50 protein-coding genes (1 of these 50 running past the window's edge) are annotated in these 57,671 nt (G+C 64.4%); 26 read left to right on the top strand and 24 right to left on the bottom strand.

The annotated features are described in order from the left end of the window. Both NEK97_RS08395 and NEK97_RS08390 read left to right on the top strand, forming a co-directional pair. Positions 1-187 carry the end of a GNAT family N-acetyltransferase gene (locus NEK97_RS08395; RefSeq protein ID WP_257369344.1) on the top strand. The gene continues 380 nt to the left of window position 1, outside the view, so only the last 187 of its 567 coding nucleotides appear in the window; its start codon lies off the left edge, out of view; its stop codon occupies positions 185-187. Positions 188-636: 449 nt separating this feature from the next. After that, positions 637-1,410, top strand: a complete 774-nt coding sequence (locus NEK97_RS08390) for a sugar phosphate isomerase/epimerase (RefSeq protein WP_257369343.1) — start codon at positions 637-639, stop codon at positions 1,408-1,410. A 90-nt stretch (positions 1,411-1,500) separates the two neighbouring features. Here NEK97_RS08390 and NEK97_RS08385 read toward each other — a convergent pair whose 3' ends face one another. Continuing rightward, entirely contained in the window at positions 1,501-2,538 is a 1,038-nt protein-coding gene (locus tag NEK97_RS08385) for a LacI family DNA-binding transcriptional regulator (protein ID WP_257369342.1), read from the bottom strand. A gap of 199 nt (positions 2,539-2,737) precedes the next feature. Here NEK97_RS08385 and NEK97_RS08380 point away from each other — a divergent pair, with 199 nt between their 5' ends. The 3 genes from NEK97_RS08380 to NEK97_RS08370 are packed head-to-tail and all read left to right on the top strand — an operon-like array spanning position 2,738 to position 5,960. Continuing rightward, positions 2,738-3,907 carry a Gfo/Idh/MocA family protein gene (locus NEK97_RS08380; RefSeq protein ID WP_166842176.1) on the top strand — a complete coding sequence of 390 codons (1,170 nt, stop codon included), beginning with the start codon at positions 2,738-2,740 and terminating at the stop codon, positions 3,905-3,907. Next, positions 3,907-5,121, top strand: coding sequence for a dihydrodipicolinate synthase family protein (locus tag NEK97_RS08375; RefSeq protein ID WP_257369341.1), 1,215 nt, complete (start codon positions 3,907-3,909; stop codon positions 5,119-5,121). The genes NEK97_RS08380 and NEK97_RS08375 overlap by 1 nt, the downstream gene beginning before the upstream one ends. After that, entirely contained in the window at positions 5,118-5,960 is an 843-nt protein-coding gene (locus NEK97_RS08370; protein ID WP_257369339.1) for a sugar phosphate isomerase/epimerase, read from the top strand. Before NEK97_RS08375 ends, NEK97_RS08370 begins: the two co-directional genes overlap by 4 nt. Positions 5,961-6,033: 73 nt before the next feature. Here the strand turns inward: NEK97_RS08370 and NEK97_RS08365 are convergent, their stop codons facing one another. The 3 genes from NEK97_RS08365 to NEK97_RS08355 form a co-directional block, all read right to left on the bottom strand. Next, positions 6,034-6,285, bottom strand: coding sequence for a hypothetical protein (locus NEK97_RS08365; protein WP_257369718.1), 252 nt, complete (start codon positions 6,283-6,285; stop codon positions 6,034-6,036). After that, positions 6,257-7,336 (bottom strand): YihY/virulence factor BrkB family protein, encoded by a 1,080-nt coding sequence (locus NEK97_RS08360; protein WP_257369338.1) that lies wholly within the window; start codon positions 7,334-7,336, stop codon positions 6,257-6,259. The genes NEK97_RS08365 and NEK97_RS08360 overlap by 29 nt, the downstream gene beginning before the upstream one ends. 105 nt (positions 7,337-7,441) lie before the next feature. Next, positions 7,442-8,710, bottom strand: a complete 1,269-nt coding sequence (locus NEK97_RS08355; RefSeq protein ID WP_257369717.1) for an ROK family transcriptional regulator — start codon at positions 8,708-8,710, stop codon at positions 7,442-7,444. An 81-nt stretch (positions 8,711-8,791) separates the two neighbouring features. On the opposite strand from NEK97_RS08355, the gene xylA reads away from it, so the two are divergent. The 3 genes from xylA to NEK97_RS08340 all read left to right on the top strand — a co-directional run bounded on the left by xylA (position 8,792) and on the right by NEK97_RS08340 (position 12,548). Then, positions 8,792-9,979 (top strand): xylose isomerase, encoded by a 1,188-nt coding sequence (gene xylA / locus NEK97_RS08350; RefSeq protein WP_257369336.1) that lies wholly within the window; start codon positions 8,792-8,794, stop codon positions 9,977-9,979. Between the two features lie 82 nt (positions 9,980-10,061). Next, positions 10,062-11,492: a xylulokinase gene (gene xylB, locus NEK97_RS08345; protein ID WP_257369335.1), complete on the top strand. Its 1,431-nt coding sequence runs from the start codon at positions 10,062-10,064 to the stop codon at positions 11,490-11,492. A 69-nt stretch (positions 11,493-11,561) separates the two neighbouring features. Continuing rightward, on the top strand, positions 11,562-12,548 hold the full coding sequence (locus tag NEK97_RS08340) for a LacI family DNA-binding transcriptional regulator (protein ID WP_257369716.1): 987 nt from the start codon (positions 11,562-11,564) through the stop codon (positions 12,546-12,548). 24 nt (positions 12,549-12,572) lie between these two features. On the opposite strand, the gene NEK97_RS08335 is transcribed toward NEK97_RS08340, so the two are convergent. After that, positions 12,573-13,013 carry a hypothetical protein gene (locus NEK97_RS08335; protein ID WP_257369333.1) on the bottom strand — a complete coding sequence of 147 codons (441 nt, stop codon included), beginning with the start codon at positions 13,011-13,013 and terminating at the stop codon, positions 12,573-12,575. Between the two features lie 184 nt (positions 13,014-13,197). Between NEK97_RS08335 and araB the strand changes: the two genes are divergently transcribed. Genes araB through NEK97_RS08315 form a run of 4 tightly spaced genes read left to right on the top strand, consistent with a single transcriptional unit; the run spans position 13,198 to position 18,106 of the window. Next, the gene (araB, locus tag NEK97_RS08330; protein WP_257369332.1) at positions 13,198-14,940 is read left to right on the top strand and encodes a ribulokinase; all 1,743 of its coding nucleotides are present in this window, start codon (positions 13,198-13,200) and stop codon (positions 14,938-14,940) included. Beyond that, complete coding sequence (locus NEK97_RS08325) at positions 14,937-15,644, top strand: L-ribulose-5-phosphate 4-epimerase (RefSeq protein ID WP_257369331.1); 708 nt, start codon at positions 14,937-14,939, stop codon at positions 15,642-15,644. Before araB ends, NEK97_RS08325 begins: the two co-directional genes overlap by 4 nt. 48 nt (positions 15,645-15,692) lie before the next feature. After that, on the top strand, positions 15,693-17,213 hold the full coding sequence (araA, locus tag NEK97_RS08320) for an L-arabinose isomerase (protein ID WP_257369330.1): 1,521 nt from the start codon (positions 15,693-15,695) through the stop codon (positions 17,211-17,213). Further along, positions 17,210-18,106 (top strand): aldose 1-epimerase family protein, encoded by an 897-nt coding sequence (locus tag NEK97_RS08315; protein WP_257369329.1) that lies wholly within the window; start codon positions 17,210-17,212, stop codon positions 18,104-18,106. The genes araA and NEK97_RS08315 overlap by 4 nt, the downstream gene beginning before the upstream one ends. 20 nt (positions 18,107-18,126) lie before the next feature. On the opposite strand, the gene NEK97_RS08310 is transcribed toward NEK97_RS08315, so the two are convergent. After that, positions 18,127-19,143 carry a LacI family DNA-binding transcriptional regulator gene (locus NEK97_RS08310; protein WP_257369328.1) on the bottom strand — a complete coding sequence of 339 codons (1,017 nt, stop codon included), beginning with the start codon at positions 19,141-19,143 and terminating at the stop codon, positions 18,127-18,129. 124 nt (positions 19,144-19,267) lie between these two features. Here NEK97_RS08310 and NEK97_RS08305 point away from each other — a divergent pair, with 124 nt between their 5' ends. From NEK97_RS08305 to NEK97_RS08290, 4 genes are read left to right on the top strand one after another with little or no spacing between them, the layout of a single operon-like run. After that, positions 19,268-19,675, top strand: a complete 408-nt coding sequence (locus NEK97_RS08305) for an L-rhamnose mutarotase (protein WP_257369327.1) — start codon at positions 19,268-19,270, stop codon at positions 19,673-19,675. Next, a complete protein-coding gene (gene rhaI, locus NEK97_RS08300; RefSeq protein WP_257369326.1) occupies positions 19,672-20,838 on the top strand; it encodes an L-rhamnose isomerase in 1,167 nt (388 codons plus the stop codon). Before NEK97_RS08305 ends, rhaI begins: the two co-directional genes overlap by 4 nt. 4 nt (positions 20,839-20,842) lie before the next feature. Next, complete coding sequence (locus NEK97_RS08295; RefSeq protein WP_257369325.1) at positions 20,843-22,894, top strand: bifunctional aldolase/short-chain dehydrogenase; 2,052 nt, start codon at positions 20,843-20,845, stop codon at positions 22,892-22,894. A gap of 8 nt (positions 22,895-22,902) precedes the next feature. Next, positions 22,903-24,405, top strand: coding sequence for a rhamnulokinase family protein (locus NEK97_RS08290; RefSeq protein ID WP_257369324.1), 1,503 nt, complete (start codon positions 22,903-22,905; stop codon positions 24,403-24,405). Between the two features lie 9 nt (positions 24,406-24,414). On the opposite strand, the gene NEK97_RS08285 is transcribed toward NEK97_RS08290, so the two are convergent. After that, complete coding sequence (locus NEK97_RS08285) at positions 24,415-25,044, bottom strand: hypothetical protein (protein ID WP_257369323.1); 630 nt, start codon at positions 25,042-25,044, stop codon at positions 24,415-24,417. 128 nt (positions 25,045-25,172) lie between these two features. Between NEK97_RS08285 and panD the strand changes: the two genes are divergently transcribed. After that, the gene (gene panD, locus NEK97_RS08280) at positions 25,173-25,604 is read left to right on the top strand and encodes an aspartate 1-decarboxylase (protein ID WP_235517917.1); all 432 of its coding nucleotides are present in this window, start codon (positions 25,173-25,175) and stop codon (positions 25,602-25,604) included. 159 nt (positions 25,605-25,763) lie between these two features. Beyond that, entirely contained in the window at positions 25,764-26,690 is a 927-nt protein-coding gene (locus tag NEK97_RS08275) for an AEC family transporter (RefSeq protein ID WP_257369322.1), read from the top strand. A gap of 6 nt (positions 26,691-26,696) precedes the next feature. On the opposite strand, the gene NEK97_RS08270 is transcribed toward NEK97_RS08275, so the two are convergent. The 3 genes from NEK97_RS08270 to NEK97_RS08260 all read right to left on the bottom strand — a co-directional run bounded on the left by NEK97_RS08270 (position 26,697) and on the right by NEK97_RS08260 (position 32,320). Continuing rightward, positions 26,697-29,333 (bottom strand): trehalase-like domain-containing protein, encoded by a 2,637-nt coding sequence (locus NEK97_RS08270; RefSeq protein ID WP_257369321.1) that lies wholly within the window; start codon positions 29,331-29,333, stop codon positions 26,697-26,699. Positions 29,334-29,429: 96 nt separating this feature from the next. Further along, on the bottom strand, positions 29,430-30,791 hold the full coding sequence (locus NEK97_RS08265; RefSeq protein ID WP_257369320.1) for an aspartate aminotransferase family protein: 1,362 nt from the start codon (positions 30,789-30,791) through the stop codon (positions 29,430-29,432). Positions 30,792-30,832: 41 nt separating this feature from the next. Then, a complete protein-coding gene (locus tag NEK97_RS08260; protein WP_257369319.1) occupies positions 30,833-32,320 on the bottom strand; it encodes a CoA-acylating methylmalonate-semialdehyde dehydrogenase in 1,488 nt (495 codons plus the stop codon). Between the two features lie 103 nt (positions 32,321-32,423). Between NEK97_RS08260 and NEK97_RS08255 the strand changes: the two genes are divergently transcribed. After that, on the top strand, positions 32,424-34,094 hold the full coding sequence (locus NEK97_RS08255; protein ID WP_257369318.1) for a PucR family transcriptional regulator: 1,671 nt from the start codon (positions 32,424-32,426) through the stop codon (positions 34,092-34,094). A gap of 21 nt (positions 34,095-34,115) precedes the next feature. Here the strand turns inward: NEK97_RS08255 and NEK97_RS08250 are convergent, their stop codons facing one another. After that, entirely contained in the window at positions 34,116-35,105 is a 990-nt protein-coding gene (locus NEK97_RS08250) for an LLM class flavin-dependent oxidoreductase (protein ID WP_257369317.1), read from the bottom strand. A 281-nt stretch (positions 35,106-35,386) separates the two neighbouring features. On the opposite strand from NEK97_RS08250, the gene NEK97_RS08245 reads away from it, so the two are divergent. Beyond that, the gene (locus NEK97_RS08245) at positions 35,387-36,379 is read left to right on the top strand and encodes an ABC transporter substrate-binding protein (protein ID WP_257369316.1); all 993 of its coding nucleotides are present in this window, start codon (positions 35,387-35,389) and stop codon (positions 36,377-36,379) included. An 84-nt stretch (positions 36,380-36,463) separates the two neighbouring features. Here NEK97_RS08245 and NEK97_RS08240 read toward each other — a convergent pair whose 3' ends face one another. Further along, positions 36,464-37,393: a threonine/serine dehydratase gene (locus NEK97_RS08240; protein WP_257369315.1), complete on the bottom strand. Its 930-nt coding sequence runs from the start codon at positions 37,391-37,393 to the stop codon at positions 36,464-36,466. A gap of 85 nt (positions 37,394-37,478) precedes the next feature. Here NEK97_RS08240 and NEK97_RS08235 point away from each other — a divergent pair, with 85 nt between their 5' ends. Together NEK97_RS08235 and NEK97_RS08230 are read left to right on the top strand one after the other, a co-directional pair. Further along, positions 37,479-37,919: a GNAT family N-acetyltransferase gene (locus tag NEK97_RS08235; RefSeq protein WP_257369314.1), complete on the top strand. Its 441-nt coding sequence runs from the start codon at positions 37,479-37,481 to the stop codon at positions 37,917-37,919. Positions 37,920-37,991: 72 nt separating this feature from the next. Then, positions 37,992-39,188 carry a VCBS repeat-containing protein gene (locus NEK97_RS08230; protein ID WP_257369313.1) on the top strand — a complete coding sequence of 399 codons (1,197 nt, stop codon included), beginning with the start codon at positions 37,992-37,994 and terminating at the stop codon, positions 39,186-39,188. On the opposite strand, the gene NEK97_RS08225 is transcribed toward NEK97_RS08230, so the two are convergent. The 8 genes from NEK97_RS08225 to NEK97_RS08190 are packed head-to-tail and all read right to left on the bottom strand — an operon-like array spanning position 39,185 to position 46,647. Continuing rightward, complete coding sequence (locus tag NEK97_RS08225) at positions 39,185-39,346, bottom strand: hypothetical protein (protein ID WP_257369312.1); 162 nt, start codon at positions 39,344-39,346, stop codon at positions 39,185-39,187. The genes NEK97_RS08230 and NEK97_RS08225 overlap by 4 nt on opposite strands. After that, positions 39,343-40,689 (bottom strand): NtaA/DmoA family FMN-dependent monooxygenase, encoded by a 1,347-nt coding sequence (locus NEK97_RS08220; protein WP_257369311.1) that lies wholly within the window; start codon positions 40,687-40,689, stop codon positions 39,343-39,345. The genes NEK97_RS08225 and NEK97_RS08220 overlap by 4 nt, the downstream gene beginning before the upstream one ends. Before the next feature lie 9 nt (positions 40,690-40,698). Next, positions 40,699-41,760, bottom strand: coding sequence for an LLM class flavin-dependent oxidoreductase (locus tag NEK97_RS08215; RefSeq protein WP_257369310.1), 1,062 nt, complete (start codon positions 41,758-41,760; stop codon positions 40,699-40,701). Further along, the gene (locus NEK97_RS08210; protein ID WP_257369309.1) at positions 41,757-42,578 is read right to left on the bottom strand and encodes a DUF1684 domain-containing protein; all 822 of its coding nucleotides are present in this window, start codon (positions 42,576-42,578) and stop codon (positions 41,757-41,759) included. The genes NEK97_RS08215 and NEK97_RS08210 overlap by 4 nt, the downstream gene beginning before the upstream one ends. Continuing rightward, positions 42,562-43,728: an LLM class flavin-dependent oxidoreductase gene (locus tag NEK97_RS08205; RefSeq protein ID WP_257369308.1), complete on the bottom strand. Its 1,167-nt coding sequence runs from the start codon at positions 43,726-43,728 to the stop codon at positions 42,562-42,564. The genes NEK97_RS08210 and NEK97_RS08205 overlap by 17 nt, the downstream gene beginning before the upstream one ends. Then, entirely contained in the window at positions 43,725-44,744 is a 1,020-nt protein-coding gene (locus NEK97_RS08200; RefSeq protein ID WP_257369307.1) for an ABC transporter substrate-binding protein, read from the bottom strand. Before NEK97_RS08200 ends, NEK97_RS08205 begins: the two co-directional genes overlap by 4 nt. A gap of 8 nt (positions 44,745-44,752) precedes the next feature. Further along, entirely contained in the window at positions 44,753-45,685 is a 933-nt protein-coding gene (locus NEK97_RS08195; protein WP_257369306.1) for an amino acid ABC transporter ATP-binding protein, read from the bottom strand. Then, complete coding sequence (locus NEK97_RS08190) at positions 45,682-46,647, bottom strand: amino acid ABC transporter permease (protein WP_257369305.1); 966 nt, start codon at positions 46,645-46,647, stop codon at positions 45,682-45,684. The genes NEK97_RS08195 and NEK97_RS08190 overlap by 4 nt, the downstream gene beginning before the upstream one ends. A gap of 288 nt (positions 46,648-46,935) precedes the next feature. Here NEK97_RS08190 and NEK97_RS08185 point away from each other — a divergent pair, with 288 nt between their 5' ends. The 4 genes from NEK97_RS08185 (at position 46,936) to NEK97_RS08170 (ending at position 52,249) form a co-directional block, all read left to right on the top strand. After that, a complete protein-coding gene (locus NEK97_RS08185) occupies positions 46,936-48,849 on the top strand; it encodes an FAD/NAD(P)-binding domain-containing protein (RefSeq protein ID WP_257369304.1) in 1,914 nt (637 codons plus the stop codon). A gap of 45 nt (positions 48,850-48,894) precedes the next feature. Further along, positions 48,895-49,413 (top strand): GNAT family N-acetyltransferase, encoded by a 519-nt coding sequence (locus tag NEK97_RS08180; RefSeq protein WP_257369303.1) that lies wholly within the window; start codon positions 48,895-48,897, stop codon positions 49,411-49,413. 9 nt (positions 49,414-49,422) lie between these two features. Next, complete coding sequence (locus NEK97_RS08175; protein WP_257369302.1) at positions 49,423-51,117, top strand: DUF853 domain-containing protein; 1,695 nt, start codon at positions 49,423-49,425, stop codon at positions 51,115-51,117. Between the two features lie 151 nt (positions 51,118-51,268). Continuing rightward, a complete protein-coding gene (locus NEK97_RS08170) occupies positions 51,269-52,249 on the top strand; it encodes a hypothetical protein (RefSeq protein ID WP_257369715.1) in 981 nt (326 codons plus the stop codon). A gap of 17 nt (positions 52,250-52,266) precedes the next feature. Here NEK97_RS08170 and NEK97_RS08165 read toward each other — a convergent pair whose 3' ends face one another. From NEK97_RS08165 to NEK97_RS08150, 4 genes are all read right to left on the bottom strand, one after another. Then, positions 52,267-54,240, bottom strand: coding sequence for an NHL domain-containing thioredoxin family protein (locus NEK97_RS08165; RefSeq protein ID WP_257369301.1), 1,974 nt, complete (start codon positions 54,238-54,240; stop codon positions 52,267-52,269). Beyond that, a complete protein-coding gene (locus tag NEK97_RS08160; RefSeq protein WP_374111524.1) occupies positions 54,240-56,450 on the bottom strand; it encodes a cytochrome c oxidase assembly protein in 2,211 nt (736 codons plus the stop codon). The genes NEK97_RS08165 and NEK97_RS08160 overlap by 1 nt, the downstream gene beginning before the upstream one ends. Before the next feature lie 125 nt (positions 56,451-56,575). After that, positions 56,576-56,863, bottom strand: coding sequence for an HU family DNA-binding protein (locus NEK97_RS08155; protein WP_011776355.1), 288 nt, complete (start codon positions 56,861-56,863; stop codon positions 56,576-56,578). Positions 56,864-57,078: 215 nt separating this feature from the next. After that, positions 57,079-57,648 carry a GNAT family N-acetyltransferase gene (locus tag NEK97_RS08150; protein WP_257369300.1) on the bottom strand — a complete coding sequence of 190 codons (570 nt, stop codon included), beginning with the start codon at positions 57,646-57,648 and terminating at the stop codon, positions 57,079-57,081. Positions 57,649-57,671 lie beyond the last annotated feature (23 nt).

Below are 57,671 nucleotides of genomic sequence, written 5' to 3'. Positions count from 1 at the left end.
CGCCCTTCTGGAGGGTCGTGACCTCGGCATGGAACGAGTGCTCGTGACCTGCAAGCAGCCGAACGTGGCGTCGGCCCGCACCATCGAGGCGTGCGGCGGCGTTCTTGAAAGCGTCCGGCCACCGGAGAGTTTTGCCCCGGAGTTGGGAGTCACCGAGGCGATCCGGCGTTACTGGTTCCAGCTGTAGCGTGTGTGTGCGCGGCACGTCCGTAAACCGGACGTACGAGGTGCCAACGGGTGCGGCGTCCGGGCGTACCCAGCGCACGGGGCGGGAACGGGTGCGGCACGTCCGCGCACCCTCTCCGCGGCAACCTTTCCCGCCGTTCGCACCAGTAACCTCCGGCGCACGGGGCGCAAACGGGTGCGGTATCCGGGCGCACCGGGCGCACCGGGCGCGAACGGGCGCGGTATCCGGGCGTACCCAGCGCACGGGGCGGGAAAGGGCGCGGCATGCCCGCGCACCCTCTCCGCGGCAACCCCTCCCGCCGTTCGCACCAGTAACCTCCGGCGCACAGGGCGCAAACGGATGCGGCGCCCGGGCGTACCGGGCGCACGGGGCGCGAACGGGCGCGGCGCAAATGTTCAGCAGGCGATACGGCCTTACTGGGTAAGCGCATTCCCGGTATCCTGTGAAGCATGATCGACCTCACCACGTTGGCTGACCTCACGCCCGGCATCTGTTCCGTCACCCTCAGAGCGCACGGGATCGACGACGTTGTGCGGGCTTCCGCCGAGGCTGGCCTGGCTGGCATCGAATGGGGCACCGATGTGCACGTCAGTGACACGGAATCAGCCGCCCACGCCAAACGCGCGACGGAGGAAGCGGGGCTCAGGGTCTTGTCGCTTGGCTCGTACTACCGATGCGGTGCTTTCGGAGATTTCGGACGGGCCTTGGATCTAGCCACCGCACTGGGCGCCCCCAGGGTCCGGGTATGGGCCGGGGAACTCGGATCCGAGGGTGCCGGCCCGGAGCACTGGGACTCGGTGGTGACAGACACCCAGCGTATTGCCGACCTCGGGGCCGAGCACGGGATCGGCATCGCCTTCGAATACCACGGCAACACCCTCACCGACTTCCCCGGCACCACCCTCGAGTTGCTGGACCGCGTCAACCACGCCAACGTCGGCACCTACTGGCAACCCGCCGTCGGGCTTTCCGACCAGCAGGCACTCGACTCGCTCCACCAAATCCTGCCGCACGTGGTGGGCGTCCACTGCTTCTCCTGGGGGCCCGAAGCCGAACGGTTCCCCCTGCGGAACCGCAAGTTGCTATGGCAGACCGTCACCGACGTCCTGCGGGGCAACGGCAAAGATATGGACATCATGTTGGAATTCGTCGAGGACGACCTCCCGGAGAACGTCCTCAATGACGCCGCGTTTCTGCACACCATCACCCTGGGCGAGGACTAGCGCGAACGCCGCGTGCCCGGCGGAACCACACCGGAACGCCCGACGTCGGTAATCACCGCGAATGCCCGGGTCGCCCGCGCGGCGGCATGGTTATGCGGGATTCCGCGACGGGGCCTCAGTACTGCGGCGAAGCTTGACCACGCCGCTGACAGGTGGCGTATCCGGGTCTCCGGCAGCGAGCCGGCCAATGTCCTCAAGCGGCAGGTGGACCGTGGACAACGCCGGCCGGAAGTCGCGCAGGGTCTCGATATCGTCAAAGCCCGCAATGGTGGCATCGCGGGGAATCCACACCCCTTCCGGCCGCAGCGCCGCTGTGACTCCGATAGCCATGACGTCGTTGACCGCGAAGATGCAGAGCCGCTCTTCGGAAGACTTGATGCGTTCCGCGAGCGCCAGGCCGGCGTCGTATCCTCCGGCGCGGTTGAAGCCGGTGCGGATAACCTCGGCCGGTGCCCTGCCGGCGTCGGCGAGTCCGCGCTGGAATCCGCGGACCCTGTCGTCGGAGGTGTACAGGCCTTCAGGGCCTGCGATGATCAGGAACGGGCCCTCGTGGGAGGCAGCCAGTTCTGCGGCAAGGCCAGCCGCGAGTTCCTCGTTGGGGACCTTCACTACGTGGTAGCCCTCCGAGGCGGAAGCGCCGACGACAGGGTGCCCCACCACGCCCACATGTCCGCCGTTACGGCAGTACCGATCCAACTCAGCGGCGAGCTCGGCGTTGCCCTGCCGGTCCTCGGCCCGCACGGAGCGTGAACCGGCAATGACGATGGAGTCCGCGCGGCGGGCAGCGAAGGCTGCTACGGCCTCGCGCTCATCCGAGGGGGTACCGGAGGTGCTTGCCAGCAGCACCATGCGGTTCTGCTGCCGCGCGGCTTCCTGCACTCCGCGGGCTATTGCCGAGAAGTATGGATCGGCAATGTCGTGGACAACCAGGCCGATCAAACCTGAACTGGACTTCGCGAGCGCCTGGGCCTGCGCATTGGGGACATAGCCAAGTTTGTCGGCGGCCTCGCGGACGCGCTCCGCGATGTCCTCCGCGGGCTTGCGGGATGAGCCGTTGAGGACCCGGGAAGCTGTGGCCAGGGAAACTCCGGCTAAACGGGCAACTTCACTGAGTGTGCTGGCGGCCACGGGGCCCTCCTTGTCTGCAGGCGTCGGGACTGGCGCTAGGGAAATTATGTCAGGGCATACGCGAATTCGGGAAAGCGCTTGCCAAGCTGTCGCGCCATGGTGCATGATTCTTTGCAATGGGAATGCGCTTTCCCACACATGCAAAAGCAAGCACCGGCAACCGCAGAGCGACCGGCACACAAGGTACTGGAGAGAAAACATGGGTTTCGAAACAAAGACGATCCGCATCGCCATGAATGGCATCACCGGCCGCATGGGATACCGCCAGCACTTGCTGCGGTCCATCCTTCCCATCCGCGACGCCGGGGGTTTTACCCTTGAGGACGGCACCAAGGTCCAGGTCGAACCGATCCTCGTAGGCCGCAACGAAGCGAAGATCCGCGAACTCGCCGAGCTCCACAAGGTTTCCGAATGGACCACCGATCTGGATGCCGTCATCGCCGATCCCACCGTGGACATCATCTTCGACGCTTCCATGACCAGCCTCCGCGCCGCCACCCTGAAGAAGGCCATGCGCGCCGGCAAGCACATCTTCACCGAGAAGCCCACGGCCGAAACCCTCGAAGAGGCCATCGAGCTCGCACAGATCGGCAAGGAAGCCGGCGTCACCGCAGGCGTTGTGCACGACAAGCTGTACCTCCCCGGCCTGGTCAAGCTTCGCCGCCTGGTGGACGAAGGGTTCTTCGGCCGCATCCTCTCCATCCGTGGCGAGTTCGGCTACTGGGTCTTCGAAGGCGACGTGCAGGCTGCACAGCGCCCCTCCTGGAACTACCGCAAGGAAGACGGCGGCGGAATGACCACGGACATGTTCTGCCACTGGAACTACGTCCTTGAAGGCATCATCGGCAAGGTCAAGAGCGTCAACGCCAAGACAGCCACGCACATCCCCGCCCGTTGGGACGAGGCCGGCAAGGAATACAAGGCCACCGCAGACGACGCCTCCTACGGCATCTTCGAGCTCGAAACCCCGGGCGGCGACGACGTCATCGGCCAGATCAACTCTTCCTGGGCGGTCCGCGTCTACCGCGACGAACTGGTTGAGTTCCAGATCGACGGCACGCACGGTTCCGCCGTCGCCGGTTTGAACAAGTGCGTTGCACAGCAGCGCGCCCACACCCCCAAGCCAGTCTGGAACCCGGACCTGCCCGTCACCGAATCCTTCCGAAGCCAGTGGCAGGAAGTTCCCGCCAACGCCGAGCTGGACAACGGCTTCAAGCTGCAGTGGGAAGAATTCCTGCGCGACGTCGTCGCCGGCCGTGAGCACCGCTTCGGCCTGCTGTCCGCAGCCCGCGGCGTGCAGCTGGCCGAACTCGGCCTGCAGTCCTCGGCTGAACGCCGCACCATCGACATCCCGGAGATCACCCTCTAATGACGTCACTGATTCTTCCCACAGACGACGGCGGCACCCGCGAGTACCGCCTCCAGGCAGCCACATCGTGGGCCAAGCCGACCGCTCCCCTGACCGCCCGCCGCGCCTACGCCGCAGCGCACGTCACTCCCGAAGTGTCCGCAGACAACACCCCCGGCGCTCCTGCACAGCTCGACTGGGACGCCACCCTGGCGTACCGGCACGAGCTGTGGTCCTACGGCTTGGGCGTTGCTGACGCCATGGATACCGCCCAACGCGGCATGGGCCTGGACTGGGCAGCAACCCAGCAGCTCATCAAGCGCACAGGTGCCGAGGCCGCTTCGGTCGTGGCCGGCAACAATGCGGCGACGGCCGGCAAGTCCGTGCGGGACCTCGTTTCCTGCGGGGCGGGCACCGACCAGATGGACATTTCGGCGCTCCCTCCCGGGGCAGCGGGAATCCAGGCCGTCATCGACGCCTACCGTGAGCAGATCGCCGTCGTCAGCGAGGCCGGACCGAAAGTCATCCTCATGGCATCCCGCGCATTGGCCCAGGTGGCTACCAGCGCGGACGACTATCTGCACGTCTACTCCACGCTCCTGCAGGAAGTTGACCAGCCCGTCATCCTGCACTGGCTCGGCACCATGTTCGACCCCGCACTGGCCGGGTATTGGGGCTCCGATGACGTCTCCGTCGCCACCGAAACGTTCCTTAGCCTGATCCGCGAGCACTCGGACAAGGTTGACGGCGTCAAGGTTTCGCTGCTGGATGCTTCCCACGAGGTCGCCCTCCGCGCCAACCTGCCGGAAGGCGTCCGCCTCTACACCGGAGACGACTTCAACTACCCGGAACTGATCGACGGCGACGAGACGCACCACTCGGACGCCCTCCTGGGCATCTTCGCCGCCATCTACCCGGCCGCTTCGGTTGCGTTGCAGAAGTACGACGCCGGTCAGGGCGCCGAGGGCCGCGCCATCCTGGACTCCACCCGCGAGCTCGGGAAGCACATCTTCAGCGCCCCCACGTTCTACTACAAAACCGGGATCGCGTTCATGTCCTGGCTCAACGGAAAGCAGCCCGGTTTCCAGATGGTGGGCGGGCTCCACTCCGGCCGGTCGGTCCTGCACCTGGCCAAGACCTTCGAACTGGCGGACAAGGCAGGATTGTTGAAGGATCCGTCACTGGCAGCCTTCCGCATGTCGGACTACCTCCGGATCAACGGAGTAGGCGCATGAGCACCGATTTCTCGCGACTGTCCTTGAACAGCGCCACCACCAAGAAGTGGACACTTGCCGAGGCCGTCGACGGCTGTGCCCGCGCCGGCATTCCCGCGATTGGCCCTTGGCGTGACCGCGTGGCCGAGTCTGGCTTGGACAAAGCAGCCAAGCTCATCAAGGACGCCGGGCTCCGGGTTTCCTCGCTGTGCCGCGGCGGTTTCCTTACAGCGGCCGATGCCGAAGGACAGGCCGCCGCTCTGGCAGACAACTTCGACGCCGTCCGCGAAGCAGTAGCGCTCGACACCCAGGAGCTGTTCCTGGTGGTGGGTGGCCTCGCCCCCGGCGAAAAGGATGTGGTTGCGGCCCGTCAACGCGTGGCCGATCGCCTGGAAGAGCTGGTTCCCTTTGCTTCCGAGAACGGCGTCCGCTTGGTTCTTGAACCCCTGCACCCGATGTACGCCGCTGACCGCGCCCTGATCTCCACTTTGGGCCAGGCACTCGATCTCGCGGCGCCTTACGACGCAAGGGCTGTTGGCGTCGCCGTCGACACCTTCCACGTCTGGTGGGATCCGGAACTCAAGGCCCAGATTGAACGTGCTGGCCGGGAGAACCGCATCGCGTCCTACCAGGTGTGCGATTTCAACCTGCCGATCGCCGCTGACGCGCTGTTGTCCCGCGGCATGATGGGCGACGGCGTCATCGACTTCGCGACCATCGGTGCCTGGGTCAGGGACGCCGGATACAGGGGCGACATTGAGGTTGAAATCTTTAACCAGGAGATCTGGGATGCCGATGGGGACAGCGTCCTGGAAACCATGAAGCAGCGCTACGCGGAGCTCGTCCTCCCGTTCGCGTAACTACGTGATCCTCCCGCGGATGCCCTAAGCTCCGCGGGAGGATCGCTTCAAAGCCAGCGGGTCCCTGCCACGGTCACGGCAGGGGCCCGCTTCCTGCCAGCTCCAGCCGGGCCTTCGGCAGACCGATAAAGGTGACCGAACCGCCGTCGGGCCCTTGCAGTTCCAGGGTGATGTTCGAGGAGTCTCCCGTGGACTGCACCGAACGGACCCGGAATACCTCGCTCCGGATCTTCACGCTATCCCCGTGCTTGATCGCTTTGAGCTTGGTTGTGACGGCGTCGGCGGCAGGGTTCCGGCTACTTGTCTTTCCGCGGTTCCTGGCCATGATTTTCACGGATTTCCTCTCCGGTCCTGACAATTTCATCTTCCTTTTCCTGCATCTTGTCGCTCTTCTTGGTGTCGCGGGGCGGCAGCTGAATGCTCTCTTCAGCTTCAATGCCACCCTGCAGCTGGCGGCCACGCTCCATCTCGGCGTCGAATTCGGCGCCGAACAGCAAGGACATGTTCAGGATCCAGAGCCACAGCAACATGATGATCACACCCGCCAGGGCACCATAGGTCTTGTTGTAGTTGCTGAAGTTGGCAACGTAGAAGCCGAAACCCAGTGAGGCCAAGGCGAAAATCACCAGGGCGATGAGGGAGCCCATGCTCATCCAACGGAACTTAGGCTGCTTGACGTTGGGAGTGAAGTAGTAGAGCACTGCGATAATTGCGACGACAATGACGATGAGCACCGGCCATTTTGCGATGTTCCAGACCGTCAGGAACGTCTCGGATAATCCAATGGCACCACCGATCGCTTCCGCGACCGGCCCGCTGAGGACCAGCATGGCCGCGGCCAGCGCAGCACCCACCACCGCAACGACGGTAACTGCCAGCATCGTGCCGCGGAGCTTGATGAAGCCGCGCCCTTCGTCCACTTCGTAGACGCGGTTCATTGCGCGGCTAAAAGCGGAAACATAGCCGGAGGCCGACCATAGGGCCACCACGATCCCGAAGAAGAGGGCGAAGCCGGCCGCATTGGACTGGGTCAGCTCCTCGATGGGCTTTCGGAGGGTGTCAACGCCCGGTCCGGGAGCAAATTGCTGGACGATGTCCAGCAATGCCGACGTGGTCTTGCCTGCATCGCCAAATATGCCGAGAAGCGAAACCAAGGCAAGGAGGGCGGGGAAGAGCGCGAGCACACCGTAGTACGTCAAGCCTGCCGCAGCGTCCGGGCACTGGTCCTTAGTGAACTCCCGGAGGGTCCTCTTGGCGATGTACATCCAAGTGGGCTTGGCGAGGTCGTTGGGACTGTCCGGCTTGCGCGAGTCTTCCGGGGAAGGTGCGGTCCGCGCCTTCGCAGTGCTTGTGTGGGCTGAATCTTGTGTAGTCATGGGGCACTCGTCCGTGGGGGTAGGTTGCGCGAACAACTGACCCATCAATACTAAGCATGCTGATGATTCTTTAGGAAGAACCCACGCCGACTTTCAACCCGGAATCTATGCCAGCTTCGCCGCCAGCAGGAACTCGAAGGGCGACTCAATCACGGAGCGGATCACCTGGCCGGCAGCTCCCAGAAGGGTTCCGGAATGCTCCAGGCTGGACAAGGTCAGGTTCCTCGGATCCAAAAGCCCCGGCGCATGGCGCTCCAGACTGGCCAACAGGGCCGGGCGCAGCCACTCTCCCAGCGTGGCAAAATGTCCGCCGAGCACTACTGCTTCGATATCCATCAACCGGGCAGAGGAGGCAAGGGCGACGCCCAGGTACCGCCCGGCGTCGTCGACTGCCTTCCTGGCCTGCGGATCCCGCTGCCGAAGAGCCGCGAGCAGCAACTCAGCGCGCTCCTCCAACGCGCCGGGCGGAATGCCCGCCGCCTCGAATATCGCCTCTTGGCCAGCGAAGGTTTCCAGGCACCCCGCCCCGCCACACGAACAGGACGGTCCATCCGGGTTCACTACGATATGCCCCAACTCTCCCGCGGAGCCACCCGGCCCCGTGTACAGCTCGGACGCGATGATGACGCCGCCGCCTACACCCACTTCTCCGGATACGTAGAGAAAGTCAGCGGGGCCGCCGCCATACCAAAGTTCGCCCAGCGCTGCACTGTTGGCCTCATTGGACAACCGCACTCCAAGCGGGGCCCCCTCCAGGAGGGCCCGTGGATTCAACGGCTCATTTTCCCAATGCAGGTTGGGGGCGGACAGGACGACGCTTCGCTGCTCGTCCACCAGCCCGGGGACAGCCAGGCCGCCACCGAGGATGGCTATGCCTTCGGCGGCCGCAGCAGCCTTCGCCTCGGCCGCCAAGGCGCCGAGACGCTCCATCACCGTCGCCGGCCCCAAGCCCCGGTTGGGCGACTCAACACTTGAATGGAAGCGCAGGTTGCCACCGAGGTCCACCACGCCTACAGCCAGGTAATCCACGTTGATTTCCATGCCGATCACGCCGCGCCGGGAACTGAGCTCCAGGCCCTGGCCAGGCCTCCCCCGCTCGCCGTCGCGGTAGAGGCCCACCTCGGCGACCAGCCCCGACTCCACGAGATCGGCGACAAGGCTGGACACCGCAGCCTTGGTAAGTCCGGTTCCGGCGGCAAGCTGCGCGCGGCTGGGCTTGGCATCGCCCGTCTTGGCAATGGAGTCCAGCACGAGCGAAAGATTACGACGGCGGACATCACCTACGCGCCCCGGCGCGGTTGCGTCAATCACGGGTATGGGACCTCCCTGCGGATTCGAAAAACTTTTTGCCGGCTTCCATTGACCATAATCCATCATCCCCCATATAGTTCAGATTGAAAACTAATTGGAGGGCATGACTTTCCGTCCCTTCCCAGTGCTTTGCAAAGGAGCAAAATGACCCTGCAGCCCACCCCCCAGGACCGTTTCACCTTTGGCCTTTGGACCGTTGGCTGGACTGGCGCGGACCCATTCGGCGTCGCAACCCGCCCGGCCCTGGACCCGGTAGAAGCCGTGCACAAGCTCAGCGAGCTCGGCGCCTACGGCATCACTTTCCACGACAATGACCTGATCCCCTTCGATGCCACGGCCTCCGAACGCGAACTGATCCTGAAGAACTTCAAGGCCGCACTGGCCGAGACCGGCTTGAAGACACCCATGGTGACGACCAACCTCTTCAGCCACCCCGTCTTCAAGGACGGCGGCTTCACGTCGAACGACCGCTCCATCCGTCGCTTCGCCCTGAGCAAGATCCTCCGCAACATCGACCTCGCCGCCGAGCTTGGCGCCGAGACGTTCGTGATGTGGGGCGGCCGCGAAGGCAGCGAATATGACGGTTCGAAGGACCTTTCCGCCGCACTGGACCGCATGAAGGAAGGCGTTGACACAGCGGCCGGCTATATCAAGGAGAAGGGTTACGGCCTCCGGATCGCCCTGGAGCCCAAGCCGAACGAACCCCGTGGCGACATCTTCCTTCCCACTGTCGGCCACGGTCTGGCGTTCATCGCGCAGCTGGAACACGGTGACATCGTGGGCCTCAACCCCGAGACGGGCCACGAGCAGATGGCGGGCCTGAACTTCACCCACGGCATCGCACAGGCCCTGTGGGCCGGAAAGCTTTTCCACATCGACCTCAACGGCCAGCGTGGAATCAAGTACGACCAAGACCTTGTTTTCGGCCACGGCGACCTCACCAGCGCCTTCTTTACCGTGGACCTCCTGGAGAACGGCTTCCCGAACGGCGGACCGAAGTATGACGGCCCACGCCACTTCGACTACAAGCCGTCCCGCACTGACGGTTACGACGGCGTTTGGGAATCCGCAAAGTCCAACATGTCCATGTACCTCCTGCTCAAGGAGCGTGCGCTTGCGTTCCGCGCGGATCCCGAGGTCCAGGAAGCACTGGCCACCTCAGGCGTGTTCGAGCTGGGCGAGCCGACTCTTGGCGCCGGCGAGACCACCGCGGACCTGCTGGCTGATGCCAGCGCTTTCGAAACGTTCGACGCCGACCAGGCCGCGGAGCGCTCGTTCGCCTTCGTCCGCCTCAACCAGTTGGCCATCGAGCACCTCCTCGGCGCCCGCTAAGCCACTCCCGTCCACCACCATCCATGCCGGACGTGCCCCTGTTTTGAGGGCGCGTCCGGTATGTCCCCCAAAGGATTTACCCATGCCACTCGTAGCCGGGATAGACAGCTCCACCCAGTCCTGCAAGGTGATCATCCGGGACTCAGCCACAGGCGCCTTGGTGCGACAAGGCCGGGCTTCCCATCCGGAGGGAAGCGAGGTTCACCCTGAGCACTGGTGGACTGCGCTGCAGGAAGCGATCACGGACGCGGGCGGTTTCGATGATGTGGACGCCGTCTCCATCGGTGGGCAGCAGCATGGCATGGTGTGCCTGGACGAATCCGGAGAGGTTGTTCGCCCGGCCCTGCTGTGGAACGACACACGTTCAGCACCGGATGCCGAGGATCTCATCCGCGAGGCCGGTGATGGCGATTCAGTGGCCGGTGCCGCCCAGTGGGCAAGCAGCACGGGAACCGTGCCGGTCGCTTCATTGACGGCCACCAAGCTGCGCTGGTTGGCCCGCAATGAGCCAGAAAACGCCGCCCGTACGGCCGCGGTGTGCCTTCCCCATGATTGGCTGTCTTGGCGCTTGGCAGGTAACGGTCCCGGAACAGGGCCTGCGTCGCTGGAGCTCCTCCGCACCGACAGGTCCGATGCCTCCGGCACCGGCTACTTTTCGGCCACCACCGGCGAGTATCTTCCCGAAGTACTTCGAAGCACGCTGGGGCACGTGCCGGTGCTGCCTACCGTCGTGGGGCCTTTGGAAGTGGCAGGCAAGACTCGGGACGGTGTTTTGATCGGGCCGGGTGCCGGCGATAACGCTGCCGCGGGCCTGGGTGTCAATGCCGGAGTCGGCGATGTGGTCATATCCATTGGGACATCAGGGACAGTATTCGCCGTCTCGGATGTTTCCTCACGCGACGCCAGCGGGCTGGTGGCTGGTTTCGCTGATGCCACCGGGAATTACCTTCCGCTGGCGTGCACGCTCAACGCCACACGGATTTTTGACTCCACCGCCGCTTTGCTGGGAGTAACGCTCCAGGAACTGGGGGAGCTGGCGTTGACCGCGCCGGAGGGATCCGGTGGACTGACCATGGTGCCGTATTTCGAGGGCGAGCGGACACCCAACCTGCCGAACGCCACCGGCTCGCTCCACGGACTTACCCTCTCCAACTACACCCCTGCCAACCTGGCCCGGGCCGCAGTCGAGGGCGTGGTGTGCTCACTCGCCGATGGCCTGGCCGCCCTCCAGGCCCAGGGTGTCGAAGCCCAGCGCATCATCCTGGTGGGCGGGGGCGCACAATCAGAAGCCGTCCAGCAAGTGGCCGCCGCTGCATTCGATGTTCCGGTGTTCGTGCCAAAGCCGGGTGAGTACGTTGCGGACGGTGCGGCGCGACAGGCAGCGGGTGTCCTGGCGGGCACGTTGCCTGACTGGCCGGTGGAAGGCGTGAACGTGAGCGCACGGAACGGCGACGCGCCCGCTGCCATTCTTAAGAGGTACCGGCATTACGCCGCAAGGGCGGCCATCGGCTGATCATCGTGGCCAGTGCTCTATCGTGACAGGGTGAGCTCTGAACGAACTGCACCAACCCGCCCGCCGGTCATGGAAGACGTCGCCCGCGTTGCCGGGGTGTCCCATCAGACCGTTTCACGGGTGCTCAACAACCACCCCAACGTGAGTTCCAAGACCCGCGAGCGCGTCGAACAGGCCATCACCGATCTGGGTTACCGCCGCAACGTAGCCGCCCGCAGCCTGGTGACGCGGCGCTCCCAAACCATTGGAGTGCTCGGCAGTGAGCTGGCGCAGTACGGACCATCCCACACACTGCTGGGCGTTCAGCAGGCTGCGAGGGATGCCGGCTATTTCGTCAGCGTTGCAGGCCTGCGCGAGGTCACCCCGGAAACCATCAAGGACGCCATCGCGCACTTCATGGACCAGGGCGTGGACGGCATTGTGGTGACGGTGCCACACCCTGGAACTTTCGACGTCCTGCGGGACATTACAGCCCAGGTTCCGCTGGTAGCCGTCGGGTCGGTGGGCGACGAGAACCTCAGCGGCGCCACAGTCGACCAACGGCAGGGCGCCCGGTTGGCCGTCCAACACCTTCTGGACCTTGGCCACACGCAGATCGGCCACTTGTCCGGGCCCGCCGATTGGATCGACGCGGCGGCACGCATCGACGGCTGGCGGGACACTTTGGCTGAAGCGGGGCTTGAGCCAGCCACACTGATCGAGGGCGATTGGAGTGCTGAATGCGGTTATCGCGAAGGCCTGAAGATCGCGGCGGAGCGCTCAATGACGGCTCTTTTTGTTGCCAACGACCAGATGGCCCTGGGGGTCCTGCGGGCCTTCAATGAGACCGGCGTCCAGGTTCCCGCCGACATCAGTGTGGTGGGCTTCGATGACCAGCCGGAATCCGCGTACTTCATTCCGCCACTGACCACCGTTGCGCAGGACTTCGAAGAGTTGGGCCAGCGCTGCATCGATCTGCTGCTCGAGCACTTGGACAAGGGCGCATCGCAGGCGCCGGCGACGGTCACGCCTCGCCTGGTTGTCCGCTCCACCACCGCCCAGGCCCGAACCGCCTAGCCCGGACCCTGCCGAGGGGCAGGCTTAGGGGTTGGCCACGGCCCCCACCAAAACATTGGCGTGAACCTTGCGCCAGCCCTCTGATTCGAGGGCCTTGGTGTCGAACCCGGTTGTTACCAGCTTTACGGTGGGCTGTCCCATGTGGCTGGTGGTTACGATTTCCCGTTCACCGGTAATCCCATCGGAACAAGCCAGCATCCATTGGTCCGGCTTGTCGACGGGGTAGGCAGCGATGCAGGCCGTCGTGCGCTCGGGGCTTTCTGCTGCGAAGTACTTAACCCGGTTGTCCTCGGCCAAAAGCCGGAAGTCTGAAGGCAAGTCAGGCTTTTCGCTCCGAATACCGGCGGGTAGTGCATCTTTTGCCTCGGCGGGCCGTTGTACGGCCGCAATCCCGGAGTAGCCGGAGCACCCGGCAAGCAACCCGGCGAGCAGCAGGAGCGCCACAGCGGCGGCAGCGGACTTCATCTCGCGGTACCTCAATGTTCCCCCAAACAGTTTGTCTTGCCAGCCTACCCGTGGGCGGACTTGGACACAGCGGCGAACCGCTCTTGACATCAAAGTTGTGAGCGCTAACAATTGCATCAGACCTTCTTCACTTTTCCACCCCGAACCCCGGCAATGAGGCCCTGGCCAGCCGGATGGAGACCTCATGAATACCTCAGAAAATTCCCCGCTCGATGAGCAATTCGTCATCGGCGTGGACTACGGCACCCTGTCCGGCCGCGCCGTCGTCATTCGTGTCTCGGACGGCGCCGAGCTCGGCAGCGGCGTGTTCGAATACCCGCATGCCGTGGTCACGGAAAAGCTTCCCGTCAGCGGCCAGCGCTTGCCCGCCGACTGGGCGCTCCAGGTCCCCAACGACTACCGCGACGTCCTGCGCAATGCTGTACCGGCCGCCGTCGCCGATGCCGGCATCGACCCGAAGAACGTGGTGGGCATCGCCACTGACTTCACCGCCTGCACCATGGTTCCGACGACGGCGGACGGCACGCCGCTGAACGAACTGGAACGCTTCGCTGACCGACCCCACGCATTCGTGAAGCTGTGGCGCCACCACGCCGCCCAGCCCCAAGCGGACCGCATCAACCAGCTTGCTGAAAAGCGCGGCGAATCCTGGCTCCCCCGCTACGGCGGCCTGATCTCCTCCGAGTGGGAATTCGCCAAGGGTTTGCAGCTCCTGGAAGAGGACCCCGAAGTCTACGGCGCCATGGACCACTGGGTTGAGGCCGCCGACTGGATCGTCTGGCAGCTGTGCGGAAGCTACGTCCGGAACGCCTGCACCGCTGGATACAAGGGCATCTACCAGGATGGAAAGTACCCGTCGGAAGATTTCCTGGCAGCGCTTAATCCTGACTTCAAGGACTTCGTCAGCAGCAAACTCGAGCACACCATCGGCCGTTTGGGCGAGGCCGCCGGACAGCTCACGGAAGAAGCCGCCGCATGGACGGGGCTTCCGGCAGGGATTGCCGTAGCCGTGGGAAACGTTGACGCGCACGTGAGCGCACCGGCAGCCAATGCCGTGGAGCCTGGGCAGCTTGTTGCCATCATGGGTACTTCCACGTGCCATGTCATGAACGGCGACGTCCTGCGCGAGGTCCCGGGCATGTGTGGCGTCGTTGACGGCGGAATCGTTGACGGCCTGTGGGGTTACGAGGCAGGCCAGTCCGGAGTGGGCGACATCTTCGGTTGGTTCACCAAGAACGGTGTTCCTCCCGAATACCACCAGGCCGCCGCGGCCGAAGGCAAAAACATCCACGAGTACCTGACCGGACTCGCGGAGAAGCAGGCCATTGGCGAGCATGGCCTCATCGCCTTGGACTGGCACTCGGGCAACCGTTCGGTGCTGGTTGACCACGAACTTTCAGGCATTGTGGTGGGCCAAACCCTGGCCACCAAGCCTGAGGACACTTACCGGGCCCTGCTGGAGGCCACGGCGTTCGGCACCCGCACCATCGTGGATGCCTTCCGCGATTCCGGCGTCCCGGTCAAGGAGTTCATCGTTGCCGGCGGCCTGCTGAAGAACACCTTCCTCATGCAGGTCTACGCGGATATCACCGGCTTGCAACTCTCCACGATCGGCTCTGAGCAAGGACCCGCGCTCGGCTCGGCGATCCACGCTGCAGTCGCTGCCGGGAAGTACAAGGACATCCGCGAGGCCGCCGCATCCATGGCCGCAGCTCCGGGCGCGGTGTACACGCCCATTCCTGAAAACGTTGCCGCGTACGACGTCCTCTTCCAGGAATACAGGACACTGCACGACTACTTCGGCCGCGGAACCAACAATGTCATGCACCGACTCAAGGCGATCCAGCGCGAGGCGCAGGGCGCCGCGACGGTGACCGAACCGGCGTCGAACCCTTCCACTGACGAAGCTGAGCGGGTGTCCGCATGAGCGCGCTCCTGGACACCATCGCGAGGGTCCGCAAGGAAGTCTGCGAACTCCATGCAGAACTCACCAGGTATGAACTGGTGGTGTGGACCGCCGGGAACGTCTCGGGCCGCATCCCGGGCCACGACCTGATGGTCATCAAGCCCTCCGGGGTTTCCTATGATGACCTCACGCCGGAGCTCATGGTGGTCACCGACCTGTACGGCACACCGATCCGGGGCATGAACACCGGCAGCGCGGGCACCGTTGACTGGGGAAATCCGGATCTTTCGCCGTCCTCGGACACAGCCGCGCACGCCTACGTCTACCGGCACATGCCCGAGGTTGGGGGCGTGGTGCACACGCATTCCACCTACGCCACGGCGTGGGCTGCCCGCGGTGAGGAAATCCCTTGCGTCCTGACCATGATGGGCGACGAATTCGGTGGCCCCATCCCGGTAGGGCCGTTCGCACTGATCGGAGACGATTCGATCGGCCAAGGCATTGTCGAGACGCTCAAAAACTCCAATTCACCAGCGGTGCTGATGCAGAACCACGGGCCGTTCACCATCGGCAAGGACGCCCGGTCCGCGGTCAAGGCCGCTGTCATGTGCGAGGAAGTGGCCCGGACCGTACACATATCCCGGCAGCTGGGAGAACCCCTTCCCATTGACCGGGCCAAGATCGAATCGCTGTACGACCGCTACCAAAACGTTTACGGCCGCTAAGCCCTCAGCAGCCAGCCCGGACAAGAACACAACCCCAGGAGCACCCCCATGGCAAAGGCCAACAACACGTCACTTGAGCAGTACGAGGTCTGGTTCCTCACCGGCAGCCAGCACCTCTACGGCGAGGACGTCCTCAAGCAGGTCGCAGCGCAGTCGCAGGAGATTGCCAACGCCCTCAACGCCAGCAACGACGTCCCGGTCAAACTCGTCTGGAAGCCGGTCCTCACCGACTCGGACGCCATCCGCCGCACCGCACTGGAAGCGAACTCCAACGATTCCGTGATCGGCGTGACCGCATGGATGCACACGTTCAGCCCCGCCAAGATGTGGATCCAGGGCCTGGACGCACTGCGCAAGCCCTTGCTGCACCTGCACACCCAGGCCAACCGGGACCTGCCGTGGGCTGACATCGACTTCGACTTCATGAACCTCAACCAGGCAGCTCACGGCGACCGCGAGTTCGGGTACATCCAGTCCCGCCTGGGCGTGCCGCGGAAGACCGTCGTCGGGCATGTCAGCAACCCCGAGGTAGCCCGCCAGGTGGGTGCCTGGCAGCGCGCCTCCGCCGGGTGGGCCGCCGTCCGCACGCTGAAGCTCACCCGCTTCGGTGACAACATGCGCAACGTCGCAGTCACCGAAGGCGATAAGACCGAGGCCGAGCTGCGCTTCGGCGTCTCGGTGAACACCTGGTCCGTGAATGAGCTCGCCGAGGCTGTCCACGGCGCCGCGGAATCCGACGTCGACGCTTTGGTCGCGGAGTACGAACGCCTTTACGAGGTGGTTGACGAACTCAAGGCAGGGGGCGACCGCCACGAGTCGCTGCGCTACAGTGCACGCATCGAGCTGGGACTGCGCAGCTTCCTGGAAGCCAACGGCTCTGCGGCCTTCACCACGTCCTTCGAGGACCTGGGCGAACTGCGCCAGCTCCCCGGCATGGCCGTCCAGCGTCTTATGGCCGATGGCTACGGGTTCGGTGCCGAGGGTGACTGGAAGACCGCCATCCTGGTCCGCGCGGCCAAGGTCATGGGTGGGGATCTGCCCGGCGGCGCATCGCTGATGGAGGACTACACGTATCACTTGGAGCCCGGCAGCGAGAAGATCCTGGGCGCGCACATGTTGGAGGTTTGCCCGTCGCTGACCGCCAAGAAGCCGCGCGTTGAGATCCACCCGCTGGGTATTGGCGGCAAGGAAGATCCCGTCCGCATGGTCTTCGACACCGACGCCGGCCCCGGCGTGGTGGTGGCCCTGTCCGACATGCGCGATCGCTTCCGCTTGGTGGCGAACGTGGTGGACGTCGTCGACCTTGACCAGCCGCTGCCCAACCTCCCGGTGGCCCGCGCGCTGTGGGAACCCAAGCCCAACTTCGCTACCTCGGCCGCCGCGTGGCTCACCGCCGGCGCGGCGCACCACACGGTATTGTCCACGCAGGTGGGCCTGGAGGTATTCGAGGACTTCGCCGAAATCGCCAAGACCGAACTCCTGACCATCGACCAGGACACCACCATCAAACAGTTCAAGAAGGAACTCGCCTGGAACGCCGCCTATTACAAGTTGGCCGGCGGCCTGTGAGCACTGAATTCACGCTAAGCGCGGGCGGTTACACGGCTGTTGTGACCGCCCGCGCGGCTGCGCTCCGCGTCCTGCAGTTCCACGGCCGGGACCTGGTGGTCCAGTTTCCCCAGGGTGGACCCATCCCGGACTATCGCGGCATCATCGCTGCACCGTGGCCCAACAGGATCGCGGATGGCAGGTACAGCTTTGACGGCGTCACGCACCAGTTGCCGGTCAACGAACCGGAGCGCGGCACGGCTTTGCACGGCCTCGCCTTCCCGCTCGACTGGACAATTAAGGAGTCCGACGCCGGTTCGGTCACCTTGACGTGCACGGTAGGTCCGACCGCGGGTTACCCGTTCGCCCTGGAACTTTCGGCCCGGTACGTGCTGGACGATTCCGGGCTGCACGCTTCCGTAACGGCTGTGAATGCCGCGGACGTGGCAGCACCCTACGGAGTCTGCCCGCACCCATACCTTGTGGCCGGTTCGTCGCCGCTGGATGAGTGGGTCCTGGATTTCGCCGCGGACTCGCTCCTGGAGGTCACGCCGGACAGGCTGCTGCCGCTTTCATTGGCACCCGTGGCAGGTCATGAGTTCGATTTCCGCGCTCCGCGCGCCATCGGCAGCACCGAGATCGATCACGCCTTTACGGGCATAACGTTCGACGGCGGGCTGGCGCGGTTGTCCGTGCGGGACCCGGCGGGCACCGGCGTCGGAATGTCATGGGACGAAAGCTGCCCATGGCTGCAGATCCACACAGCCGACAAGCCCGCACCCATCCCCAACCGGATCGGCCTGGCAGTGGAACCCATGACGTGCCCGCCCGACGCTTTCAACAGCGGGACAGACCTGATCCGGCTTGAGCCCGGGGCTGAACACACAGCAGCGTGGAGCATCTACGCGCTGTAGGCATCCAACCAGGCCGGGCGCTAGCTTCCTAAGCCCGCGGTGCTTTGGCGGACCACCAGCTCGGGCGTGAACACCACGGCCCGATGCTTGGTTCCGCCGCTCTCCTGTTCTTCCGCGAGCAGCTCGATCGCCGTGCGGCCGAGCGCTTCCGTGGGCTGGCGGATCGAGGACAGCGGCACTACAGCGGAGATGGCGAAATCGATGTCGTCATAGCCGATCAAAGCAATGTCCTCCGGAATCCGGACTGTCCGCAGCATGGTCAGGGACTGCATGACGCCCAGGGCCAGGAGATCGTTCGAGCAGAAGACAGCTTCCGGGCGCTTTTCCGGAGAACGTTCCACCAGGCTGTTGCCCACTTTGCGGCCTGTCAGGACGGTCTGCCCCTCGGAGTCGAGCACCTCGATGCTGGCTCCGGAAACTTCGGCGACGGCGCGCTGCGCGCCCTTGAGTCGGCTGGCCACCTGGCGGATGGTCGGCGTTCCGACAAAGGCCAAACGACGGCGGCCAATGTCCAGCAGATGCTTGGCGGCCAAATATCCGCCTTCCTGGTCATCAACGGATACTGAGCTGCACCGCCCGGTGTCGGCCAGTTCATCCACCAGGACGGTAGGCACTCCGCGTTCGCGAAGCGTATCGATCCGCTGGCCCACATCGCCGACGGGCGAGATCAGCAGGCCCTGGACCCGTTGTTCCTGGAACAAGTCCATGTAGTGCGCTTCGCGGGAAGCGTCCTGGCCGCTGTCCCCCACCAGCACCACGCTTCCCAGGGCCGTAGCTGCGTCCTCAGCCGCACGGGCCACGGAGGAGAAGAAGGGGTTTCCGACATCGAGCACAATCAGGCCGATGGTCCGGCTTTGTCCTGCCCGGAGTTGGCGGGCGGCGTCGTTGCGTACGAAACCCAGCTCAGCGATGGATTTGAGGACCCGCTCCTTGGTCCGCTGGGAAACGCGGTCCGGATAATTCAGCACGTTGGAAACAGTTCCCACGGCTACCTGTGCATGGGTGGCAACGTCTTTGATGCTGGCTGTCGTGGACATGCTTTCCGATCTCCGTGGGCCGAAGTCAAAGTGCTGGAAACGCCTTGACACCCTCCCGTTTCCGAGGGTAATTTGAATCGTAACAAATGAAACGATTCAAAGACGAGTAACCCGGAGATCCCATATGAGGGTTTGTTTCCGCTCCTCCGTTCAGCCGGAGCTGATGGACGAGTACAAGGAGCGCCACGCGGCTGTTTGGCCGGAGATGCTGTCAGCGCTGAAGAGTGCGGGCTGGAACAACTACTCCCTGTTCCTCGCCCCTGATGGCCAGCTGATCGGCTACCTGGAATGCGAAGACTACCGGGCAGCGCAGGCACGCATGGCCCTGACCGACGTCAACGCCCGTTGGCAGGCCGAGATGGCGACCCTCTTCGCAGGCAGCGACCTCCCACCCGACCAGGGCTTCGAAATCATCGAGGAAGTTTTCAACCTGGACGATCAACTGGCCGCTGCGGGGATCGTCACAGACCCCGCCGGCACCGCACACAAAGACACAGACCCAGCCCACGAACACCCAAAGGAACAAGCATGAACACCACAGAATCGGCCCTTGGCCGCCTCGGGGAACTGGCCATTGAAGTGCCGTCCTGGGCCTACGGCAACTCCGGCACCCGGTTCAAGGTGTTCGGCACCCCGGGTACTCCGCGCACCGTCCAGGAAAAGATCGCCGACGCCGCCAAGGTCCACGAACTCACGGGGCTGGCTCCCACCGTGGCCCTGCACATCCCCTGGGACAAAGTGGACGATTACACCGCACTCCGCGAATACGCCGAAGGGTTGGGCGTTGGCCTGGGCACCATCAACTCCAATACCTTCCAGGATGACGAGTACAAGTTCGGCTCCCTGACCTCGTCCAACGAATCCGTACGTCGCCGGGCCATCGATCACCACCTGGAGTGCATCGACATCATGCACGCCACCGGGTCCAAGGATTTGAAGATCTGGCTGGCTGACGGCACCAACTACCCGGGCCAGGACGATATTCGTGGCCGGCAGGACCGCCTCGCAGAAAGCCTTCAGGAGATCTACGCAGGCCTCGGTGACCAGCAGCGCCTGGTCCTTGAATACAAGTTCTTCGAGCCCGCTTTCTATCACACCGATGTTCCTGACTGGGGTACCTCGTACGCGCAGACCCTTGCGCTGGGCGAGAAGGCTTTCGTTTGCCTGGACACCGGCCACCACGCCCCGGGAACCAACATCGAGTTCATCGTCATGCAGCTGCTGCGCCTGGGCAAGCTGGGGTCCTTCGACTTCAACTCCCGCTTCTACGCCGACGATGATCTGATTGTTGGTGCGGCCGACCCCTTCCAGCTGTTCCGCATCATGCACGAGGTGATCCGCGGCGGTGGCTTCGGCAAGGAGTCAGGCGTTGCTTTGATGCTGGACCAGTGCCACAACCTGGAGGAGAAGATCCCGGGACAGATCCGTTCGGTGCTCAACGTCCAGGAAATGACGGCCCGCGCCCTCCTGGTGGATTCCGCTGCACTGAACGAAGCACAGCGTGCAGGCGACGTCCTGGCCGCCAACGGCATCTTCAACGATGCCTTCTACACCGATGTCCGCCCGATCCTGGCGCAGTGGCGCGAGTCCCGCGGCCTGCCCGCCGATCCGATGGCCGCCTACAAGGCCAGCGGTTACCAGAAGAAGATCAACGAGGACCGCGCAGGCGGCCAGCAAGCCGGATGGGGCGCGTAAAGGCATGAACATGCAGAACACAGACAACACCACTGTTGAAGAGCTGATCAACCGTTCCAATCGCCTGGGTGCGGACAAGCGGAACACCAACTTCGCTGGCGGCAACACGTCAGCGAAGGGCACCGAGAAGGACCCCGTCACCGGCCAGGACGTCCAGCTTCTCTGGGTCAAGGGCTCCGGCGGTGACCTCGGCACCTTGAAAGCCGAAAACCTCGCTGTACTCCGACTCGACCGGCTCCAGGCACTGAAAGCCGTTTACCCCGGCGTCGAACGTGAAGACGAGATGGTGGCCGCCTTCGATTACTGCCTCCACGGCAAGGGCGGCGCGGCGCCGTCGATCGATACCGCAATGCACGGGCTGGTGGACGCTGCCCACGTTGACCACCTGCACCCCGATTCCGGCATCGCCATTGCCACGGCGGTGGATGGCGAAGCGCTGACGTCCAAGGTCTTCGGTGACAAGGTTGTTTGGGTTCCCTGGCGCCGGCCCGGGTTCCAGCTCGGCTTGGACATCGCCGCGATCAAGGAAGCCAACCCCCAGGCCATCGGCACCATCCTTGGCGGCCACGGAATCACTGCCTGGGGTGCCACATCCGAAGAGGCCGAAGCGAACTCGCTGTGGATCATTGACCAGGCCGAGAATTACATCAAAGCCAACGGCAAGTCCCAGCCTTTCGGCCCGGCACTCCCCGGCTATGCCGCACTCCCCGAGGCGGAGCGGAAAGCAAAAGCAGCAGCCCTCGCCCCGGTGATCCGCGGCTTGGCTTCCACCGACAAACCGCAGCTGGGGCACTTCAGCGATGACGCCGTCGTCCTTGAATTCCTCGCCGCCACCGAGCACCCACGCCTCGCCGCGCTGGGCACCTCCTGCCCGGACCACTTCCTGCGTACCAAGGTCAAGCCGCTGGTCCTGGACCTGCCGGCCGACGCCACCATCGAGGAATCAACCAACCGCCTCAAGGAACTGCACGCCGCGTACCGCGAGGACTACCAGGCGTACTACGACCGTCATGCAGACGAAAACAGCCCGGCCCTCCGCGGCGCGGACCCGGCCATTGTGCTGGTCCCTGGCGTTGGCATGTTCTCCTTCGGCAAGGACAAGCAGACCGCCCGGGTGGCCGGCGAGTTCTACATCAACGCCATCAACGTGATGCGCGGCGCCGAGGCGATCTCCAGCTACGCGCCGATCGAGGAATCCGAGAAGTTCCGCATCGAATACTGGGCCTTGGAAGAAGCCAAACTCGCCCGCATGCCCAAGCCCAAGTCCCACGCCACCCGCATCGCGCTGGTGACGGGTGCGGCGTCGGGCATCGGCAAGGCGATCGCCACGCGTTTGGCGTCCGACGGCGCGTGCGTGGTCATTGCCGACCTGAACCTGGAGAACGCCCAAAAGGTAGCCGAGGAATTGGGGGGTTCCGACGTCGCCATTGGCGTCCAGGCGGACGTGACCGACGAAGCCCAGATCGCAGCCGCGGTCCAGGAGGCAGTGCTCGCGTTCGGCGGCCTGGACCTGGTGGTCAACAACGCCGGCCTGTCCATCTCCAAGCCGCTGCTGGAAACCACGGAGAAGGACTGGGACCTGCAACACAACGTCATGGCCAAGGGCTCGTTCCTGGTGTCCAAGGCCGCGGCGAGGGTGATGATCGACCAGGGCCTGGGCGGAGACATCATCTACATCTCCTCCAAGAATTCCGTGTTCGCCGGTCCCAACAACATCGCCTACTCAGCCACCAAGGCAGACCAAGCCCACCAGGTCCGCCTGTTGGCCGCGGAACTGGGCGATCACGGCATCCGCGTCAACGGCATCAACCCCGACGGCGTGGTCCGCGGCTCCGGCATCTTCGCGGGCGGCTGGGGTGCCAAGCGCGCAGCTGTGTACGGCGTGGACGAGCAGGAACTGGGCAAGTACTACGCCCAGCGCACGCTCCTCAAGCGCGAAGTCCTCCCGGAACACGTGGCCAACGCCGCGTCCGTGCTCACCAGCAACGAGCTCTCCCACACCACCGGCCTCCACATCCCCGTGGACGCCGGCGTGGCAGCTGCCTTCCTCCGCTAGGACCAACAGTGACCAACGGAACCACCACGGGCACCGCCCCGGCCCACGCCGGGGCGGTGTCCTCTCCGCAAACAAACCAGGTTTTCGTAGCCATCGACATCGGCGCGTCCTCCGGCCGCGTCATGCTGGGCCGCGTCTCGCCGACGTCCGGCGTCGCACTGGAAACGATCCACCGCTTTCCCAACGGCGTCATAGAGCTCGACGGCGGCCTCCACTGGGATTTCGACGCCCTCTTCGCGGAGGTGCTCAAGGGACTCGCTACCGCTGCTTCCGTGGCGGCGGGCAGCGGCGAGCGCATCGCGAGCATCGGCATCGACACGTGGGCGGTTGACTACGGCTTGGTGAACGACGCCGGCGAACTGACCGCGCAGCCCTACAGCTACCGCGACGAACGCAGCCGGGCCTCTGTGGAGCGGGTACACACAGTGATCCCGCCCGAGAAGCTCTACGCCACCACCGGCTTGCAGTACTTGCAGTTCAACACCTTGTATCAACTAGCCACGGAAAAGGACGTGGATGGACTCCAGTCCATGCTGATTCCGGACCTCATCGCTTTCCTGCTCACCGGCGAACGGCGGACCGAGGCCACGAACGCTTCCACCACCGGGCTTTTCGACGCCGTAGCGGGCCAGTGGGCATTGGGGTTCCTTGATGCATTGGGCTTGCCTCGGGATATCTTCCCGCCGCTGATTCAGCCCGGCGAGACCATTGGTACCTTGCTGCCCGCCATTGTTGAGCGGACCGGCCTTTCAGCTGACACCAAGGTGGTGGCCGTTGGTTCGCACGACACCGCCTCCGCCGTGGCCGCAGTCCCCGCTGAGGGCCAGGATTTTGCGTACATCTCCTCCGGGACGTGGTCCTTGGTGGGCGTCGAACTCCCCTCGCCCGTCCTCTCCGAGGCAAGCCGCCAGGCCAACTTCACCAACGAGCGCGGAGTGGACGGCACCATCCGGTACCTGCGCAACGTCGGCGGCCTGTGGTTGTTGAGCGAATGCCAGCGTTCCTGGGCCGCACAAGGATTCAGCCAGTCCCTGCCGGCACTGCTGGGCTCAGCTGCGGTACTCCCCGAGGGCGGGCCGCAGATCAACGCCGATGATCCCGCCTTCACCGCACCGGACAACATGCCGGACCGTATCCGCGCAGCCGTGCGGCACAACGGCGAGGTCCTTCCGGACCGTCCTGCCGCCGTCGTGCGTTGCATTATGGACAGCCTCGCGGCCGGTTACGCACGTACGCTGGCCGACGCCGAACGGCTCACCGGCCGCAACACCACAGTGGTGCACATCGTGGGTGGTGGCTCGCAAAACCGGCTCCTGTGCCAACTGACCGCGAACGCTACCGGAAAACCCGTCATTGCCGGTCCCGTAGAGGCCACTGCATTGGGCAATGTCCTGGTGCAGGCACGCGCCGGCGGCGTGGTGGAAGGCGACCTGGCCGAACTGAGGTCGCTGGTTGCTTCCGGGGTTGCGCTGGAAAAGTACCAGCCTGCGTTGATGAGCAACCCGGTCTAATGTCGAACCTCAGAGTGGCCCGTACGCCGTACTTCCGCCGTGCGGGTCCCTCCAAGTGGCCATGTCCGCCTCCACCGCCCGGCGGAGGTCCGGATCCACCAGCAACCTCTCCCGGAACGACTCACGCGCCCTGCCCATGACTACGGAAGGTATGAGGATACCCACCACCAACAGGAGCACCATCATGAAGTAGACGCCAAACAGCGTGGCGAGTGATCCTCGTTCAAATGCCGAGGGAACCGCCAAAGCAAAACCAGCAGCCAGCAGCCCTGCCATGCCAAGGGTCGCCCACACGCCACCCTTGGCAGATCCCGGTCCGCGGTTAATGAGCAGCTTGTTGGTGTCCGGCAGCCTGCTGCGGACCTTCTTCCAGCCCCGCCAACCAAGCAGGCCCAGGGCAATTCCCGGCAGCCCCAAGGACAGTACCCACGTGGGATTACCGGTCAGCGTGGAAACAACGGTGCCGATAAGGAGCATCAAGGGGCCACCGCCGATCGCACCGCTCCAGGCCGCTGCCAAGGCACCCTGCGCATCGGCAAGTTGGCGCAGACGGGAAAGGGCTTGGGGAGGACTGACCTTGGCCAGATCGGCCGAGAGCCAATACTCCAGCGGCCTTCCCTGCGCGTAAGACTCCAGCACGCTTTGGGCCTTTCGATCGGGGTCACTTCACCGCAAAAGACGTTACCCCATGGGCGTCCTCCCCTAAGGCCCAGGAGTCTGGTACGTCACAGCGCCGGACGAGGGTGCCGCGCTAAACTGGTCGCATTATGATCCGCACAATGTTCAAGTCCAAGATTCACCGCGCAACGGTGACCCACGCCGACCTCCACTACGTCGGTTCGGTCACTGTCGACCTGGACCTCCTGGACGCCGCGGACATCCTTCCCGGCGAGCTCGTCTCCATTGTGGACATCACCAACGGTGCCCGCCTGGAGACGTACACCATCGCCGGCGAGCGCGGTTCCGGCGTGATCGGGATCAACGGTGCCGCCGCCCACCAGGTCCACGTAGGAGATCTGGTCATCCTCATCACCTACGCGCAGATGACTACCGAAGAGGCCAGGTCGTACCAGCCCAAGGTGGTCCACGTGGGAGAGGACAACCACATCCTCCAGTTGGGTAACGACCCCGCAGAGGCGCACACCCCCGGGCTCATGCGCCCTCCGCACGCGTTGAACAACGCGGCGCACCTCAGCTAAGCCTCAGCAGCGCTCGACGTCGGTACCCGTCCGGGTGCCGACGTCGAGCGCGTTATGGGCGTCCATATGACGGAACACCCGGCAGAAAACGCTTACTCACTGGAAGGTTCTGGCTAGGCTGTAGTTCGTGACCCGCAAAGCCCCCGCCCGCACTCTGCCATGATCGGCGTCCTGTCGGGGTTTTTCGTTGTCTGGGCCATCATCCTGGTGGGCATGTTTGTTGGACGCCGCAACATTCTGGGCGAGAACGCCAGGTCCGTCCTGAGTTCGCTGACATTCTTCGTGGCGAGCCCTGCGCTGCTCTTTGAAACACTGAGCAAGGCCAAGCTGCACGACGTGTTCGCTGCACCGCTTCTTGTCACGGCCGTGGGCGCTGTCATCACTGGGCTGCTGTTCTTCCTGATCGTGAAGTTCTGGCTGAGGCGCTCAATGCCCGAAGCCCTCATGTCCTCCATGAGCGCGTCGTTGGCGAACTCCGCGAACCTGGGCATCCCCATCGCCGTTTTTGTCCTCGGCGATGCCAGCTATGTGGCCCCGCTGTTGATCTTCCAGTTGGCGTTCTTCACACCGATGTACCTGATGGCACTGGATGCCAGCACCAGTTCGCACCGCACCACTCCCCTGCGCTTCCTGCTGATGATCGTGAAGAACCCCATGATCGTCGGCTCCGCGCTCGGTCTGCTGGTGGCCGGGACCGGATTCCAAGTGCCCTCGCTGATTTTGGAACCCATCCACCTAATCGGCGGAGCAGCGATCCCGGCCATGCTGATGGCGTTCGGCATGAGCCTCAACGGATCCAGGCCCCTGCAAAAGGACGCCGGACGGCGGCTCGATACTCTGCTGGCCAGCGGGTTCAAGCTGATCGTGCATCCCCTGGTCGCGTACCTGTTCGCACGGTTTGCCCTGGGAATGGACGGCCACGCATTGTTTGCGGTGGTGGTGACGTCCGCACTTCCCACAGCCCAGAACGTGTTCGTCGCAGCCAACCGCTACCAGGCCGGAATCACCGTGGCCAAGGACACCGTGCTCATCACCACGATCGTGGCCGTGCCCGCAATGATCGCCGTGGCGCTGTTGCTCGCCTAGCCGGTTTTACTCCACATCCGAGCTTGCCAAGTAGTGGTCCAGGAGCTGTGCGCACCGGATGAAGCCCAGGTGTGAGTACGCCTGCGGATGGTTGCCCAGGTGTGTTTCGGTGCCGGGGTCGTACTCTTCCGGCAACAGGCCCGTGGGACCGAACAGAGCCACCAACTGGTTGAACAGCTCCAGCGCATCGTCCAGGCGGCCTACAGCCAGATAAGCCTCGATCAGCCAGGTGGTGCAGATGTGGAAGCCACCCTCCAAACCCGGCAGACCGTCGTCGTACCTGTACCGGAAGACCGTGGGCCCCACCCGCAACTCCCGCTCGACGGCAGTGACGGTGTCCAGGAAACGCTGGTCTTGGACATCAAGGAGGCCCGACAGGCCGACGTGCAGGACAGCGGCATCCAGGTCAGGGCTGTCGTAGGCAACGGTGTATGACGCGGCCGAATCGTCCCAGCCCTCACGGAGGACTTCCGCACGGATGGTCCGTGCCTCAGGCGCCCAGTCAGGGTGGGGTTCGCGGCCGTGCAGCGCCGCAGTGCGGAGGGCCCGGTCCAACGTCACCCAGCACATGACCTTTGTGTACACATGATGCCTGGGGGCGCGGCGGGCTTCCCAGATACCATGGTCGGGTTCGTGCCAGCGCGCCATGACTGCGTGCGCCATCTGCTCCACGAGGAACCAATGGTCGTCCGGCAGGAAACCCCGCCGTTCGGCGAGATCATGGATCAGCTCCGCAATTGGACCAAACACGTCCAACTGAACCTGGTGGTCTGCTGCGTTGCCGATCCGCACGGGCCGCGAACCCGCGTAGCCTGGCAAGCTCTCAACGATCGCCTCCGTTGACAGTGGAGCCCCGGTCACCGAGTAGAGCGGGTGCAACCATTCCGGCCCCGGCGCGTTCTCCAGGATCCGGCCCAGCCAACTGAGGAATCCCTCAGCTTCCTCGGTTGAGCCCAGGCTGACCAAGGCGTTGACCGTCATGGAACCGTCCCGGAGCCAGCAGTACCGGTAGTCCCAGTTCCGGGTTCCACCGATACCCTCGGGCAGCGATGTTGTTGGGGCTGCGAGGACAGCACCGGTGGGCTCGTGGACCAGCGACTTCAACACCAGTGCCGAGCGCCGCACCAGCGACGGTTTCATGGTGGGCAGCTGCAGCGTTTTGACCCACTCGCGCGTGACGAGTCCGACGGCGGCACGCCGGTGGGGCTCACCCACCGGGTCCGCGGGTGGCGGCTCGGTGTCACCGCAACGCATGTTCAGCACCACGGGTCCGCTATTGAGGGGCACGTCGGCTGTTGCCGTTGCGAACCTGCCGTCGCTGGTGACCTGGAAAGCAACTCCCGGGGCAGAGAGGATGATGGGGTCCGAGGTGCCGATGATGTGGACGTCATCGCCGCGGATCTCCATGTCGAACGGTGCATTGGCGTAGTCGGGCCTCGGCGCGAAAACCACCCGGGCCGTGCCTGTTCCCGAAAGCACGCGAACCAGGCTGGTGATGCCTTCCGGTGCCGGTTCCAGATAGTCGGTCACTGTGACGTCGGCCCAGCGGGTTTCAACAATCATGGTGTTATCCACATAGCGTTGGGCCAGCACCTGCGAGGGCTTAACTGGCTCTACGCTGAAGTGGCCTGCAGGATCCCCGCCAAGGATGTGGGCGAACAGTGATCCCGAGTCCGGCAGGGGGTGGCTCATCCAACAGACTTTCGCGTCGGGCGTGAGCAAGGCGGTGGAGCTGCCGTTGCCAATCATCGAATGTCGTTCCAGCCCCACGGCGTCCTCACCGAAGAGCCAGGCGCGGCGCAATTCGAACAACAAGGCCAGCACCTTCGCGAAGGCTTCCGGGTCCGGGATGGTGTGTGCCGCCGTCGTATCGCCCGGACCAACATGCAAACCAAGGTCCGGGCCGCGCAGGGTCGCCAGCGCCTTTTCGTCACTCTCGGCATCCCCTGCGAAGAGTGCGGCACTGACGCCCAGCCGTGCCCGGAGCTGCTCCAGGGCCTGCCCCTTGGCGGGCTCCTCGACGGTAAGGTCCAGGACGGTGCCGTCGACGATGAAGTACAAACCAAACTCAATGGCGATCTTTTGCGAGGCGAAGACCACCCGGTCCACGACTTCCGGTGTCGCAGGCCTGGTGTGCACGGCTACGCCCACGGGCTTCCGGACCACGCTGATGCCCTTTTCGAACCCGACGGCTTCGGTCAACGCCGTGGCCACTTGTTGGAGCAGTTGTTCCGTGGCGAGGGACAGGGTGTAGGCGTAGCCCATGTCGAACTCCATGCCATGCGAACCCACCAAATGCACCTCTGCCGGCAGCCTTGATACTGCTGCCAGGTCCCTGAGTGAGCGGCCGGAAATGATGGCGGTGTGCGTGTTCGGCAAAGCTGCGAGCGCCCGCAAAGCCACGGCTGCGCTGTCCAAAGGCAACGTTTCAGTGGACACGCCTTCGGCCGCGCAGAGAGTCCCGCCATAATTGCAGGCCACCAGCAGGCCCGGAACCCGGGCAAGGACCCGGAGTTCCGAGAACAGCTGCGGGGTGATGCCGTTGGGCGAGTCAGACTGAAGGGCTGTCCGGAGCAGGCCGAGCGGAAGCGACTTCATCAGCAGGGCCGAATCGGCAACCGACTGGTTCAAGGGCGTAGGCATGGGGAATCCTTCCGAAGCGGATAGATCCAGTTTCCGCCCGTACGGTTTCGCCGTCATGCTTTATTCGTTGCAAATGCGTAAAACATTTGGAACTGCCTACTCCGTGAAAGCGTCCGCCATATCCAGGACTTCATCCAGGATGGCCAGGCCCGCCCGGGCATCCTCCACACTGATGTTGCAGGGCGGAACCACGTGGATCCGGTTGAAGTTCGCGAACGGGATGAGGCCGCGCGACTTGCACGCCGCCACCAGTTGGTTCATCTCGGGGCTGGAGGAACCGTACGGCGCCAGCGGCTCCCGCGTGGCACGGTTCCTGACCAGCTCGATGGCCCAAAAGACGCCCTTGCCCCGCACTTCACCCACAGAACGGTGACGTTCAGCGAATCCTGCAAGCGCCGGGCCGATCACGTCTGTGCCGAGGCTTTCCGCGTGCTGCACAATGCCTTCACGTTCCATGGCGTTGATGGTGGCCACCGCTGCGGCCGTGGCCAGCGGGTGACCGGAGTAGGTCAAACCGCCAGGATAGGCCCTGGTGCCAAAGGTGGCTGCGATCTCCGGGGTGATGGCTACGCCACCCAACGGGACATAACCGGAGTTCACGCCCTTGGCAAAGGTCAGCAGGTCCGGGACGACGTCAAAATGCTCGACGGCGAACCACTTGCCCGTGCGCCCGAAACCGGCCATGACCTCGTCGGCAATGAAGACGATCCCGTGCTTGGTGCACAACTCCCGGACCCCCTGCATGTAGCCTGCCGGCGGGACGTAAATCCCTGCAGTTCCGGGGATGCTTTCCATCATGATCGCGGCGATGCTGGAGGGGCCTTCGAACTCGATGAGCTGTTCCAGGTGCTCCAATGCACGTTGGGATTCCTCTGCCTCCGTGGCCGAGTGGAAGGCCGTGCGGTAGAGATAGGGCGGGAAGAAGTGGATGGTGCCGGTGGATGCGTTGTCGCTGGCCCACCTCCGTGGGTCGCCGGTGATGTTGACCGCCAGATGTGTTCCGCCATGGTACGAGCGGTAGGCGGACAGGACTTTGTGGCGGCCTGTGTGCAGCCTGGCCATCCGGACTGCGTGCTCGTTGGCGTCGGCCCCACCGTTGGTGAAGAAGATCCGGTCCAGCTCCCCCGGGGTCCGTTCCGCGATCAGACGTGCGGCCTCCGATCGTGCGTCGTTGACGTAGCTGGGGGCAATCGTGCACAGCTTGGCTGCTTGCGCCGCGATCGCCGCCACAACGGCCGGGTGCTGGTGCCCGATGTTCGTATTCACCAGCTGGGACGAGAAGTCCAGGTACTTGTTGCCCTCACCGTCCCAGACGTGCGACCCCTCCGCTGCGCTGATGACCATGGGATCCAGGGTGTCCTGCGCTGACCAGGAGTGGAAGACGTGCTTGCGGTCCAGTTCGTAGGCGCGTTGGGCTGCCTCGGGGTCCGTGAGTGATGGTTCGAGGATGGCGGTCATAGTGATTGTCCTGACGTTGGCACTGACAAGTTTTCTGGCGCTTAGGAGTTCTGCGGGAAACCGAGGTTGATCCCGCCGTGGCTGGGGTCCAGCCAGCGGGTAGTGACGGCCTTGCCGCGGGTGAAGAAGCCGACGCCCTCCGTGCCGTGGGCGTGCGTGTCACCGAACAAGGAGTTCTTCCAGCCCCCGAACGAGTAGTAGGCCATGGGTACGGGGACGGGAACGTTGATGCCCACCATGCCCACCTCAACCTCGTTCTCGAAACGGCGGGCGGCGCCGCCGTCGTTGGTGAAAATCGCGGTGCCGTTGCCGTACGGGTTGGCGTTGATGGTGGCGAGCGCCTCGTCGTAGCTGTCCACCCGGACCACCGAGAGCACCGGCCCGAAGATCTCGTCCTGGTAGATGGACATGTCGGTGGTGACGTGATCAAACAGGGTTGGGCCGACGAAGAAGCCATCGCCTTCGGCGTCGGGGACAATGCCGCGGCCGTCGACCACCAGCGTGGCACCGGCGGCTTCACCGGCGTCGACGTAACCCGATACCTTGTCCCTGTGCTGGGAGGTGACCAAGGGGCCCATGTCGCAACCGCGCAGCCCATCGCCGGTGCGCAGGTTCCGGGCCCGGTCAGCGATCCTGTCCACCAGTGCGTCCGCGATGTCGCCCACAGCCAGGAGCGCCGAAACAGCCATGCACCGTTCGCCTGCGGACCCAAAGCCGGCGTTGATTGCGGCGTCGGCAGCCAGGTCCAGGTCGGCGTCGGGAAGGACGATCATGTGGTTCTTCGCCCCGCCCAAAGCCTGGACCCGCTTGCCGTGGGCGGTAGCGGTCTCGTAGACATACTTGGCGATCGGGGTGGAGCCCACGAAAGAGACGGCTTTGACGTCCGGGTGCGTCAGCAAGGTATCAACCGCGACCTTGTCGCCGTGCAGGACGTTGAACACGCCGTCGGGCAGGCCGGCTTCCTTCCACAGCTCGGCGATCCAGTTGACGGCCGAGGGGTCCTTTTCGCTCGGCTTGATGATGACCGTGTTTCCTGCGGCGATCGCGATCGGGAAAAACCACATGGGGACCATCGCAGGGAAGTTGAATGGGCTGATGATAGCCACGGGCCCCAGGGCTTGCCGGATGGAGTGGATGTCCACTTTGGTGGAGGCGTTTTCGGTGTAGCTGCCTTTGAGCAGGTGCGGGATACCGCACGCGAACTCTACGACTTCCTGTCCGCGGGTTACCTCGCCCAGAGCATCGTCCAGGACCTTTCCGTGCTCGGAGGTGATGATCGCAGCAAGCTCGTCCTTGCGGGAGTTGAGGAGCTCGCGGAAAGCGAAGAGGACCTGGGTGCGGCGGGCGAGGGAGGTTTCGCGCCATGCCGGGAAGGCGGCGTTCGCGGCGGCGACGGCGGCATTGCCCTCCTCGACGCTGGCCAAGGCGACCTGTCCGGTCACCTTCCCGGTGGCAGGGTTGGTGACAGAAGCGGTGCGGTCGCCCGCCGGGACGTAGCTGCCGTTGATCCAGTGCTCGATGGTGTTCAAGAGTTCTCCTTGGTAGGTGGCCTGGGACAAGTCTTGCCGCGCACCACCGCTTATATAAGGAGACGTCTGTAAGGCTATTGGACTGCACCCTTACACTGTGTAAATGCTTCCTACCGTCGGTGCCGTCCTCGAACTCCCCGTGCTGCGCGCCGCGGACCCCCTTGTGCTCGGCAGCCCGGCCGGTTTGGACGCACCGGTACGCTGGGTGCACGTCAGTGAAATACTCGACGTCGGCGGGCTGCTGTCGGGCGGGGAGCTGGTGCTCACCACCGGACTGGAGCTGGAAAAATCACCGGAAGCATCGGCGTCGTTCATTGACTCCCTGGAGGCCGCCGGAGCGGCCGGCCTGATCGTGGAACTCGTCGGCCAGCGGCAACGCAGCCGGAAAGCCCTGGAGGAAGCAGCCCGTACGGCCTCGATTCCCGTGGTCATCGTTGAACGCCGGGTCCGGTTCGTCCAGGTCACGGAGATCGTCCACAGGATGATCGTCGCGGACCAACTTGAGCGCGTGGAACGGGCCCGGGACGTCCATGAGGCATTCACTGTGCTGAGCTTGGAAAGCGCAGACACCCAACGCGTCGTGGAGCAGGCGGCCACGATGATCGGTGCCCCCGTCCTGTTGGAGGACCTCTCGCATCTGGTGCTCGCCTATGCGGGCCGGCACGTGACCACCACCGACCTTCTGGACGATTGGGAGCGACGCTCCAGGACCACGCCGTTTCCGTTGCTCACCGGCCGGTCCGGGCCGGAGCTGTGGCTGCAGGCAGCGGTGGGAGTGAGGCAACAAGTATGGGGCAGGCTGGTGGTGCCAATGCCTCCGGCCGCCCTGGACGCCGATGAGGACATGGCCGTCATGGTTCTTGAGCGGGCCGCCCAGACCCTGGCGATCAACCGACTGGCGGACCGCGACCAGCGCGAGCTTAGCCATCACGCCCAGGCCGGACTCCTGAACTCCCTGCGCCAACCCCGTGGCCTCAGTGAGGCGGAGGCCCTGGCACGGGCGGGTTCATTGGGGTTAAAACGCTCCGCCTACTATGTGCCGCTCGTTTTCCGGACGGCCTTTCCGGCATGGGGTTCACCTGTGCTGCCCGCCGACCCCCTCGCTGGGCAGCAGGACGAACGCGAACTTCTGGAGCGGCTGGCCAAGGCGTTGAAGTCCACCGCCGGAACAGCCTTGGCGGCAAGCATCCAGTCAGGTTCGGTGGGAATGATCCTTGCCCTTCCGGCCCGGCAGCAAGAGGAGACCACGCTGCGGATACTGGCCGAAGCCGCTGCGGGGCCCGGGGTTGAGGCCAGCTCCGGCATCAGCCAGACGCCCGCAGTCCCCCCGGCCTGGATCATCGGAGTGGGCCGCATGAAAGCCACGCTGCTGGAAGCCGCTGCGGGCATTGACGAAGCCGCCCATATAGCTGAAAGTGCTGCCACGCTGCGGGAAACAGGCAAGCCCTACTATCGCGCCACGGACGTGCGCCTTCGCGGGCTGCTGGCCCTGTTGCGCAAGGATCCCCGCGTCCAGCAATTCGTGGAATCGGAGTTGTCCGCAGTCCTCCGGGCTGACGCCGAGGGCAAGGGCGAATACCTGGAGCTGTTGGGGCTTTACCTCGGATCCGGCGGCAACAAAGCCGCCATGGCGCGCAGCGGCTACCTGAGCCGGCCTACCCTTTATGCCCGGCTCGCCAAGCTGGAGGAACTGTTGGCTGTAGACCTAGACGACCCCGAATCGCGCACCTCACTGCACGTAGCACTCCTGGCCTACCTGACCCGGGGACAGTAACCGGCCAACAGCCCTGAAAGCCTAGGCGGGAATGAGCCCTGCAACCTCGGCCACCAGTTCAACCGAGCGAAGGCGTTCCTCGGTACCGATGCTCTGGTGCGCCACGATCAGTTCATCGGCATCGGCGAACGCCGCGAACTCGTCAAGGTAGTCGTGCACCACATCAGGGGTGCCCACGGCGGAGAACTTCATCATTTGGGCAATGTGCTGTCCCTGCGGGGAGTCGAGGACCATATCCGCTTCGTCGTCCGTGAACTCACGGCCGCCGCCAAAGAACAGTGAAACTCGGGCACGCTTCACGGCAAGGTGTATCGCCTGGGCTTCGGCATTGCTGTCGGCGGCAGTGACGTTAACCCCCGCGATCACATGCGGCTCGGACAACTGCTCCGACGGCTTGAACTCGCGCCGGTAAATGGCCACGGCGTCCTGCAACGCGGCAGGCGCAAAGTGCGACGCGAACGCGTAGGGCAGGCCGAGCTGGGCCGCCAGCTGCGCACCAAAAAGGGATGATCCAAGGATGTACAGGGGAACGTTGGTGCCCTTGCCCGGGGTGGCTTCCACGCCTTGGATCCGGGTGGGTCCTGTCAGGTAGCCCTGCAGTTCCAGGACGTCCTGCGGGAACCTGTCCGAGGACGTGTGGTCCCGGCGGAGGGCACGCATGGTGTTCTGGTCGCTGCCGGGGGCGCGTCCGAGCCCGAGGTCGATCCGGCCCGGGTGGAGGGTCTCCAGCGTACCGAACTGCTCGGCTATGGTCAGCGGCGAGTGGTTCGGCAGCATGACGCCTCCGGCACCGAGGCGGATGGTGTTGGTGTGCGCTGCGATGTGTGCGATCAACACGCTCGTAGCGGAGGAAGCAATGGCCGACATGTTGTGGTGCTCGGCGTACCAAACACGGCGGTAGCCGAGTTCTTCGGCTTTCTGCGCCATGGCAACACTGCCCGCGAGGCTTTCCGCCACCGTCTGGCCCTTCCCGATGGTCGCCAGGTCGAGGATGGAAAGAGGAACAGTCACAAGAAAAGCCTTTCGGTACGTTTCGCGGTGCCGGCACGGTTGATTGCCGGCACTCTAGCGACAACCACCACAATGGCCGCCTTATTTCTGTGAGTTGCGTCGCGCCCCTTTTTTCCGCCTTGCTTGGCCTGTTTTGTGACCCCGTTCGACGCCCGATTAAGCGCCATGAACGCCTGTATCCCTGCGTTTCAGAGCGCTTTGACCCGGCTCTCGCAGCTACCGGATAGTTGCAGCCAACAGCACGCATCAGACCTCCCAATGAGGGAACACGAGGAGTAACCATGGCACGTTTTGCAGTCAAGACCGGCGTCACTGCGGCGCTGGCCGCTACCGCCCTGTTAGGGCTCGCGGCCTGCTCGGACCCGGGCGCGACGGCGGCCACCAACGCAACTGCCCCGTCGTCGAACGCTTCGTCCGGCTCCACGACCAAAGAGTTCAACCTGACGCCGCAGCAGGACCGCATCAAAGTCGCCGTCGACTCGGCTGCCGCCGCCCTGGTCCCCGATGCCATCAAGGCCGATGGCAAGTTGACGGTGGTGACCACGGGAGGCACCCCGCCCCTGAGCACGTTCGCCACGGACAACAAGACGCTCATCGGCAGCGAGGTGGATATCGCATACGCCGTGGGTGAGACCCTGGGCCTTCAGGTCGAAGTCCTTCCGGTGGCGTGGGCGGACTGGCCGTTGGGCGTTGAATCCGGCAAGTATGAGGCCGTTCTCTCCAACGTCACCGTCACTGAGGCCCGCAAGGAAAAGTTCGACTTCGCCACGTACCGCAACGACCTCCTGGGCTTCTACGCCAAGAGCGACTCGGACATCGGCGAGATCAAGGAAGCCAAGGACGTTGCCGGGAAGCGCATCATCGTCGGCTCGGGCACCAACCAGGAGGCCATCCTGGTGCGTTGGGACGAGGAGAACAAGAAGAACGGCCTGCAGCCGGTCGCCTTCCAGTATTACGACGACGACTCCGCCTCCCAGCTCGCCCTTCAGTCCGGCCGCGCGGACCTGACGTTTGGCCCCAATGCTTCGGCAGCATACAAGGCAGCCAAGGACGGAAAGACCAAGCAAGTAGGCACCTTGGAAGGCGGCTGGCCGTTGAAGGCCGAGATCGCGTTCACCACCCAGAAGGGCAACGGCTTGGCGGTCGCGGCCCAGGCTGCGCTGAACACCCTCATCAAGGACGGCGATTACGGCAAGATCCTGGACCGTTGGGGGCTGTCATCCGAGGCTATCCCGGCATCCGAACTGAACCCGGCGGGTCTGCCCAAGAAGTAGGACGCCAGCTGTGGTAGGGCAGACCTGCCGACGCCGAATCCCCGCCGGACACCAACCGGCGGGGATTCTTGCGCTGTGGCTCTGTCAGAAGTGCGCGGGATCAGTGTTGGCGCCGCAGAGAATGACCGCCACCGTTTCGCCGTCGTGCGGTTTATATGCTCCGGAGAGCAGCGCCGCGTAAGCCGCGGCGGCACCGTGCTCCACGACGATCCTGTGGTTCTCCCACAGGCTGCGCCGGGCCTGGATGATGTCCTCGTCACTGACAAGCACGCTGTGCACGCCGGTCCGCCGGGCAACCCCGAAGCCGATCTCCCCGATGCGCCGGGCGCCCAAGGAATCAGCGGCGATTCCAGAAACCGGCACGTCCACGGGTTGGCCTTGTGCGAGCGCTGTGTGCAGGGTGGGGACCGTCTCCGGTTCTACACCCACAACGCGTGCCCTGCCCTCGGTGGCGGCGGCGATCCCGCCTATCAACCCACCGCCGCCCACAGCGACCAGGATGGTGTCGACGTCGGGCAGTTCGTCCAGCAGCTCAAGCCCCACACCGCCGGCGCCGGCCACAATCTCGGGCTGATCGTAGGCGTGGCAATAGACGGCGCCCTTCTCTTCCGCAAAACGAACGGCCGCCGCGTAGGCTTCCGCGTACTCCGCGCCACCCTGGACCACGGTGGCGCCGATGGCATAAAGCTTGTGTACCTTGTTGGCCGGCGCGGATTCGGGGACGAACACCGTTGCTGGCACGCCCAGCTTGGCTGCGGCGTAGGCGTTGGCCAGCCCGGCGTTACCTCCTGAGGCAACCACGATCCCGACGTCCGGATCCAGTTCGCCGTTTTCCTTCGCCGTCAGCAGCCGGTTGAACGCACCGCGGGCCTTGAAGGAGCCTGTGTGTTGCATGTATTCGCATTTGAACCACAGGTGGTAAGGCTCGGCGCTCCCGCTTTCGGCCACAGGTGTGTGGCGGACCCAGCCTGACGTCCGGGAATATGCGGCTTCGACTTCTTCGCGTGTGACCATGTGGGAGGCACCTTTCGTCCGTTTCATCCTAAGGTCGCCAAGGTGACGGCGCTGTCACTTGCAGCGAGCGCATAGGCTGGTTCGCATGGCTGATTTCATTCTTCGTCCCTGCGTAGCCTCCGACGCGGCGTGGATCGCCGAGCTTCGTGCGGTGGTGATGCGCCCGGACCTGGAGCGCCTTGGAAGATTCGATCCGGTGCGGGTCCGCGAGCGTTTCCTGAAGGGATTCCAGCCGGAACATACTTCGGTGATCCATTCCGATGGGGTGGATGCCGGGGTGATCGCGGTCCGACCGGAAGCGGATGCGCTGTGGATCGAACACTTCTACGTGGCTCCGGCCCATCAGGGCAAAGGACTGGGCGGTTCCGTGCTCCGTCACGTCATGGAAGGTTCGGCGGACCACCGACCGTTCCGGCTGGACGTCCTGCAGGGCAGCCCTGCGCGGCGACTCTATGAACGCCATGGCTTCGTGCTGGAGTCCGAGGATCCCATCGACGTTTTCATGGTCTCTACCGCAACCCCCTGACTGAAGCACCCCCGGTGCGGTAGCCTCAGCACAAACCTACGCACCATCGATGCCGGCTTCCGGGGGGAAACAATGGGGATTATTCGAGCGCGCACAGTCAGGTTTGCCTCGGCCGCGGTCTTGGGATTGGCGGCGGCGCTGTTGGGTACGGGCCCTGCTGAAGCGGCGTCCCAGCCAACACCGTCCATCGACGGCGTTCCTTACGTGGGCGCCGAAATGCGCCGCCAATACGACTACAGCTACAGCGGTTGCCGAAACCCTGACGGTTCCGGCGACGGGATCACGCTTGAATGGTTGCGGGACGGTGTTCCCCTTCCCCAGGAGCGTCAGGGCGACGTCCTGAAAATCCTCCCGGAGGACAGGGACGGGCGGATATCGCTGCGGGTGCACCCGCTTACCCCAGGCCAGGCCGGTTGTCCCACAGGCACGCAATTGAGCGCGGAAACCCTGCCCGTCAAAGCCTCCAGCCGGGCGATGGGATGGACGGGGCGCGGCAACTTCGAGCCCCTGGCCCGGACCACCGACGGCAGGCTCATCCTTTACCCACGGAGCTACACGTATTACAAGGGCATGTGTGAAGGCCCCTGCCCTGCGTACAGGGGTTCCTGGGACGAACCCCAGCAGGTGGGGCAGGGTTGGAACGTCTTTGACATCGTGTTCTCCCCGGGCGACTTCGACGGCGACGGCTTCAACGATCTCCTGGGCCGGGACGCCGCTGGCAAGCTCTTCCTGTACCCCGGCGATGGCGAGGGCGGTTGGCTGGCCCGCCGCCAGGTGGGCCAAGGCTGGGGCGTCTTCAATACCATCGTGGGACCGGGTGACTTCAACGGCGATGGCACCAACGATGTGCTGGCCCGCGACACCGCCGGCGGCCTCTTCCTTTACCCTGGCGACGGCGAAGGTGGCTGGCTTGCGCCCGAGCAGGTGGGGTGGGGTTGGCAGATCATGAACAAGATCATCACAGGCGGTGATATGAACGCCGACGGTGCGGTGGATATCTTCGGCCGCGATCAGTATGGCCAGTTGTACCAGTATCCCACCGACGGCGAAGGCGGCTGGGAGCAGCCTGCACAGGTCGGCGTCGGATGGGAGTCGTTCACCATCCTGGCCGGGCTCGGCAGTTCCGGCCACTCCAAATACAACGAGATCTCTGCCGTTGACGCCGACGGCAACCTTCTCGGCTACACCACAGGCGCGTCAACCGGAGCGTTGTACGGCCCGTATGGGCCCATCGGCCGAGGCTGGAACGTCTTCAAGGAGCTGCTTTAGAGCGGCTGCCCCAGCACCGTCAACTGCAGGCTGATGGTCCCACGCGAAGGGTCGACGACGGCGGCAGCCGCTTCGCCGCCGTCGGGCGCTGCGCCGTGCTGGTCCGGCGAGAAACCGAACCAGCGACGGCAAAGCTGCAGCAAGAGGCCCGTTTTCACGAGACCCGTACCGACTCTTCGGACCGCACCGGCGTCTCAAGCCCCAGGTTTTCCCGGAGTGTGGTCCCGCGGTATTCCGTCGGGTACACGCCGCGTTCCTGCAGCTCGGGCACCAGGTGGTTCACGATGTCGTCCAGGCCTGTGGGGATGAGCCACGGCGAGATGTTGAACCCGTCCACGGCACCCACCCGTGCGTACTCGGCAAGGTGGTCTGCCACTGCTGAGTACGAACCTGTGAACGTTGAGTCGATGCGCGCCGTCTTGGACGTAACGAAACCGCGGATGGACAGGCCCTTGTCCTTGGCCTCGGCCCTCCACTGATCGGCGAGTTGCCGAGCCTTGGCGCCGTGGAAACCGCTGCCGCGGGTCTCTGACGTTTCCTCCACCACGGGATCGATCTCCGGGAGGGGACCGTCAGGATCGTAGGAGGAGAGCTCGCGCCCCCAGAACTGTTCCAGGTACGCGATGGCCTGTTGCGGACCGATCTGCAGGCTGCGGACCCAGGCCTTTTTCTCCTGCGCTTCCTGATCGGTCGCGGCGAGGATGAACTCGCTGGCAGGCATGATCTGCACGGCGTTGGCACCCCGTCCGGCAGCGACGGAGCGGCTCACGATGTCGCGACGGAACTCCACGGCATCATCGAACTTGGGGTGTGCCGAGAAGATCACGTCGGCTTGGCGGGCAGCGAAATCGCGGCCTTCGGGAGAGTCGCCCGCTTGGAAGAGCACCGGCCTGTACTGGGCGCTGCGCGGCAATCGCGGTGTGACGTCCACGGTGTAGTGCTGGCCCTCGTGCCTGACGTGACGGGCGGGACCGGTGGGTGTCTCCCACGAGTCCCAGATCCGCTTGGCCGTTTCCACAAAGGCTTCCGCGTGCTTATAGCGGTCGGCATGGTCCAAGTACCCACCCCGGCGGAAGTTGGCCCCGGTCCAGGCGTTGTCCGTGGTCACCACGTTCCACGCGGCCCGGCCCCCGGAGATCAGGTCCAGCGACGACAAGCGGTGAGCCAGGTCGGCGGGATCGTTGTACGTGGTGTTTTGGGTGGCAACGAGGCCGATGTTCCGGGTCACGGCGGCGAGCGCTGCGAGCATGGTCTGTGCATCGGGCCTGCCCACCACGTCCAACGCGTGCGGACGCCCCAGGTGCTCGCGCAACCGCAGGCCTTCGCCGAGGAAGAACGCCGCGAATTTTCCGCGTTCGGCGGTCTGGACGATGTGGCGGAAGGATTCGAAATCCGTCTGTGAGCCCGATTCCTCCGCTTTCCAGATGGTGCCGGAGTTAACGCCTTGGAAGAAGATGCCGAATTGGATCTGGCCGCTGGGCTGGAAAATGTCTCGTGTCATGGTGGTCCCCTACTTTCCGGCGGCGGTAGCCGCGGCAGATGTCGAATAGCGGTTCTCCGCCGGCCCCAGCCCCAACACGTCGCGGAACGACCCGTCCTGGATGGGCGCCCGCAGCGAACCACGGCGCCTGAGTTCCGGGAGGACCAGACGTGACAGTTCCTCCAGGTCCACGTCCACCTCGGCGGGGTGGACGCGAACGCCGTCGGCCTCCCGCAGGAGCGAGTCCAGAAGTTCGGTCAGCCCGGCCGCGGAGCCGGCAAACCGCGCCCGTCCGCTGTCAGTGGAGGCCACCAAACGCGCGCCGGCGTCCTGCCCGCGCGAGTCCAGGACGACGTCGAGCTCCGCAACCACCGCAACAGCGGCACCAAGCCGGGCCCGCACGTCCCGGATCTCGGCAGCCAGCAGCTCCGCGGTTGGCGCTGAGACGAGCACTGCGTCGACGACATCCGCCGGCACCAGGCCCTCCCCCACCAACGACGCGGCGGCGAGCACAGGCAGCTGTCCTTGCAGCGGCCTCGGGATGATGGACGGACCCTTCACCGAATATGGTGTCCCGGCAAAGTCCGCGGGAGTTTCAAAGTCGACGTAGTGCAGCTTGTCGACGTCGATGTAGCGCCCGGTGGCGACGTCGCGGATCACGGCGTCGTCCTCCCAGGAATCCCACAAGCGGCGGCCGACTTCGATGGAGGCGGCGGCTTCCTGCGCCAAGGCTGCACCTTCAACGGAGGTGCGTCCGACGGCGGCAGCTGACTCGGGCGATTCCGCGGCGGTAGCGATCCACCCGGCACGGCCACCGGAGACGTAGTCCAGGCTGGCGAGCTGGGTGGAGATGTGGAACGGCTCCGTGTAGACGGTGTCCACTTCCGGCACGACGGCGATGGTGCGGGTGATGGGCCCGGCGAAAGCTGCGCGCTGGAGTGCGTTGACGCGGCCGGCCGCCGGTGCGTCCTTGAATGTTGCCACGTGGAACCCGGCCGATTCTGCGGCGAGCACGGCACCGGCCAGGTTTGCGTAGCCCGCCCCGTCCAGTTCAATGGCCAGGAAACCTGCTTGGTTGTTGTTGCTGCTCACTTCTGGTCCTGACGTTCGTAGGGGATCTTTTCGCCGGCTTCGATGGCCACCGGAAGCCGGTTTTCGGCGGGCGGCAGCGGGCAGGTCGCAAGGTCGGTGTAGGCGCACGGCAGGTTCACTGCGCGGTTGAAGTCGAGCTGCACGGAGCCATCAGCGGCGGGAACCACGGACAGCGAGCGGTTGGCGGCATACGTGGTCTTACCGGAGGTCTGATCGGTGAACAGCACGGACAGCGATCCCGGCGCGTGGCCGTTGAACGCAGTCAGTGCCAGCTCCTCACCGGCCAGCTTGAAGCGGATCTCACCCGGGGCTTCGTACACGTGCTGGATACCTTCGACGGCGGCACCCACCGTGGTTGCGCGCGGTGTTTCGAACGGCACGAAGGTACCGGACACCGCGAAGGCAGCGTTGGGCGAGTAGGCGGGCGTCCCCTGATACTGCTTCAGCAGTTGGTTTTCGGGATTCCGCGGTCGCACGATGTACTCGCCACTACGCTTGGCTACCTCGATCACGGTATCGCCGGAGACCAGGTTGATCCCGCCGCGTTCGGCGATGGGTCCCAAGGCGATGCGGCCACTGAGCGCGACACCGTCCTGCTCCAGGCTTTCGCCCGGTTCCAGGACGACACTTACGACGTCGTCCTCCGCACTCCAGATGCCAGGCGCACCTTCCAGCCGGGTCGCCTCGCTGCTGAGCCAGTGCAGGTGGGTGACGGCAAGGAACCCGTGCGGGTGGGCGCGGTGTCGTTCGTGGGCGTCGTGCCAGTCCTGCCAGTCCTGTTCAAAGGTTTCACGGGCAGTTTCAGTGTGCGTAGACATTTGCGGTGTCGCTCCTGTTCAATGCGTGGTCGGAGGTGACTGCTGCTGCGGCATCCGGTTCGGTGGCCCCGGCGAACTCCGGGCGGCCACCAAAAGGATCCCCTGCTTCCCACAGCGTGGTGGGGGCCGCAGCCCGGACGGCCGGGACGACCTCAGAGGCAAAGCGTTCCAGGATCTCGAGCTGCTGTTCGAAAGGCAGGGTGGTTGGCAAGGAAATTGACTGGAGATCGTGGCTGTACAAGGAGTGGTAGCTGAGGATCTTGTCGATCACCTGCTCCGGGCTGCCCACCAATGCCGGGCCCTCGGCGACTGCGTGCTGGATATCCCGGAAAGGCGAGTTGTTCCCTGGAACGTTGCGCCCGGCGGTCAGGCCCTCATACACGGGACCGTACTGCCGGATGGCTTCCTGGGTGGTGTCCGCGATGAACACTCCACCTGCGCCGCTGCCCGAGCCAAGGTATTGGTGCCGTGGATCATGGCCGTGGCGCTCGTACTCTTCCCGGTAGTGGTCGATCAGGACCTTGTAGTTTTCCCGCGGCTGGATGGCGTTGGCCGTAAACAGTGGATCGCCCCACTTGGCGGCGAGCGCAGCTGATGTCAGGGTTGTAGCCGAGCCGTGCCAAATCCGGGGCGACCCCGCAAAGGGGCGTGGCGTCGTCGTCGTTGGTTCGGTGAGTGCGGGCCTGAAGCGGCCGGACCAAGTGACACTTTCCTTGCGCCATAACGTGCGCAGCAGCGCATACTTTTCGGCGAGCAGGTCCCATTGGTCGTCCAGGTTTAGGCCGAATAGCGGGTACTGCAGCACCTCGTTGCCCTTGCCAATCACCAGTTCCAGGCGTCCACGGCTCAGCTGGTCGATCGTGGCGTAGTCCTCGGCCACCCGCACGGGATCCAGCACGGAGAGCACTGTGACCCCGGTCTGGAGGCGGATGCGGCTGGTGACGGCGGCGATCGCGGCGAGGACCGTCGTCGGGGATGACGAGACGAACTCGCCGGCGTGGCGTTCCCCCACGGAGAAGCTGTCGAAGCCGAGCTCCTCTGCGCGGCGGGCCGTCTCCACTACCTGGTTGAGCCGATCAGCAGTGGAGACGATCTCCCCCGTCACCGGATTCTTCAGGTGCGGGATGATGTCCAGGACCTGGAACTTCATTTGCCGGTACCAAACGTCGCTTCTGTGACGGTCTTCGATTCCGTCACGGCTTCCTCGGAGAGGCCCCAGCGTTCCAGGACCTTGGCATAGGAGCCGTCCTTGATGGTGGAGTTCAATGCGTCCGTGATGGCCGGGGCCAGTCCGTTGCCCTTGAGCGTGGTGGCGGCGACCAGGGTTTCAGCGGGCCAGCCGGCATTGACTTTGCCCACCACTTTGAGGTCGTCGCGGGTGTTTTCACGGTACGTCACTGACGGGTAGGGAGCGAGGTTCAGGTCCGTGCGGCCGGAGGACAGCGCCAGGATGGTGTCCGCGTCGGAGGAGTAGTACTGCAGCGTGGCCGGTGCTTTGCCCTTGGCTTCGAGTTCCTTGTTCCACGCCAGCAGGATCTTCTCCTGGTTGGTGCCGGACCCTACGGAGACCTTCAGGCCGGAAATGTCGTCCGAGCCCTTGATGTCGTAGCTGGAGCTCTTCTTCGCTTCAAACCCCATGTAGGCGGCGCGGTACGTGGAGAAGTCGAACAACTTCACGCGGGCGGCGTTGATGCCCACGTTGGAGAACACAGCCTCGAAGTCGCCTGACTGCGTCTTCAGTGGCCAGTTCTCCCACGAGGTCACCTGGAGGTCCAGTTCCAGGCCGAGCTTGTCGGCCACGAGCTGGGCGATGTCCACCTCCACGCCGATGGGGGTCTTGTCATCCGTGGCGTGGAAGGACAGCGGGATGGAGCCCGCCGTGGTGGCCACGGTCAGCTTGCCGTCCTTGGCGATGGCGGCAGGTACCTTGGCGGACGCTGCGGCGTCCTTCTCATCGCGGATCCGGTTCTGGTCAGCAGAGGTGTTGTACACAATGCCGTTCTTGGCGGCCGCCGATTCCGGCTTGGCTGCCGACGCTCCGGGATCGGAGCAACCGGCCAGCACGGGAAGCACGACGGCGGGAAGTACAGCGAGTGCCAGAAGGCTGCGTTTGGTGGGGCGCAGCGTGGTTTCATGCGCGGCGACGGCGGAGGTAGTGCGAAGCATGGGGTGTCCTAGATGTTGAAAGCTGGCTCGATGACTTTGGAGAAGAAGCTCCGGGTGCGTTCCTCGCGCGGGTTGGCGAAGATCTCCTGAGGTGAACCGGATTCGATGATCAACCCGTCGTCCATGAAGACCACGGTGTCTGCCACGTCCCGGGCAAAGCCCATCTCATGGGTCACGATGATCAGCGTGGTCCCGGACTTGGCCAGTTCCCGGATGACGTCCAGGACCTCATTGACCAGCTCAGGGTCCAGTGCGGAGGTGGGCTCGTCGAACAGCAGGATTTTGGGGTCCAAAGCCAGCGCACGGGCAATGGCGACGCGCTGCTGCTGGCCACCGGAGAGCTGCCGGGGGTAGGCGTCGGCACGGTCCTTCAGGCCCACCCGGTCCAGGAGTTCCAGCCCGCGTTTCCGGGCCTCGGCCTTGGAGCGTTTCTGCGCCACGATCGGCGCCTCAACGACGTTCTCCAGGGCTGTGAGGTGCGGGAACAGGTTGAAGCTCTGGAACACCATGCCAATGTTGGTGCGCTGCTTGAGGATGTCCTTCTCGCGCAGTTCGTGGAGCTTGTTGCCGCGCACCTCGTAGCCCACCAGTTCGCCGTCGATGGTGATGTATCCGCCGTCGACTTTTTCGAGGTGGTTGATGGTCCGCAGAAGCGTGGATTTGCCGGACCCGGACGGTCCGACGATCACAGCCACGCCACCAGGCTGCACGGTGAGGGAAACTCCCTTGAGGACCTCGGTGGCGCCGAAGGACTTCCGGACATTGGCGATATCGACCTGGCCGCGGGTGCCGGCCTTGGACTGGGCTGAGTCGTTGGCGGCCTGGGCTGACCCGGTAGAGCCCGTGGTTTCGCCGGCTGCCCCGGCCGCCTCCCCGGCTGCGGTTTCAGCGGCAGCCTGTGCCGCCGTCGTTTTCTGCTTGCGTGCGGCGATGATGCTCATCGGGCGTCCTTCGTGGGGGAAGAGGCAACGTGGGTGGCGAAAAACTTCCGGGCCTTCTGCAGCGGCGTGAGCGGCAGCGTCCGGAGGGCGCCCTTGGAGAAGTGGCGCTCAATGTAGTACTGGAAGACGCTCAGCACGGAGGTGATCACCACGTACCAGAGGGTGGCAACCAGGAGCAGCGGGAGCACCTGCTGGGTCCGGTTGTAGATGACCTGGACGGTATAGAAAAGTTCGGAGTAGGCCAGGACGTAGACGATCGATGTGCCCTTGACCAGGCCGATGATTTCGTTGAAGGCATTGGGCAGGATGGCGCGCATGGCCTGCGGCAGCACGATCCGGGTAGAACGCTTCCAGGCAGGGATGCCCAATGCCGATGCTGCCTCCAGCTGGCCCTGGTCCACGGAGAGAATGCCGCCGCGGATGATCTCCGCAGAGTAGGCCGCCTGGTTCAGGGTGAGGCCGAGCACGGCAGCAGCGAACTGGCTGATGAGCGTGGTGGTCTGGGCCTCGAAGAACCGCACGTCCGTGAAGGGGATGCCCAGGCTGATCTTCTCGTACAGGTAGCCCAGGTTGTACCAAAGGAGGAGCTGGACCAGCAGCGGTGTGGAGCGGAAGATCCAGGAGAACGTCCAGGACACTGAAACCAGCAACGGCGAGGCAGACAAGCGCATGAGGGCAAGGATGAACCCGAGCACAAAGCCCAGGACACCGGAGATGGCCGTGAGCTTGAGGGTCTCCACCAAACCGTTGACAACGGACTGCGCGGTGAACCATTGGGCCACCACGCCCCACTCCCAACGGGGGTTGGTCACCAGCGACCAGGCGATGGCCGCAACGCCGGCGGCAACCAGCACGGTACCCACCCAACGCCAGGGGTGGCGGGCCGGGACCAGTTTGTATTCGGAGTAGTCCGGGGTGGGCGGTGCGGTGTCCGCCGTGGCAGGCGGTGCTATTGCACTCATGCGCCACCTCATTTCAGATCGGTTGTTGTCTAGTGGATGGCTGCCAATCTATGGGCGCGCCGAAGCCGCCAGCAAGGCGGGAATTTGCACTTCTTCACTGGACTTCGCGGGGCTTCGCAAGGCTTCGCGCGGCGTCACAATCACCGTCATCAAGCGCCATATGCGTCGGGATTTTGCGTGCCTTAACGCGGCGTTACGCGTGGTGAACGGCCGTTACCCGCTCCTCGACCGGCGCGCTCCGAGGTCCCTAGATTGGACTGCACCAACCACTGTTTGCCAGGAGATCCCATGCCGTCACGAGTTCCCGCCCTCGCCTTCATTGGCGGCGGTCCGCGCACGGCCGGCGTCCTGGAACGGCTGGCAGCCAACCGCCCCGCGTTGTTCGACGGCCCCCTGGACATCCACGTCATCGAGCCGCATCAGCCGGGCTCGGGCAGGATCTGGCGCTACGACCAGGACCCCGGCCTCCTGCTCAACTCAACGGCAGCGGACGTCACCATGTTCACTGACGCGTCGGTGGCGTGCGATGGACCCTCCGTCGATGGGCCGGGCCTCGCAACCTGGGCCGCGGGAGTGCTGGATGGCACCATCCGCGACGTTCCCGCGCTGGAACCGCACCTGCTTGCACAGCTCCGCTCGCTGACGCCGTCGTCCTTTCCCACCAGGCAACTCCAGAGCAAGTACCTTGAGTGGTTCTTCCGTCGGGCTGTCTCTTCGCTCGGCACAGATGTGACAGTCACGGTCCATCAGGACACGGCAACCGCCGTCGAACGCGCTTCCGACGACGGTTCCCACCACGTGAAGCTGGCTTCCGGCGCTGTGGTGGTCGCCGACGTCGTGGTCTACGCGCTCGGCCACACCGACTCCTTGCTGGATCCCGAGTCCGCCCGCCTCAGCGATTTCGCTGCCACCCACGGCGGGTTCCATGCGCCGCCGTCGTACACCACTGATGTGGACTACTCCGCCGTGGAAGCAGGCCAGGACGTGATTGTCTCCGGAATGGGGCTCGCGTTCGTTGACCTGCTGGTGTTGTTGTTCGAAGGTCGCGGCGGAAGGTTCGAGGAAAGGCCCGACGGCGAACTCGACTACGTGCCATCCGGCGCCGAACCCCGGGTCTGGGCAGGGTCGCGGCGCGGGGTGCCGTATCACTCCAAGATCTCCTCGGAGCTGCGCGGCGAGCCGATTGCCCGCCCCCGGTATTTCACTGCAGAGGCTGTCCAGTCGTTGTTGGCCGAGCATCAGGAGCTCGATTTCCGCACCCAACTGTGGCCCCTGATCGCGAAGGATGCCGGCTACGCCTACTACCGGGAACTGTTCACCGGCTACCCATCACGTGTGCTGGGGACGTGGGAGAGCTTCGAAGCGCACTTTGACGCCGTCCAGTGGTACAGCTCGGCACGGGAAGAGCTGGTGGCCGTATCCGTGCCGGATCCGGCCCTCCGGCTGGATCTGGAGAAGCTCGACCACCCGTTGAGCGGCTGCGCTTTCGCCGACCATGACGCCGTGCAGCGTTCGGTGGCCGCGTACATCCAGAACGACCTCAACCTCCGCACCAGCAGCGACCACTCCGAAACCCTCGCACTGTTCACCGCGTTGTTGTTTGTCTACATGGATCTGGGCCGGCTTGTCCCGCAGGAGCGGCTCAACGCCCGCTCGCAGCAGGCTATCCACGGCTGGTGGCACGGCTTCTTCAGCTTCGTTGACTCCGGGCCCCCTTCCCACCGCCTCCGCGAAATGCTTGCGCTGCACAGGGCCGGGCTCCTGAAATTCATGGGCCCGGGCATGTGGGTTCGCGCTGATGAATCCCTCGGCCGGTTCGTCGCGGGCTCCTTCCAGTCCCCCGTGGTGGTTGACTCGTCCGCATATATCGAGGCGCGGTTGCCCTCGGCGTCGGTGGAACGGTCCGCCAACCCTGCCCTGCTGCACCTGCACGACGCCGGATGGGGAACCGAACAGCGGCTGCTCACCTCCGAAGGAACCCACTCAACGGGGAAACTCCTGGTTTCCGGGAATCACGAAGTATTGTCCCCTGTTGGTATTCCACAGAAGGGCTTGTTTGCGGTGGGACCATGGACTTCCGGTTGGGGCGCGGGCGCCTTTGCCCGTCCCAACACCAACGCAGCTCCGTTCCGGGAAAATGACGCCCTGGCGCGGAGGATCCTGTCCGCGGTTGCCGCCGTCCCCGCGCTCCAACCCAACTAGTTCGCAGCTGTGACCTGGTTGGTATCCGTTCACGAAAGGCATGACATGACCACTTCGCCGACCCTCTCGACGTCGGACATCACCGTCCTGAGCCTGCCCATGGACGATCCTCGCGTCCGCCCGCTCCTGGACGAGCTCGCCGTCGAATATGAGACGCGCTACGGGAATCTGTTCAGCAGTGAGGGCGCGGCCGAGGAACTCAACCGTTACCCTGCCGAAGAGTTCGCGGCTCCGCACGGTGCGCTCATCATCCTCCAGGAGAATGGCGAATCAGTGGCCGGCGGCGCCTTCCGCCGTTATGACCAGGACACCGCCGAACTCAAGAGGATTTGGACGCACTCAGCGCATCGCCGTCGCGGCCTGGCACGACGGGTGCTCCTTGAGCTCGAAGCCGAGGCCCTGCGCCGCGGCTACTCCAAGCTCTACCTGACCACGGGTCCCCGGCAGCCGGAGGCCAAAAACCTGTACCTGGCCACAGGGTATACGGCGCTGTTCGACCTCGCCGCAGACCCCGAAGAAATCAAGCATTTGGCTTTCAGCAAGGATCTTGCCGCGCCCCGCTAAGCTATGCGCATGGCCAACAAAAGCACTGCCGAAAAACTAGCCACCATCCAGCAGGGCTACACCCTGGAAGGTGCCACCATTGAGCTTGGTGCAGCGATCGTGGACGGCGAAGTCCACAAGGAGGCGCAGGTCCGCCTCCCGCTGGCCATGATGAACCGGCACGGTCTGGTGGCCGGCGCCACCGGTACCGGCAAGACAGTCACGCTGCACATGATCGCCGAACAGCTTTCGACGGCGGGTGTCCCGGTTTTCCTCGCCGACATCAAAGGCGACCTGTCCGGGCTGGCGACGCCCGCAACCGGGAGCGAGAAACTGACAGCCCGTACCTCTGCGCTGGGCCAGGACTGGTCCGCGAAGAACTTCCCCGTTGAGTTCCTGTCGCTCGGTGGCGACGGCAACGGCATCCCGGTCCGCGCCACCATTACCTCTTTCGGGCCCATCCTGCTCTCGCGCATCATGGACCTCAACGACACCCAGGAGTCCAGCCTCCAGCTGATCTTCCACTTCGCCGACCAGAAAAACCTTGAACTGATCGACCTCAAGGACCTCCGTGCCGTCATCCAGTTCCTCACCTCCGACGAGGGCAAAGCGGAGCTCGAAAACCTGGGCGGCCTCTCCAAAGCCACGGCCGGCGTGATCCTGCGCGAACTGGTGGGATTGGAAGCACAGGGCATGGAGAAATTCTTCGGCGAACCGGAGTTCGATACCGCCGAGTTGCTCCGCACAGCACCGGACGGCCGCGGAGTGGTCAGCTGCCTGGAACTCCCGACGCTGCAGACGAAGCCCCTGCTGTTTTCAACCTTCCTGATGTGGCTCCTGGCCGACCTCTTCGAAGACCTGCCCGAAGCCGGCGACCTGGACAAGCCCAAGCTGGTCTTCTTCCTGGACGAGGCCCACCTGCTCTTCAACGACGCTTCCAAGGCCTTCCTTGAAGCCATCACCACCACGGTCCGGCTCATCCGTTCCAAGGGCGTGGGCATCTTCTTTGTCACCCAAACACCCAAGGACGTTCCCGCCGACATCCTGGGCCAACTCGCCAACAGGGTGCAGCATGCCTTGCGGGCCTTCACCCCGGAGGACGCCAAGGCGCTCAAAGCGACGGTGTCCACGTTCCCGGTCAGCGACTACGACCTGGAAAAGACACTCACCTCAGCTGGCATCGGCGAAGCCGTCATCACCGTCATGAACGAAAAAGGCGCTCCCACTCCGGTTGCCCTGACCCGGCTCCGGGCGCCGGAATCCGTCATGGGACCCAGTACTGACGAGCTCATCCGGAGCACCGTGGCTGCGTCCTCGTTGCTGGTCAAATACGGCACTGCGGTGGACAACGTCTCCGCGTACGAGAAGCTGAACGGCCAGGTCGCTGCCCCCACAGGCGACCCCGCACCGGGCCTGCCTCCTGTTCCCTCATCCGCTACGGGAGCATCGCAGGCAGACATCGACGCCGAAGCCCGCCGTATCGAGGAGGAAATCCTGGGCCGTCCAAGCTCGCGGGCTTCCACCCCTGAGTCCTACCCGGCCCCGCCCGCCCCTGCCCCGGCTCCCGCGCCCGCCCCACAGGACGGGATGTTCGGCGACATAGCCGGCGCCTTGGGAGGCGCATTAGGCGGTGGCCTCAAGAGCATGGTCCGCTCCATGGGCACCCAGCTCGGCCGCGACCTCATGCGCGGAGTCTTCGGCACCTCGTCGCGTCGGCGTCGCTAGCCCTGTCCAGCGGCCCCGGGCGGCGGCATGCATCGCTGCCGCCCGCCGTCGTGCCTTCTCCACACGGTGGACATAAGTCGCTCCGACGCCTTCGTGCACAGTGATTTCGGCTGCGGCAGGTAACGTAAAGGGCGTGCAGTTGAGTCAAGCGATGGTCAGGACCGCAGCCGGGTGGCTGCTCGGTCTGATGCTTGCTGCCGCCGGAGCCATAGTATGCATCAACCTGGTGAGCTCCTCGGTGGCCAGTCCCCAACAGCCCGTCAAGGAATACCTCCAAGCCCTGCAAAAGGGTGACGGCGCACAAGCACTGGGGCTGCTAAGGGCCAAAGTTCCCAGCGCCAACGCCGCAATGCTCGACGGAACCGCGTTACAAACCGCCGCCTCCAAGATGTCAGACGTCAAGGTGGGGAACCCCGAATCCCGTGGCAGCAACCGGATGGCCGTGCCCGTGGAATACACCCTGGACGGCAACCGCCTCCACACCGAATTCCTGATGGAGCGCACCGGAACCCAGTGGCTGTTCTTCACCAAATGGGCCTTCGTGCCCACCACCTTGCCCACCATTGACGTCACGGTAGTCAATGCCAGCGAAGCGACGCTCAACGGTGTCCCCGTCAACATGCCCAACGGCCACAACACCTTCGCCGTCTTTTTCCCCGGCAAATACGAAGCAAGCCTGAACGGCACCTATTTCGAGGCTCCTCCTGCGTCGGCGCTCGTTTCTACGCGCGACGGCGGAACAGCCCCCCTGAACCTCTTGACGAGGTCCACGAAGGCCATGAATGACGCCGTCGCGGGCAAAGTCAAGGAGTTCCTGGACACGTGCGCGGTCCAGGCGACGGAACAGCAACGCCTCCAGCCGGACTGCCCCTTCTACCACGTCAGCAATGCCCGGGTAGTGGACGGAACCATCAAATGGGCCATCACGGAATACCCCAAGGTCACCATTGAGCCCTTTGGCGGCAAGTGGGTCGTAGCGCCTTTGAATGGCAAGGCCACGCTGACCGCCCGCGAAATCGACCTCTTCACGGGCGCAGGCAAAGACCTCAGCGTTGAGCACGACTTCAGCTTCACCACCCAGTTGGACGTCAGCGGCGACACCGTGACGGTGACGCCCATGCTGACGTTCTGAGGCCTGCCCGCGGGTTCTTAGTCCATGCCGCGGAGGTCCAGCACCAACTCGGACTCGCCATCGGCCTGCAGGACCACGGGAATGCCCCAATCCTGCTGATAGAGGTGGCATGCAGCGTGGTCCGGGATTTCGCCGTCTTCGGTCTCGGGTCCATCACACGCGGCAGCACGTGCCGTGATGTGCAGGATGCCCTCGGGAACGTCGGCCGACAGTTCAAGGGTACGGAGCAAGCCCACCGACGTCCCTCCACCTGAAACCAGCAGCTCAGGGGGTGTGGAGGAGATCTTCAACTGCGTCGGGTCACCCCAGCGATCATCAAGCTTCTGGCCTGTGGGGGCCTTGAACCGCACGGCAAGCTCAAGGTTTCCCGGCGTGACAGGGCTCTTGGGGCGGTGCGTTTGCGACGCGCCCTCGTCCACCTGCTGGGCTTCCTTCGGGATGGGAACCAGGACCAGCTGGTGCTTGTTCGACTCCACCACGACAAGCAGCGGCTCGCTGCCTTCCACCTGAACCACGACGACGTCGCTCGGCTCGGCGAGGCCCCTCGCCAACGTGGAGACGGACTTGGCGACGGGGTCGTACCGTCGAACGGCGCCGTTGTACGTATCGGCAATGGCCACTGAACCGTCAGGGAGGACCGTGACGCCCAAGGGGTGCTGGAGACGGGCCTCCGCGAAGTCACCGTCGCGGAACCCGAAGTCGAACAGGCCCTTGCCTACGGCGGTCTCGACGGTCACGCCGGAGTCGCTGAGAACCAGGCGGCGCAGGGAGGACGTCTCAGAATCGGCAACCCAGATGTTGTCGTCCGCGTCGATCGCAAGGCCGGACGACTGGGCGAACCAGGCTTCCTCGGCTTTGCCGTCCAACAGGCCTTCAAGCCCGGAACCGGCAAGGATCGAAACCTCGTTGGTCAGGGGGTCGAAAGCGAAAATCTGGTGGGTTCCGGCCATCGCAATGACGACCTTCTGCAGCTTCTGGCTCCAGACCACATCCCAGGGCGAGGACAGGGAAACTTCAGTGCCAAGTCCCAGTGCTCCGACGTCCACGGAGTCCGCCGCAAAGTCGGCCGGACCGTCGTCGTGGTGTTCGGACCACGTACCCGCACCCGAGTCGGTGACCCGGGCGGGACCGGCGTCCAGCAGGCGCTGCACTCCGTTGCCCGCAACGGTTTGCACATAGCCGGAACTGAGCGTCACTCCGCGCAGCCGGTGGTTGACCGTATCGGCCACCACGGCGTCGTATCCGAGCTTCCATGCGAGCTCAGACGGGAGCAAAGCTACGCCCTGCGGCTCGTTGAACTGAACGATCTCAGCTTGTCCGTCCAAGTAGCCTTTGGTCCCCGAGCCAATAACGCGCTCCACGGTCTCAAGGTCCGGGCGGAGCTCCACCAGCCGGTGGTGACCGGAGTCCACCACGAGGTAGTTGCCATTGGCCAGTTGGGTGGCCTTCCCGGGGAAGCGCAACGTGCCCGACGTCGGCTCTGGAGCCACGTACGGACCGTTGCCGCGGTGGAGGGTTCCCTTGGCTTCGTGCTCGGCTACGAGCTCCTCCAGGAGCACGGCAAGGCCGCCTGCGTGGCCCTCGCCCGACAGGTGGGCAACAATGTAGCCCTCCGGATCGACCACGACGAGCGTTGGCCACGCGCGGGCCGTGTAGGCCTTCCAGGTGGCAAGCTCAGGGTCGTCAAGGACCGGGTGGTGGATTTCGTAGCGTTCAACGGCTGATGCCAGGGCCACCGGATCGGCCTCATGTTCGAACTTGGGCGAGTGCACGCCTACCGTCACCAGGACGTCCGAGTACTTTTCCTCGAGCGGGCGGAGCTCATCCAGGACGTGCAGGCAATTGATGCAGCAGAACGTCCAGAAGTCGAGCAGCACGATCTTTCCCCGCAGGGATTCGAGATCCAGTGACTTGCCGCCCGTGTTGAGCCAGCCGCGGCCCTCCAGTTCGGAGGCCCGGACCCGGAGTTGGGTGCGTACGGTTTCGCTCATCAGCGTCCTTCCAGCTTGGTTTGTGGTTCAGTCTGCCCGGCGGGGTCCGTGGTGGGGTCCGTCCGGGCAGGTTGCGTGCTCCGGCCCGCCATCTTGGCGTCACGATCAGCCAGGCGGGCAAACATATCGTTGTAAGCACTGAGATCGGCGTCGTTATTCCTGTCGGCCGCCCGGTCCACCCTGCGGGTCTCGCGCTCATCGGAACGGGACCACATGACAGCCACCCCGATCGCCACCAGCAGCGTGGGTATCTCGCCGATGCCCCAGGCCACGGCTCCACCCAGTTGTTGGTCTCCCAAGGCCGACGGGCCCCACGCACGGCCGAGGTTTCCGAAGTAGTCCGCGGCGAGCAGGCCCGTACCACCCATGATGGCCACGCCGAAGAAGGCATGGAAGCCCATCGTGGCCAGCAGCAGAAGCAGGCGCATTGGATAAGGGGCACGGCGTGGCAGGGGATCGCTGCCGATCATGCTGAGCACAAAAATGTAGCCCGTTAGCAGGAAGTGGACATTCATCAGCTCGTGGCCAACGTGCTCGCGCATCGCCAGGCCGAAGAGATCCGAGTAATAGAACAAAACGATCGACCCTGCGAAGTTCGCTGCGGCGAACAGCGGGTGGGTAACGATCTGCGAGAACCTGGAGTGGACAAACAACAGCAACCACTCGCGCAGTCCCCGGGAGCCCTGGGCTCCTTCGCCCCTGGCCGGGAGGGCGCGCAAGGCGAGGGTTACCGGCGCCCCGAGGACCAGGAAGATCGGCGCAACCATGGTGAGGGCCATGTGGTCCACCATGTGCGCGGAGAACAGCACCCTGCCGTAGACAGCGGGCGGACCTGACGTGATGTACGTGAGTACCACCAGGCCGATCGTCCAGTTCGCAGCCCGGAACCAGGACCACTTGTCTCCACGCTTGCGGACCTTCACGACGCCCATGACGTACGTGACTGCGCCAAAGAGCGCTACACCTACCCACAGCCAGTCGAAACGCCACTCAGTGAGCCACCGCTCGGGCGTCAGTTCGGGAGGCAGCTCGTATCCGGAGAGGATGAACGACGGCGACGCGTCCGGCGCGTAGGTGGTGGGCTGCGGTGGTGCCGAGCGCCCAAGCGCAACGGCGAGGCCCGACGTCGCACCCATCACGAGCAGTTCAACCAGCACCAACTGCCACAGCACGCGGCGCGCGGACATCGAACCGCCCTTGCCGAGCTGGGGGATGACCCACTGACGGTGCATGAAACCAATGCCGCCCAAGACCAGGGTGGCCAGCGCCTTGGCGACGATCAGCTGACCGTAAGGCGAACCGAAAAGGTCCGCCGGGTTGGTGACCCGGATGGCTGCGTTGATGACACCCGAGGCGAACACAAGAACGAACGCGAAGCCTGCCAGGGCGGAGAAGCGCCGGAGGGTTTGCTCCGTGATGTCCGGGCGCCCTTGGCTTCGTGAACCCGTGAGGAGTCCTGACAGGACGGCGAGCATGATGATGCCACCCACCCATGTTGAGACCCCCACCAAGTGAAGGCCCAGGGAGTTGATGGCACCTTCATGGTCGCTGGAGCTTGAAGAGTGCCCAATGAGGGCAGTAGGAACGAGACCAATAAGGGCCAAAAGAAGAGTGAAAGCCAGGCCCGTCAACGACCTGACGCCGAAGAGTGCCGTGGTGACCACTGCGGCGATAATGGTGACCGCGAGCCACGCCTTACCGGTGTCGATATCGGTCATGAAATACACCAACGCCCGAGTGAACTCGGCGTCACCGGAGAGTCCCTGGCCAGCGACATCCGCGTACGTCAGAACGAGAACCGCTACGGCCGACAACGTCCAGGCGGCACCGGCGGCCGCAGCAACTCCAAGGGCCCGGGTAAACGCCGGATGCTCCGGAGCGTCCAGGTCCTTCTCCCGTGACCGGGAGCCGCCGAGGTTCTTGGGCAGGATGCCGACGGCGAAGATCAGCCCACCCACGACGGTGGCCACAGAAATGTTGTGTACGGCTTTTGCAATGGGAAGACCCCATCGGACCAGAGCGCCGGGATCGGAGACCTGCCGGGCTGCGGCAGCTCCGGAGAAGATCAGTGCCCCGGCCAGAACCAGGAACAAGACCGCCAAGCCGGCCAGCTGCCATGGAATGGAAATTCCCGCGACGGAGTCACCTCCACGCGTTCCCGGCTTGGGAACGGGCGAAGGGGCAGTTGCGGAGCTTCTTGCTGACGGCACCTATCCATTGTCCGCTACCCGCTCCCGGGCTGCGAATCGTAAGGGGCGCTATGTGCATTAACTAACAGCAAAAGGGACGGCAACCATCAGGTTGCCGTCCCTTCAAGGCGTTCGCCGAAGAGTAATTACTTCTTCTTGGCGACAGCTGCCTTCAGCTTGGAGCCAGCGGTCAGCTTGACGCTGTGGCCGGCTGCGATCTGGATGGTTTCGCCGGTCTGCGGGTTGCGGCCGGTGCGAGCTGCACGGTCGGTGCGCTCAACTGCGAGCCAGCCCGGGATGGTGATCTTTTCGCCAGCGGCGACAGAAGTCTCGAAAACCTCGAACAGTGCATCGAGCACGGAGTTGACTGCTGCCTGGCTGGTGCCAGCCTTGCCTGCTACCTCTGCAACGAGTTCACTACGGTTCTTAGCCATTTACGTCCTCCTGGACTCATACGTTTTTGAGCTTTCAAGCGGAATGCGAGCAAGCCACTGTTCGAAAACTTACCAGCTTGGGCAGCCATGGCCAGCAAATTCCGCGTGTTTCCGCGCCTTTTTGACCAAAATCACCGCAATTTAGGGGTTTTTGGGACCGCTTTACGCCCTTGGCGTACCCTTCGCCGTCGGCAGGGAGCCGTCGTCCGGTCCTGTCAGAACAGGATGCGTTGGAAGAGGACGTGATCCTGCCACGTACCGGCGATCTGAAGATACTCTGGCGCCATCCCGATCCGCTCGAACCCGGAGCGCTTGAGTACCGCCTGCGAGGCCAGGTTGTGGACCAGGGTCGCGGCTTGCACGCGATGGAGTCCCAACTCATCCGCAGCCATGGTCAGGACATGACCCACGGAGGCAGATGCCAGGCCTCTGCCCGTGAACTCCTGGTCAATCCAATACCCCATGTTCGCGCTGAGAAACGGTCCGCGGACGAGGCCGGAGAGCGTGATTCGGCCGATGACCCGCTGGCCCGCGGTAATAACCCAGGGCACCTCGCTGCCGGCAGCGAACAGGTTTAGTTTGGCTTCCACGTCCTTGGCCTGTCCAGCAGCGCTAAAGAACTCCTCGCTCCGTTGCGGGTCCCAGGGGGCCAGGTGCTCCCGGTTCCGTGTGTAGGCCGCCGCCAAGGGGCCGGCATCCTGGAACTCCAACGGGCGCAAGGTCAATGGCCCGCGTCCGTCCGCGGTGTCGGCGGAGTCAAAGGGGATGTTCCGGGTGAGATTCATCCCATGACAGTACCTGAGCTGTT

It is taken from the genome of Paenarthrobacter sp. UW852 (genome assembly GCF_024608385.1).
Taxonomy (GTDB): Bacteria; Actinomycetota; Actinomycetes; order Actinomycetales; family Micrococcaceae; genus Arthrobacter.
The sequence above is the reverse complement of the archived record's forward strand: the minus strand, read 5'-3'. Positions and strand labels throughout refer to the sequence as shown.

Bases quoted from the DNA above. Each gene is read 5' to 3' on its own strand.
- NEK97_RS08185 (WP_257369304.1), top strand. From the start codon at position 46,936: ATGCCGTCACGAGTTCCCGCCCTCGCCTTCATTGGCGGCGGTCCGCGC.
- araB (WP_257369332.1), top strand. From the start codon at position 13,198: ATGAATACCTCAGAAAATTCCCCGCTCGATGAGCAATTCGTCATCGGC.
- NEK97_RS08190 (WP_257369305.1), bottom strand. From the start codon at position 46,647: ATGAGTGCAATAGCACCGCCTGCCACGGCGGACACCGCACCGCCCACC.
- NEK97_RS08310 (WP_257369328.1), bottom strand. From the start codon at position 19,143: ATGTCCACGACAGCCAGCATCAAAGACGTTGCCACCCATGCACAGGTA.
- NEK97_RS08150 (WP_257369300.1), bottom strand. From the start codon at position 57,648: ATGAATCTCACCCGGAACATCCCCTTTGACTCCGCCGACACCGCGGAC.
- NEK97_RS08240 (WP_257369315.1), bottom strand. From the start codon at position 37,393: ATGGTCACACGCGAAGAAGTCGAAGCCGCATATTCCCGGACGTCAGGC.
- NEK97_RS08235 (WP_257369314.1), top strand. From the start codon at position 37,479: ATGGCTGATTTCATTCTTCGTCCCTGCGTAGCCTCCGACGCGGCGTGG.
- panD (WP_235517917.1), top strand. From the start codon at position 25,173: ATGATCCGCACAATGTTCAAGTCCAAGATTCACCGCGCAACGGTGACC.
- NEK97_RS08255 (WP_257369318.1), top strand. From the start codon at position 32,424: ATGCTTCCTACCGTCGGTGCCGTCCTCGAACTCCCCGTGCTGCGCGCC.
- NEK97_RS08200 (WP_257369307.1), bottom strand. From the start codon at position 44,744: ATGCTTCGCACTACCTCCGCCGTCGCCGCGCATGAAACCACGCTGCGC.
- NEK97_RS08380 (WP_166842176.1), top strand. From the start codon at position 2,738: ATGGGTTTCGAAACAAAGACGATCCGCATCGCCATGAATGGCATCACC.
- NEK97_RS08360 (WP_257369338.1), bottom strand. From the start codon at position 7,336: ATGACTACACAAGATTCAGCCCACACAAGCACTGCGAAGGCGCGGACC.
- NEK97_RS08305 (WP_257369327.1), top strand. From the start codon at position 19,268: ATGAGGGTTTGTTTCCGCTCCTCCGTTCAGCCGGAGCTGATGGACGAG.
- NEK97_RS08270 (WP_257369321.1), bottom strand. From the start codon at position 29,333: ATGCCTACGCCCTTGAACCAGTCGGTTGCCGATTCGGCCCTGCTGATG.
- NEK97_RS08175 (WP_257369302.1), top strand. From the start codon at position 49,423: ATGGCCAACAAAAGCACTGCCGAAAAACTAGCCACCATCCAGCAGGGC.
- xylA (WP_257369336.1), top strand. From the start codon at position 8,792: ATGACCCTGCAGCCCACCCCCCAGGACCGTTTCACCTTTGGCCTTTGG.
- NEK97_RS08390 (WP_257369343.1), top strand. From the start codon at position 637: ATGATCGACCTCACCACGTTGGCTGACCTCACGCCCGGCATCTGTTCC.
- NEK97_RS08170 (WP_257369715.1), top strand. From the start codon at position 51,269: ATGGTCAGGACCGCAGCCGGGTGGCTGCTCGGTCTGATGCTTGCTGCC.
- NEK97_RS08205 (WP_257369308.1), bottom strand. From the start codon at position 43,728: ATGAAGTTCCAGGTCCTGGACATCATCCCGCACCTGAAGAATCCGGTG.
- NEK97_RS08370 (WP_257369339.1), top strand. From the start codon at position 5,118: ATGAGCACCGATTTCTCGCGACTGTCCTTGAACAGCGCCACCACCAAG.
- NEK97_RS08265 (WP_257369320.1), bottom strand. From the start codon at position 30,791: ATGACCGCCATCCTCGAACCATCACTCACGGACCCCGAGGCAGCCCAA.
- NEK97_RS08165 (WP_257369301.1), bottom strand. From the start codon at position 54,240: ATGAGCGAAACCGTACGCACCCAACTCCGGGTCCGGGCCTCCGAACTG.
- NEK97_RS08335 (WP_257369333.1), bottom strand. From the start codon at position 13,013: ATGAAGTCCGCTGCCGCCGCTGTGGCGCTCCTGCTGCTCGCCGGGTTG.
- NEK97_RS08325 (WP_257369331.1), top strand. From the start codon at position 14,937: ATGAGCGCGCTCCTGGACACCATCGCGAGGGTCCGCAAGGAAGTCTGC.
- NEK97_RS08275 (WP_257369322.1), top strand. From the start codon at position 25,764: ATGATCGGCGTCCTGTCGGGGTTTTTCGTTGTCTGGGCCATCATCCTG.
- NEK97_RS08180 (WP_257369303.1), top strand. From the start codon at position 48,895: ATGACCACTTCGCCGACCCTCTCGACGTCGGACATCACCGTCCTGAGC.
- NEK97_RS08155 (WP_011776355.1), bottom strand. From the start codon at position 56,863: ATGGCTAAGAACCGTAGTGAACTCGTTGCAGAGGTAGCAGGCAAGGCT.
- NEK97_RS08355 (WP_257369717.1), bottom strand. From the start codon at position 8,710: ATGGATTATGGTCAATGGAAGCCGGCAAAAAGTTTTTCGAATCCGCAG.
- NEK97_RS08245 (WP_257369316.1), top strand. From the start codon at position 35,387: ATGGCACGTTTTGCAGTCAAGACCGGCGTCACTGCGGCGCTGGCCGCT.
- rhaI (WP_257369326.1), top strand. From the start codon at position 19,672: ATGAACACCACAGAATCGGCCCTTGGCCGCCTCGGGGAACTGGCCATT.
- xylB (WP_257369335.1), top strand. From the start codon at position 10,062: ATGCCACTCGTAGCCGGGATAGACAGCTCCACCCAGTCCTGCAAGGTG.
- NEK97_RS08195 (WP_257369306.1), bottom strand. From the start codon at position 45,685: ATGAGCATCATCGCCGCACGCAAGCAGAAAACGACGGCGGCACAGGCT.
- NEK97_RS08295 (WP_257369325.1), top strand. From the start codon at position 20,843: ATGAACATGCAGAACACAGACAACACCACTGTTGAAGAGCTGATCAAC.
- NEK97_RS08375 (WP_257369341.1), top strand. From the start codon at position 3,907: ATGACGTCACTGATTCTTCCCACAGACGACGGCGGCACCCGCGAGTAC.
- NEK97_RS08230 (WP_257369313.1), top strand. From the start codon at position 37,992: ATGGGGATTATTCGAGCGCGCACAGTCAGGTTTGCCTCGGCCGCGGTC.
- NEK97_RS08365 (WP_257369718.1), bottom strand. From the start codon at position 6,285: ATGGCCAGGAACCGCGGAAAGACAAGTAGCCGGAACCCTGCCGCCGAC.
- NEK97_RS08340 (WP_257369716.1), top strand. From the start codon at position 11,562: ATGGAAGACGTCGCCCGCGTTGCCGGGGTGTCCCATCAGACCGTTTCA.
- NEK97_RS08220 (WP_257369311.1), bottom strand. From the start codon at position 40,689: ATGACACGAGACATTTTCCAGCCCAGCGGCCAGATCCAATTCGGCATC.
- NEK97_RS08210 (WP_257369309.1), bottom strand. From the start codon at position 42,578: ATGTCTACGCACACTGAAACTGCCCGTGAAACCTTTGAACAGGACTGG.
- araA (WP_257369330.1), top strand. From the start codon at position 15,693: ATGGCAAAGGCCAACAACACGTCACTTGAGCAGTACGAGGTCTGGTTC.